This is a genomic window from Vibrio sp. SCSIO 43153, assembly GCF_023716625.1.
GTDB classification, from domain to species: domain Bacteria; phylum Pseudomonadota; class Gammaproteobacteria; order Enterobacterales; family Vibrionaceae; genus Vibrio; species Vibrio rotiferianus.
On the sequence record NZ_CP071856.1, the window covers coordinates 173015 to 230685 of the forward strand.

General features: G+C 41.3%; 51 protein-coding genes and 1 pseudogene (2 of these 52 running past the window's edge). 16 read left to right on the plus strand and 36 right to left on the minus strand.

The window, feature by feature from the left end; translation table 11 throughout:
* From J4N37_RS16960 to mepM, 3 genes are all read right to left on the minus strand, one after another.
* A protein-coding gene (locus tag J4N37_RS16960; protein ID WP_252042858.1) for a nuclear transport factor 2 family protein crosses the window boundary here: on the minus strand, positions 1–276 show its beginning. 582 nt of this gene lie to the left of the window's left edge; only the first 276 of its 858 coding nucleotides appear in the window; the start codon lies at positions 274–276; its stop codon lies beyond the left edge, outside the window.
* A gap of 123 nt (positions 277–399) precedes the next feature.
* Positions 400–1278 carry an AraC family transcriptional regulator gene (locus J4N37_RS16965; protein WP_252042860.1) on the minus strand — a complete coding sequence of 293 codons (879 nt, stop codon included), beginning with the start codon at positions 1276–1278 and terminating at the stop codon, positions 400–402.
* Between the two features lie 170 nt (positions 1279–1448).
* Positions 1449–2768, minus strand: coding sequence for a murein DD-endopeptidase MepM (gene mepM / locus J4N37_RS16970; protein ID WP_252042861.1), 1320 nt, complete (start codon positions 2766–2768; stop codon positions 1449–1451).
* 416 nt (positions 2769–3184) lie between these two features.
* Here mepM and J4N37_RS16975 point away from each other — a divergent pair, with 416 nt between their 5' ends.
* From J4N37_RS16975 to J4N37_RS16985, 3 genes are all read left to right on the plus strand, one after another.
* A complete protein-coding gene (locus tag J4N37_RS16975; protein ID WP_252042862.1) occupies positions 3185–3883 on the plus strand; it encodes an IclR family transcriptional regulator in 699 nt (232 codons plus the stop codon).
* Positions 3884–4030: 147 nt separating this feature from the next.
* Complete coding sequence (locus J4N37_RS16980) at positions 4031–4723, plus strand: SDR family oxidoreductase (RefSeq protein WP_038896548.1); 693 nt, start codon at positions 4031–4033, stop codon at positions 4721–4723.
* Positions 4724–4883: 160 nt separating this feature from the next.
* Positions 4884–5885, plus strand: coding sequence for an NADH:flavin oxidoreductase (locus tag J4N37_RS16985; RefSeq protein WP_252042863.1), 1002 nt, complete (start codon positions 4884–4886; stop codon positions 5883–5885).
* A 116-nt stretch (positions 5886–6001) separates the two neighbouring features.
* On the opposite strand, the gene J4N37_RS16990 is transcribed toward J4N37_RS16985, so the two are convergent.
* Complete coding sequence (locus tag J4N37_RS16990; RefSeq protein ID WP_171358882.1) at positions 6002–6562, minus strand: phosphohydrolase; 561 nt, start codon at positions 6560–6562, stop codon at positions 6002–6004.
* Positions 6563–6709: 147 nt separating this feature from the next.
* Between J4N37_RS16990 and J4N37_RS16995 the strand changes: the two genes are divergently transcribed.
* Complete coding sequence (locus tag J4N37_RS16995; RefSeq protein ID WP_010452111.1) at positions 6710–7147, plus strand: DUF417 family protein; 438 nt, start codon at positions 6710–6712, stop codon at positions 7145–7147.
* Between the two features lie 39 nt (positions 7148–7186).
* Here the strand turns inward: J4N37_RS16995 and J4N37_RS17000 are convergent, their stop codons facing one another.
* Entirely contained in the window at positions 7187–7657 is a 471-nt protein-coding gene (locus tag J4N37_RS17000; protein ID WP_252042864.1) for a GNAT family N-acetyltransferase, read from the minus strand.
* Between the two features lie 85 nt (positions 7658–7742).
* On the minus strand, positions 7743–8144 hold the full coding sequence (locus tag J4N37_RS17005) for a PaaI family thioesterase (protein ID WP_029561114.1): 402 nt from the start codon (positions 8142–8144) through the stop codon (positions 7743–7745).
* A gap of 254 nt (positions 8145–8398) precedes the next feature.
* Between J4N37_RS17005 and gloA the strand changes: the two genes are divergently transcribed.
* Together gloA and J4N37_RS17015 are read left to right on the plus strand one after the other, a co-directional pair.
* Positions 8399–8785, plus strand: coding sequence for a lactoylglutathione lyase (gloA, locus tag J4N37_RS17010; protein ID WP_252042865.1), 387 nt, complete (start codon positions 8399–8401; stop codon positions 8783–8785).
* A gap of 11 nt (positions 8786–8796) precedes the next feature.
* On the plus strand, positions 8797–9897 hold the full coding sequence (locus tag J4N37_RS17015) for an alkene reductase (protein WP_252042867.1): 1101 nt from the start codon (positions 8797–8799) through the stop codon (positions 9895–9897).
* A gap of 148 nt (positions 9898–10045) precedes the next feature.
* On the opposite strand, the gene nifW is transcribed toward J4N37_RS17015, so the two are convergent.
* Positions 10046–10321 carry a nitrogenase-stabilizing/protective NifW family protein gene (gene nifW, locus J4N37_RS17020; RefSeq protein ID WP_005441361.1) on the minus strand — a complete coding sequence of 92 codons (276 nt, stop codon included), beginning with the start codon at positions 10319–10321 and terminating at the stop codon, positions 10046–10048.
* A gap of 254 nt (positions 10322–10575) precedes the next feature.
* Between nifW and J4N37_RS17025 the strand changes: the two genes are divergently transcribed.
* Positions 10576–12423: an acyltransferase family protein gene (locus J4N37_RS17025; RefSeq protein ID WP_045385277.1), complete on the plus strand. Its 1848-nt coding sequence runs from the start codon at positions 10576–10578 to the stop codon at positions 12421–12423.
* 47 nt (positions 12424–12470) lie between these two features.
* Here J4N37_RS17025 and J4N37_RS17030 read toward each other — a convergent pair whose 3' ends face one another.
* The 3 genes from J4N37_RS17030 to J4N37_RS17040 all read right to left on the minus strand — a co-directional run bounded on the left by J4N37_RS17030 (position 12471) and on the right by J4N37_RS17040 (position 15050).
* Complete coding sequence (locus tag J4N37_RS17030) at positions 12471–12941, minus strand: RES family NAD+ phosphorylase (RefSeq protein ID WP_005447071.1); 471 nt, start codon at positions 12939–12941, stop codon at positions 12471–12473.
* Position 12942: 1 nt separating this feature from the next.
* A complete protein-coding gene (locus J4N37_RS17035) occupies positions 12943–13395 on the minus strand; it encodes an Xre family toxin-antitoxin system antitoxin (protein WP_252042868.1) in 453 nt (150 codons plus the stop codon).
* A 113-nt stretch (positions 13396–13508) separates the two neighbouring features.
* Positions 13509–15050, minus strand: coding sequence for a glutamate synthase-related protein (locus J4N37_RS17040; RefSeq protein WP_045384951.1), 1542 nt, complete (start codon positions 15048–15050; stop codon positions 13509–13511).
* Positions 15051–15179: 129 nt separating this feature from the next.
* Here J4N37_RS17040 and J4N37_RS17045 point away from each other — a divergent pair, with 129 nt between their 5' ends.
* On the plus strand, positions 15180–15659 hold the full coding sequence (locus J4N37_RS17045) for an aminoacyl-tRNA deacylase (protein WP_009699021.1): 480 nt from the start codon (positions 15180–15182) through the stop codon (positions 15657–15659).
* A gap of 87 nt (positions 15660–15746) precedes the next feature.
* Here the strand turns inward: J4N37_RS17045 and J4N37_RS17050 are convergent, their stop codons facing one another.
* The 6 genes from J4N37_RS17050 to J4N37_RS17075 all read right to left on the minus strand — a co-directional run bounded on the left by J4N37_RS17050 (position 15747) and on the right by J4N37_RS17075 (position 20733).
* Positions 15747–16724 carry a ribonuclease Z gene (locus tag J4N37_RS17050; RefSeq protein WP_045384948.1) on the minus strand — a complete coding sequence of 326 codons (978 nt, stop codon included), beginning with the start codon at positions 16722–16724 and terminating at the stop codon, positions 15747–15749.
* A gap of 103 nt (positions 16725–16827) precedes the next feature.
* Entirely contained in the window at positions 16828–18234 is a 1407-nt protein-coding gene (locus J4N37_RS17055) for a coniferyl aldehyde dehydrogenase (RefSeq protein ID WP_252042869.1), read from the minus strand.
* A gap of 128 nt (positions 18235–18362) precedes the next feature.
* Positions 18363–18773 (minus strand): GNAT family N-acetyltransferase, encoded by a 411-nt coding sequence (locus tag J4N37_RS17060; RefSeq protein ID WP_045384943.1) that lies wholly within the window; start codon positions 18771–18773, stop codon positions 18363–18365.
* Between the two features lie 65 nt (positions 18774–18838).
* Positions 18839–19399: a GNAT family N-acetyltransferase gene (locus J4N37_RS17065; RefSeq protein ID WP_045384941.1), complete on the minus strand. Its 561-nt coding sequence runs from the start codon at positions 19397–19399 to the stop codon at positions 18839–18841.
* 12 nt (positions 19400–19411) lie between these two features.
* Positions 19412–20260: a hypothetical protein gene (locus tag J4N37_RS17070; protein WP_045384938.1), complete on the minus strand. Its 849-nt coding sequence runs from the start codon at positions 20258–20260 to the stop codon at positions 19412–19414.
* A 20-nt stretch (positions 20261–20280) separates the two neighbouring features.
* Positions 20281–20733, minus strand: a complete 453-nt coding sequence (locus tag J4N37_RS17075) for an NUDIX hydrolase (protein WP_045384935.1) — start codon at positions 20731–20733, stop codon at positions 20281–20283.
* Between the two features lie 148 nt (positions 20734–20881).
* On the opposite strand from J4N37_RS17075, the gene J4N37_RS17080 reads away from it, so the two are divergent.
* Positions 20882–21784, plus strand: a complete 903-nt coding sequence (locus tag J4N37_RS17080) for a DMT family transporter (protein WP_252042871.1) — start codon at positions 20882–20884, stop codon at positions 21782–21784.
* A gap of 86 nt (positions 21785–21870) precedes the next feature.
* On the opposite strand, the gene J4N37_RS17085 is transcribed toward J4N37_RS17080, so the two are convergent.
* A complete protein-coding gene (locus J4N37_RS17085) occupies positions 21871–22185 on the minus strand; it encodes a DMT family transporter (protein ID WP_045384928.1) in 315 nt (104 codons plus the stop codon).
* 163 nt (positions 22186–22348) lie between these two features.
* Positions 22349–24457, minus strand: a complete 2109-nt coding sequence (locus tag J4N37_RS17090) for a M4 family metallopeptidase (protein ID WP_353505834.1) — start codon at positions 24455–24457, stop codon at positions 22349–22351.
* A gap of 350 nt (positions 24458–24807) precedes the next feature.
* Here J4N37_RS17090 and J4N37_RS17095 point away from each other — a divergent pair, with 350 nt between their 5' ends.
* Positions 24808–26187, plus strand: coding sequence for an endonuclease/exonuclease/phosphatase family protein (locus tag J4N37_RS17095; RefSeq protein WP_252042873.1), 1380 nt, complete (start codon positions 24808–24810; stop codon positions 26185–26187).
* Positions 26188–26623: 436 nt separating this feature from the next.
* Here the strand turns inward: J4N37_RS17095 and J4N37_RS17100 are convergent, their stop codons facing one another.
* The 12 genes and pseudogenes from J4N37_RS17100 to J4N37_RS17160 form a co-directional block, all read right to left on the minus strand.
* On the minus strand, positions 26624–27157 hold the full coding sequence (locus J4N37_RS17100; protein WP_088879166.1) for a DNA mismatch repair protein: 534 nt from the start codon (positions 27155–27157) through the stop codon (positions 26624–26626).
* Entirely contained in the window at positions 27151–27537 is a 387-nt protein-coding gene (locus J4N37_RS17105) for an MAPEG family protein (protein ID WP_038887234.1), read from the minus strand. The genes J4N37_RS17100 and J4N37_RS17105 overlap by 7 nt, the downstream gene beginning before the upstream one ends.
* A 164-nt stretch (positions 27538–27701) precedes the next feature.
* Positions 27702–28607 carry an EamA family transporter RarD gene (gene rarD, locus J4N37_RS17110; RefSeq protein WP_071234397.1) on the minus strand — a complete coding sequence of 302 codons (906 nt, stop codon included), beginning with the start codon at positions 28605–28607 and terminating at the stop codon, positions 27702–27704.
* A gap of 83 nt (positions 28608–28690) precedes the next feature.
* Positions 28691–29413 carry a sulfite exporter TauE/SafE family protein gene (locus tag J4N37_RS17115; RefSeq protein ID WP_038887230.1) on the minus strand — a complete coding sequence of 241 codons (723 nt, stop codon included), beginning with the start codon at positions 29411–29413 and terminating at the stop codon, positions 28691–28693.
* 463 nt (positions 29414–29876) lie between these two features.
* A complete protein-coding gene (locus J4N37_RS17120; protein ID WP_010452160.1) occupies positions 29877–30857 on the minus strand; it encodes a chemotaxis protein in 981 nt (326 codons plus the stop codon).
* A gap of 251 nt (positions 30858–31108) precedes the next feature.
* Positions 31109–31624, minus strand: a pseudogene (locus J4N37_RS17125) (nitroreductase family protein); the annotation flags it as partial.
* Positions 31625–31969: 345 nt separating this feature from the next.
* Entirely contained in the window at positions 31970–32311 is a 342-nt protein-coding gene (locus tag J4N37_RS17135) for a transposase (RefSeq protein ID WP_353505835.1), read from the minus strand.
* A gap of 12 nt (positions 32312–32323) precedes the next feature.
* A complete protein-coding gene (locus tag J4N37_RS17140) occupies positions 32324–32428 on the minus strand; it encodes a transposase family protein (protein WP_353505825.1) in 105 nt (34 codons plus the stop codon).
* A 616-nt stretch (positions 32429–33044) separates the two neighbouring features.
* A complete protein-coding gene (locus J4N37_RS17145; RefSeq protein WP_252042875.1) occupies positions 33045–34382 on the minus strand; it encodes a sensor domain-containing diguanylate cyclase in 1338 nt (445 codons plus the stop codon).
* Positions 34383–34529: 147 nt separating this feature from the next.
* A complete protein-coding gene (locus tag J4N37_RS17150; RefSeq protein WP_252042876.1) occupies positions 34530–35159 on the minus strand; it encodes an IbrB-like domain-containing protein in 630 nt (209 codons plus the stop codon).
* On the minus strand, positions 35156–36394 hold the full coding sequence (locus J4N37_RS17155) for a DUF3440 domain-containing protein (protein ID WP_252042878.1): 1239 nt from the start codon (positions 36392–36394) through the stop codon (positions 35156–35158). The genes J4N37_RS17150 and J4N37_RS17155 overlap by 4 nt, the downstream gene beginning before the upstream one ends.
* 7 nt (positions 36395–36401) lie before the next feature.
* The gene (locus tag J4N37_RS17160) at positions 36402–39107 is read right to left on the minus strand and encodes a DUF6701 domain-containing protein (RefSeq protein WP_252042879.1); all 2706 of its coding nucleotides are present in this window, start codon (positions 39105–39107) and stop codon (positions 36402–36404) included.
* A gap of 417 nt (positions 39108–39524) precedes the next feature.
* Here J4N37_RS17160 and J4N37_RS25215 point away from each other — a divergent pair, with 417 nt between their 5' ends.
* From J4N37_RS25215 to J4N37_RS17170, 3 genes are all read left to right on the plus strand, one after another.
* On the plus strand, positions 39525–39854 hold the full coding sequence (locus tag J4N37_RS25215; RefSeq protein ID WP_353505836.1) for a LipL32 family surface lipoprotein: 330 nt from the start codon (positions 39525–39527) through the stop codon (positions 39852–39854).
* A 334-nt stretch (positions 39855–40188) separates the two neighbouring features.
* Positions 40189–40407: an ANR family transcriptional regulator gene (locus tag J4N37_RS17165; RefSeq protein ID WP_252042880.1), complete on the plus strand. Its 219-nt coding sequence runs from the start codon at positions 40189–40191 to the stop codon at positions 40405–40407.
* Positions 40408–40460: 53 nt separating this feature from the next.
* Entirely contained in the window at positions 40461–40919 is a 459-nt protein-coding gene (locus J4N37_RS17170; RefSeq protein ID WP_252042881.1) for a hypothetical protein, read from the plus strand.
* Between the two features lie 379 nt (positions 40920–41298).
* Here J4N37_RS17170 and J4N37_RS25140 read toward each other — a convergent pair whose 3' ends face one another.
* Both J4N37_RS25140 and J4N37_RS17185 read right to left on the minus strand, forming a co-directional pair.
* Positions 41299–42588 carry a methyl-accepting chemotaxis protein gene (locus J4N37_RS25140; RefSeq protein ID WP_286036628.1) on the minus strand — a complete coding sequence of 430 codons (1290 nt, stop codon included), beginning with the start codon at positions 42586–42588 and terminating at the stop codon, positions 41299–41301.
* Between the two features lie 612 nt (positions 42589–43200).
* Complete coding sequence (locus J4N37_RS17185; protein WP_252042882.1) at positions 43201–48042, minus strand: Ig-like domain-containing protein; 4842 nt, start codon at positions 48040–48042, stop codon at positions 43201–43203.
* A gap of 574 nt (positions 48043–48616) precedes the next feature.
* Between J4N37_RS17185 and J4N37_RS17190 the strand changes: the two genes are divergently transcribed.
* On the plus strand, positions 48617–49048 hold the full coding sequence (locus J4N37_RS17190; RefSeq protein ID WP_252042883.1) for an H-NS family nucleoid-associated regulatory protein: 432 nt from the start codon (positions 48617–48619) through the stop codon (positions 49046–49048).
* Between the two features lie 731 nt (positions 49049–49779).
* The gene (locus tag J4N37_RS17195; protein ID WP_252042885.1) at positions 49780–50388 is read left to right on the plus strand and encodes a response regulator transcription factor; all 609 of its coding nucleotides are present in this window, start codon (positions 49780–49782) and stop codon (positions 50386–50388) included.
* On the opposite strand, the gene J4N37_RS17200 is transcribed toward J4N37_RS17195, so the two are convergent.
* The 4 genes from J4N37_RS17200 to J4N37_RS17215 all read right to left on the minus strand — a co-directional run bounded on the left by J4N37_RS17200 (position 50385) and on the right by J4N37_RS17215 (position 56986).
* The gene (locus tag J4N37_RS17200) at positions 50385–51272 is read right to left on the minus strand and encodes a LysR family transcriptional regulator (protein ID WP_252042886.1); all 888 of its coding nucleotides are present in this window, start codon (positions 51270–51272) and stop codon (positions 50385–50387) included. The two genes, J4N37_RS17195 and J4N37_RS17200, sit on opposite strands and share 4 nt — an antisense overlap.
* Positions 51273–51580: 308 nt before the next feature.
* Complete coding sequence (locus J4N37_RS17205) at positions 51581–52180, minus strand: response regulator transcription factor (protein ID WP_252042887.1); 600 nt, start codon at positions 52178–52180, stop codon at positions 51581–51583.
* The gene (locus J4N37_RS17210) at positions 52177–53340 is read right to left on the minus strand and encodes an EAL domain-containing response regulator (protein ID WP_252042892.1); all 1164 of its coding nucleotides are present in this window, start codon (positions 53338–53340) and stop codon (positions 52177–52179) included. The genes J4N37_RS17205 and J4N37_RS17210 overlap by 4 nt, the downstream gene beginning before the upstream one ends.
* Positions 53333–56986, minus strand: a complete 3654-nt coding sequence (locus J4N37_RS17215; protein ID WP_503048381.1) for an ATP-binding protein — start codon at positions 56984–56986, stop codon at positions 53333–53335. Before J4N37_RS17215 ends, J4N37_RS17210 begins: the two co-directional genes overlap by 8 nt.
* Before the next feature lie 417 nt (positions 56987–57403).
* Between J4N37_RS17215 and ylqF the strand changes: the two genes are divergently transcribed.
* On the plus strand, positions 57404–57671 hold the 5' end (the start) of the coding sequence (gene ylqF, locus J4N37_RS17220; protein ID WP_010452164.1) for a ribosome biogenesis GTPase YlqF. Its footprint extends 677 nt past the window's final position; only the first 268 of its 945 coding nucleotides appear in the window; the start codon lies at positions 57404–57406; its stop codon lies beyond the right edge, outside the window.

Sequence of the window (57671 nt, forward strand, 5' to 3'; positions counted from 1 at the left end):
GGTGCGAATTACTTTTGCTTTAGCACTGCCTTCCGGCAGCATTTTCATCACTTCTCCAAAGCCCGCTAAACCATCTGCAACAGCAAGGTTGTGCTGAATGTACTTGTTTGGGTTGATATAAGAAATAGCCGTTTGGTCGCCAGTTTCTATGCTTGAGATAACGGCAACGGCTTTGTCTCGATTCGGTAACTCATCGGCGTTTACAGCGAAAGAAACACTTGCAAAAACAGTAGATGCGATGACAGAGCTAGCGAAAAAGCGAGTCAATTTATTCATATTATTTTCCTCTTATTGGCTTGGGAATAATAATAAAAATGAATCATAGACTCGTCTGTGTGAATATGCGTCGAAAAATGGTCAATATCGAACATGAACACAAAAAGGCGTTCATACTCAACATCATAACTGTGGTTCGGCGTACTGCTTCTGGAATTGGCTTGGTGTCATATCAGTTTGATTTTTAAAGTATCGAACAAAATTACTCGCATCTTCAAAACCAAAGTCAAAAGCTAACTGTTGGCTGGTAACATTACTGACAACCAAGCGTCGCTTTATCTCAATCGTGACAAACGCATCTATCATCTGTTTTGCGGTTAAGTTGGTTGCCAGCTTGCAAATAACATTTAACGTTTTGTACGTTGATCCCATCTGCCCCGCATACCAGTTCGCATCACGGATATGTTCATAATTCGCCTGGAGTAAATCAAAGAAACGTGCAAGCTTGTAGCTCTGCTCTTTGGTTAACTTATCGTGCCTTTCTTCAGGTCGAAGACGATGCAGCATTAGAGCGAAAGAAGAGAAAAGATACATGACGATCAATGGGTCGGAATGCTGACTTTCAATTTCTTTGATAACCTCACCAATAAGCAGTTTGGCACTCTGGCAGGTAGCTTCGTCTAAGTTCAATAATGGGGAACGAGCTTGGTTTAAATGCGTTGGAGTGTAGTTAGGTAAACGCATGTTGGCATGCACTTGGTCTAAAAACGCTTGGGTGAAAATGATCACTTTGCCGGAGGGTTTGTTGGACAAATCGAAAGCTTGCACCTGCTCACGACGAACAAAGAGGATGCTGCCAGATTCAAACGGATACTGCTTAAAATCCACCATGTGCACGCCACTGCCTTTTTCGATGTAAACCATCATAAAGAAGGTAATGCGATGCGGCTTTTGAGGTGAATGACTTTTGTACTCTTGGCCATGCAAGCTTTCTAGATCGAAGATTTCAATCTCTGCTTGATTCGATTTGTTATGGTCAAAGCCTACGGTTGGTATTTGCATTCACCCTCCACTCGTTACTACTTGTATTTTGGCTAATTTAAATCGGATTGTGCCACCAAACTTTACCACATCACATTACCTAGGTAGCGGCTAAGGTGGTGAATATTTGTCTATTCCCCCAACTCCAAAAGCAACAAAGACAAGCCGAAGCCTGCCTTTGTTTATTGCTATTAAGAAACCTGTTTTCCCTCGACGGATTTTCCGTGGCTCGCGCTTTGCTCTGTGGCAACCATATCATCAAACTCTGAGACTTTTGCTAAAAACGCGCGCTTGTCTTTACTTGGAATCGAACTTGCCAATGGAAGATCTGCTTTCATCGCATCGACCGCGCGGTTGCGCACCAGTACTTCGAAGTGCAAGTGTGGCCCTGTTAGACGTCCTGTCGCACCTGAAAGCGCAATCTTCTGTCCACGCTTAACATGCTCACCCTTCTTTACCAAAAAGCGGCTCAGGTGCAAGTAGCGAGTTTTATAGACACTATTGTGCTCAACCACTAGATACTTGCCCGCGTATGGGTGGTTACGAACCGCGACTACTTTTCCATCACCGGTTGAATATACAGGAGCACCAACTGGCGTCGCGAAGTCAGTACCATTGTGAGGAGAAATTCGTCCCGTCACTGGGTGTTTTCGGTTAGGATTAAATGGCGAAGTGATACGACGGTATTGCTTATCAATTGGGTAGCGGTTAAACGCTTGTTCTAGACTGTTCCCATCACGATCATAGAAGCGGCCATCTTGAGCCAAAAACGCTTCTACGTCTTTACCATGCATTTTAATTGCAATGCCCTGCACTTCCGTGTTGCCCGTCAAATGATCATCAACATACTGACGACTTACCAACACGTGAAAACTGTCGCCAGCACGAAGCTCACGGGCAAAATTCACTTTGTCGCGCAATACACGTGTGATGTTGGCAATCTGGGTGGTGGTTAGTCCTTGTTGATGGGCAGAAGAAGAGAAGCTACCGTTAATCGTACCTGAGTACATTTCCTCGCGCCATTCACCAGGTTCTTCAACAAAGTTATAGGCAAACGAGCCATCGTCATTTCGTGTGTAGATAGCGCGTTCAACGAGGCTCTCGTGAAAAATAACTTGTTTTAAAGTCTTGGAGTCTCTATCAACCATAAGCTCAAGATGATCTCCCGGCTTAATGGTATCGAGCTTAAGTGAAGTTATATCAGCTTTAAGCAGTTTTTGCGTGGTTTCGTATGGGACGCCCCATGAGGAGAAGATCGTGCTAAGTGTGTCACCTACTTTAACGAAGTAGTGAATGCGCGCAATGTTGTCGTGATCTTGTGTTACCAGTTTGGCGCTTGGTGTCGTGTCGTCTGTCTGAGCCTCATGTACGTGAGCGCTCTCTAGCTCGGAATAAGGCGTGACCTTAATGGTGATTTCTTCTGGTTTCGTTTCTGCTTGGTATGTGAGGTAAGCTGCGAGAGAGAATGCAGTAGCTGCAACACCAATAAGTGAATAACGAACAAACTTCATAGTACTTGGGATAATCGGAAACAGTAATTGTTATGTTATAACATCTAAATCTCAAAATTTAAACATTGCGTATTTGAGAACTTTGTTTCTAAGCTTTTCTAGTCTCGCTAAGCGCCTATTTTGCTTAAATAAACCTTACTGAAAGGTAAACTCCTTTTACCTCTCAGTAAGTTTTTCTATTACAGAGGTTTTGCCCGAATATGAAACACATCTAGACACGATTAGGTTGTTCATTTAGATCTCGATGGTTGAGGTTCAACTCTGTTAAAGCCTAACTAAGATAAAAGAGCAACCAAAGTTTCTAATACTTACAAGCCCAACGATGGACAGATCGTGGGGCTTTTCTAATTTAACAAGAGAAGCTATTCTCAGGTTTTATTCCTTCATATTTCTCACATCGTTATCCGAGTAAAAACATGCCCAAAGAACCCAAAAGAATTCAATCCGTTGAGCGAAGCTTTACCATTCTAGAAGCGCTTTCTTTACATAATGCGCCTATGTCATTACAGCAAGTCAGTGAAGCTGTCGTGCTTAATAAAACCACGGTGCACGGTTTACTCGCGACCATGAGTGAGTTGGGATACGTTTCTCGAGTAAAACAGGGCTACACATTGGGACTGCGATTTCGTGATCTCTCCAAGTCACTTGAGCAAAAGGACGAATCGATTCGTCGGCACTTTGCTTCTCTTTTGAAGAAGATGGCACAGTTGACAGATAACACCGCCTATCTTGCTGTTCAAAGTGGCGCGCAGGAATACCTTTATCTGGATGCCATCGAACGAGATAACCCACTAACGATCCGCAGCCCACGCGGCAAACGTGAGGGGCTAACTACCTCTGCAATTGGTAAAGTCTTTTTGGCCTTTGATGAGGAACTCCGACGACGCTTGCGCTTGCAAGACCAACTCTCCCCGTCGTTAGAGAAAGAACTGAACGTGGTTGCCGACAATGGTTATGCGTTGGACTTAGAAGAAGCGGAACCGAACTTAAACTGCCTTGCCATCCCGCTCTATCTTGAGGGAGAGCTCGTTGCCGTCGCGGGAGTTAGCGGTCATACAAAAGAGCTAAACCAGCAGCGCTTAATTCACTTTGCGTCTGTCTTTTTGAAACGCTAACACGCTTCCTTTCTTCTGAAAAATAGCCACTTAACTTGTTGAATTCGACATTGTCGAATCTTGCTGTGTTTGTTCCCTTTATGACGCATTTTGTTCCGGTTCACTCTTAAACTCACCACATACTCAATGAATGTTTAGGAGTCCCCTATGTCTACTGTTTTAATCACTGGCGCAAATCGTGGTCTTGGTTTGGAGTTTGTTCGTCAATACGCAAACAAAGGCTGGCATGTGCTAGCCGCCTGTCGCGCGCCAGAATCAGCAAATGCACTGAATGAACTAGCAAAAAATAACGACAACATTGAGCCATTAACGCTCGATGTAACAAAAGAATCCGACATCAATGCACTAGCAGATAGTCTGAATGGCCGCCCTATCGACCACTTGATCCTAAATGCAGGCGTGCTTGGTGACGATTGCGCAAAACTCGGTGAAATGACACAAGCTAAATGGCTAGAAGTGCTAACCATCAATACCGTTGCTCCTGCACTACTCATCCAAGCACTGCAAGACAACGTTGCAGCTAGTGAACTCAAAACCATCGTCGGTATCTCGACTCGCGTCGCAAGCCTTGGTGATAACAGCTCAGGCAACATGTACAGCTACCGTACGTCTAAAGCGGCACTGAACCAAATTCTGGTATCAGCAGCGCAAAACCTGCGCGAGAAAGAAGTGAAAACATTGGCGGTTCATCCGGGCTGGGTACAAACCGATATGGGTGGCAAAGACGCGACCTTTACCGCCGAACAAAGTGTGTCTGGCATTATTAATGTGGCGTCAAACTTAACACTAGAAGAATCTGGCAGCTTCCGAGTATTCGATGGTTCAAGCATTGAATGGTGATCTGAAAAAGAATCTCCACGTAACACAACCTATTGAAAAGCGGCTTAAATTAGCTGCTTTTTGATTATAAGCCTGAACGACAAATTCTTAGTTTTAACTTAATCAATAAAAATATCTGACTTAGAATAGCCACCTTAACAAACAGAACACGAGGGATCGTATGACTCGCTTTACTCCATTGAACGTCGCGAAACACCAACTCAACAACCGTTTGGTTGTGCCACCGATGGCCTCTCAAACCGCGACAACCGATGGCATTGCCACCCAAACCACTATTCAACACTATGACAAACTGGCGCAATCGGGTGCAGGTCTTGTGATGGTGGAATACAGCTTTGTGGCTTTTCCCGGCCGAAGTGAACCGAACCAGTTAGGTGCACACAGCGATGACTGCATCGAGGGAATGCAAGCGATCGCAAAAGTCATTCATGCTCGCGGTGCAAAAGCAGGCTTTCAGATCACGCATTGCGGCGGTAAAGCACAGTTAGAGGTATGCCCTGATTTAATGGGACCTTCCGGCATAACCGTTCCCGCTTACGATCGCGTGCTACCACAACCAAAAGCAATGACATTGGAAGACATGCTTGTTTGGCGTCAGAACTTTATCGATGCTGCGCTTCGTGCCGACAAGGCTGGGTTTGATTTTGTCGAACTGCACTGTGCCCACGGTTATGGCTTGAACCAAGTTCTTTCTCCAGTAACAAACCAACGTGATGATCAATACGGTGGCTCATTAGAAAACCGCACTCGTTTGGTGGTCGAGATCATCGAAGCAATCAAAGCCAATAGCAACATTGGGGTGATGGTGCGAATCCCCGGTCAAGACCTTTACCCAGAAGGATTAACCCAAGAAGACATGGTAGAAGTGTGCCAGTTGCTGATTAAAGCAGGCATAGACATCATTGATGTGTCATCTGGCATTGGTGGATGGAATCGTCCTAAAGATCGCCGTGGAGAAGGCTATCTGGTATCGGAGTCCACCTTCCTCAAGCAAGCGGACTTGGGGGTTCCTATCATTGGTGTTGGTGGAATTGAAAGCGCAGAATACATCGACCAAGCTGTAACTAGTGGCTGGCTCGATTTGGCAGCTGTTGGGCGTGCCATCTTGAAAGACCCTCTCGCTTTCAACCAGCAAATCATGCAGCAAGAAGTCAGCGCATAACCCCCTATTCAAAAAACAAATGCCGAAGTGAGCTGCATCACCTCGGCATTTTTGTTTTCGTGGTTATCTATATTTTCGCGCTTACTATTTATTCACGGTTAAGGGCAGTAGAGGATTTACCACTTAACGATACCCAGCGTCACTTTAACGCCGCCTACGAGCGTTGAACCGCTATAGTCTTTTGCAAGGCGAAGCAAAGTGTCATGAAAGCCCAAGTTTGGAAATGCCGCTTCCACTTCTGCAATGACTTCTTTACTCAACCCCTTACGAACGCTGCCTTTGGTTGCATCAATCCAGTCTGCTTTTCGGCATGCTTCGATGACTTTCTGGTGCGGCCCTTTATAAGGCGAAATCTTATGGTGCCAATGAATCGCACCGCGCAAAGCATCAGGATCTAACCCCCACTCAAAGTGTTCATTATCTGCCAACGCCACGGCTTCAGAGGGTTCGAGATAAGCCAATTCATGGTCAGTCCACAAACCAATGTCATGATAAACAAATGCCGTTTCAACTAACTGCTCGTATTGCTCATCATTACCGAGGAAATGCATCGCATAAGTGATGGTTCGATAAACATGATTACGATAGCCCGGAAAGTCATCTCCGATTTGATCTTTATATTTGGCAAACAGCAATTCGACGCGTGGACGCTCCAATTTAATTTCGATATTTTCCATGCTGCCCCCCTATTACTTTTCAATAACAAGAATAGCACCCGCTCTGTACAGATGCCGAAGAACTTTCTTTAAAAACATTCATTATCTTTGAAATTTTACTTTATGCAAAGAGGTCTCCTCCAAGTAACTTATTAATGGAGCACATTTATGCAAAAAAACATGACTGCTGTTAGCGAACGAAATATTGGCTATAGTCTTGGGGTTCTGGGGGTAGCACTGGTATTAGCTTGGATCGGTATATACAAGTTTACTCCGACTGAAGCAGACCTCATTAAACCATTAGTAGAGAATCATCCTGCCATGGGGTGGTTGTACTCCGTCATATCCGTGCAAGCCGTATCAAACCTTATTGGCGCAGTGGAAATTATTGTTGCTATTGGATTGGTAGTAGGTTTAAAAAATCGAAAGGTCGGCTTCTTTTCAGGTGTTTTTGCTACCGTAATTTTTCTATCTACACTTAGCTTCCTGATCACAACACCAAATACTTGGAAAGTGTCTGATGGAATTTTAATAACGAACTTCTTCTTAGTAAAAGATATATTATTTCTGGCAATCTCAATTAGTGTAATTGAAAAGAACAGATAATATTGGCTCGTGATAAATAGAGGAATCATGGTAATTCCTCTATTTATTAAGATCCTTTTCCATTAAAAAGTTAGTCAGCGTTTGCCCTCTGATATCTACCGACTGCTGCTGAGCTACAATGAATCCGTGACGTTCAAAAAACGGTTTTGCGGTTAAGCTGACATTAGCGTATAAGCGATGGTTGAAGTTTCGCGCACCCTCTGCGATTAGCTGCTGCATCAACGCTGTGCCAACTCCCTTCCCTTGATGTTGCCAGTGACAAAAAAAGTGATCGACATATCCATCTGGTTGTAAATCTGCGTACCCAACAACTTGTCCATCAAGTAACACGATAAATGGATTTAATAACGCTATTTTCTTGTTCCAGTCTTCAGCTACATAGATGTTTGGTGCCCAAGCGCTTACCTGTGCGTCCGTATAATCGTTTATACATATTTTTCTGACCGTATAGTAGAAAAGCGTTCTCAATGTTTCTTCATCACCACTTTCAAAGCGTCTAATTTCTAACATTCTGCCTCCTTTGCTACTTTTACGTTGCCACAATCTCAACTCTATCGCTCACGCTTTCGGCCAAAAGTTTGATATTAGCCGTCATCTAAGGTTTGGGGCGAACGAACTTGGCCGTTGCAGATACTCGAGTTTCATCACCGACTTCCAAGCTTGCAACCAAATGGAAAATGCCTCTTGTTTCTTTCACGATGCTTGCAGTGACACGTAGCTCTTCACTGACCTCAATGGGTGCATGAAAGCGCATTTCTAATTGAGCGGTCAACGCCTTCACTCCATTTGCTAGCAAACAATGAGTCATTGCACCATCCACCAAGCATGTTGCAATGCCGCCATGCAGTAAACCGCTATAACCTTGGTGATGTTCGTTTACTATAAATGATGCGACTACGCTGCTTTTATCTTGAGTTTGGTATTCCACCCCTAATGAGTAAGGGTTTCCTTTGGAACATACTGCGCAATAGTGATGGGAGGTTAATGTTTCACACATAAGATCGTCCTTAAAAATTATTAGCATATGCCAATTACCCTTCGGTGAGCGCTCTGTAAACATTGTTTCCAATTGACACTGTTCTTGCACGTCAAATAAATCACTCCTCTATAAAAATACATTATCAAAATTATAATCAACGATAATTTTACGTTTCATTACCTTCACTTTATCTTTAGCTTCAACAACGTTGCTTGTTGAAATGCCTTTGTCACTCCGACATTGCCTCACAAGCCGAGATAAGAAGGTTAACTATGAAATTTCTTCACACTATGATCCGCGTGGCTGATCTAGAAAAGTCCATTGAGTTTTACACCAAAGTTCTTGGTATGAGCGAGCTTGATCGCTTCGAAAACACGGAATACCGCTACACGCTCGTATTTGTGGGCAACGCAGACCAACCATTCAGCGCGACGATTGAGCTGACTTACAACTGGGACACAGACAGTTATGACCTAGGTAATGCGTTCGGTCACATGGCATTGGGTTGTGAAGATATTTACGCTGCATGCGACAAAATCAAAGCACTTGGTGGCAATGTCACTCGTGAACCAGGTCCAATGAAAGGCGGTGAAACACATATCGCATTCATTAAAGACCCTGACGGTTACCAAATCGAATTGATTCAAACAAGCAAATAACGAGGTTAGTCATGAAAGATACATTGTTTCAACCTGTACAACTTGGTTCTCTAACCCTTCAGAACCGTATCGTTATGCCGCCAATGACTCGCTCTCGTGCAAGCCAACCTGGTAATGTCGCAAACGACATAATGGCTGAGTACTACGCACAGCGCGCATCTGCGGGTTTGATTGTTGCAGAAGGCACACAGATTTCACCTATGGGTCAAGGTTACGCTTGGACACCGGGTATTTACAGCCAAGAACAAATCGCAGGCTGGAAAAAAGTCACTGATGCTGTACACGCAAAAGGCGGTGCGATCTTCGCTCAGCTTTGGCACGTTGGCCGCGTAACTCACCCTGACAATATCGGTGGCGAGCAACCAATTTCTTCTTCTGCACTAAAAGCAGAAAACGTGAAAGTATTTATTGATAACGGCACAGATGAGCCTGGTTTTGTTGACGTGGTAGAACCGCGTGAGATGACGAAAGAAGACATCAAAGTGGTTATCGAAGAGTACCGTCAAGCGGCATTGAATGCGATTGAAGCGGGCTTTGATGGCATCGAGCTGCACGCAGCAAACGGCTACCTTGTAAACCAGTTTATCGATTCTGAAGCAAACAACCGTACAGATGAATACGGTGGTTCAGTTGAAAACCGTCTACGTTTCTTGGGTGAAGTGGTTGAAGCGATGACTCAAGCGATTGGTGCTGAGCGCGTTGGTGTTCGTCTTGCTCCGTTTACGTCACTAAATGGTACTGTAGATAAAACACCAGTAGAAACTTACACAGCTGCTGCGACACTGCTTGATAAGCTAAACGTTGTTTACATGCACATTGCAGAAGTAGACTGGGATGACGCACCAGATACGCCTGCTGAGTTCAAAACAGCCGTTCGTGAAGCTTACAAAGGCACTATCATTTATGCTGGTCGCTACAACACAGAGAAAGCGGCTGAAGCTCTAGAAAGTGGCTTGGCAGATATGGTTGGCTTTGGTCGTCCGTTCATCGCGAACCCTGACCTACCGAACCGAATCAAGAACGATTACCCGCTAGCGGCTCACGATCCTGCGACGCTGTTTGGTGGTAACGAAAAAGGTCTGTTGGATTACCCAACTTACCAAGCAAACTAAATTGTTTCGCTTGCCTAGTTCAGCCGACTTATTTGAATAGGCAAGTTGAATAGACAAAAACCCCGCAGATGCGTTTGAGTGCATCTGCGGGGTTTCTTTTTAGCGTCCGGTGTTGTCTGACATTATGGTTTTGGCATTAGAGTTTTCTCTAACGACGCTGGCAAGAAGTGCAACCACGACAAGCTGAGCGTGTAGTTTTATCCAGTAAACTGCGTTGCACCTTACAGTATGCGTTCTTTAATGCACGGCGAGCCGCAAACCAATCTTCAGGCTTAGTTAGTATCAAATAGCCATTGAAGCGTTTCACTAACTCCACTCTGTGTTTATCAATAAAGCGGCTATCAAAACCAATATCGAAGTAATCCAAAGCTTCTTCGATACAAGTAAAGCTGGCAATCTTGGCTTGAATATCGTTTTGGCTCATAGCCTCGTTTCTGAGTTTATTTACTTAGCTTGGAGTATAAGAACTTCCGTTCGACTGATCTTTGATTTACATCCGTAGCACGTCATTTTGCTAGAAACTGCAAGCTTGCTGTTTTCAAAATGAAAATCAATATAAGAAGTCACCCTGCAAAACTGTTCTCATCTTCATAACTGCCACTAACACTCTGATTTTCAACGACCAAATTTTGGTGCGCATTTTGCGTTAGTGAGTTTGTTGACTAGGGAGAGATGATGATGACTTACCGAGCAGAAATAGATGGATTAAGAGCGATTGCCGTCATATTGGTGATCTTCTTCCACGCAGACATCGAAGCGTTCGCTGGTGGCTTTATTGGCGTAGACGTGTTCTTCGTGATCAGTGGCTATTTAATTACCACAATTGTGATAAACGATTTGGATAAGAACCAATTCAGCCTTGCTGATTTCTACGAGCGCCGTATTCGTAGGATTCTGCCCTTACTGCTGCTGGTTATTGCAGTGTGTTATTTACTCTCTTGGTGGTTGTTCCTTCCCCACGCTCATAAAGAAGTTGGTGAGTTTTCTGTGTCTTCCATTCTGTCCGCTTCTAATGTGTTGCTGTACCTCAAAGGCCACAATTATTTCGGGTTGGAAGAGCAAGCCAACCCACTCTTTCATACTTGGAGCTTAGGTGTCGAAGAGCAATATTACATTGTGATCCCTCTTTTGCTTATGTTGCTGGCACGTGGCAAGCTCATGTCTTATCTCACCTTCTTCATCGCAGTATTTGCACTAAGTTTGATGACTATTTGGTACGCCAGTGGTGATCCTGATTTCGCCTTTTACATGATTTTCTCCCGAGCTTGGGAGTTGGCAGCAGGCTCTCTGATTGCCCTAGTGATGCGTAAAGCCGTCATCAAACCCAACAACACCCTCGCAATGATTGGTTTAACCCTAGTTCTCGCCTCTGCTTTGTTATTTGACAAATCAAAAGATGGCGCCGGGCTCATGCTGTTAATCCCTGTGATTGGCACCACGCTTATCATCTTGTTCTCATCCAAAGACAACACGCTGGGTAAAGCTCTAAGCCTCAAATCGGTGGTTTTTGTTGGGTTGATCAGCTACAGCCTTTACTTGTGGCACATTCCGTTGCTGGTTTTTTATCGATATGTGCTGACCGCCGGACAAGACTTTAGCCTAGCGTTTTACCTTGTCGCTCTATTTGCCTTTTCTTACCTAACTTGGCGTTTTATTGAAAAACCTTTCCGTAGTCGCAAAAAAATCGGCATGAGCACACTTACTGCCTCACTTGTATTCGTTACCCTGCCGCTGCTTGCTTTTGGTGTCGTCGGTCATAAAAACGGAGGTTTTCCAGACCGCAGTGCGTTCTTTGAAGCCATGCGCGTTAACAATGGCTACGGTATCGCATGTAACGGTAATACAACCATCAACGAAACTTGTTCATCATCTTCAGAACCTACTGTCGCAGTGTTGGGTAACAGTCACAGCATGGTCTTTGTTCAGCAGCTCTCAAATGACACACTTACGGGAGTTGTCCAGCTTACGCAAGATTCTTGTGCGATCGGTTATGTCGACATGATTGCAGGAGTCACTAATCTATCTTGTCGAAGCTTCTTCACCGATGCAGTCGAAACTATTCGGGATACGCCTTCGATTCGACGTGTGGTGATTTCTTCTAACTTCAATAAAGAGCTCTCTAAGCAAGATTACCAAGCGTCGCTCACCCATCTATTGAACGAATTAGAAGACAGAGAGATCGTTGTCTTTGGTCCGACACCTTCTGCACCGCATGCTATTGGCGAATGCTTATGGAAAGCGCAATTGTTTGGTGATAACACAGGCAATGAATGTGACTTTGCACCGAAGCAGTCACACCCGCATCACGTAGCAACGCTGGCAGCGTACTTTGACCAATTTGAACATGTGGAGTTTGTCGACCTTACTAACTACATCTGCCAAGAGGGTAAATGCGCAATGAAAGTGGGCAGCGACAATGCCATGTACACCGATGCAAGCCACCTCTCTTACAAAGGCGCAGAAATTGTATTGAGTAGCTATCAGAAGGAGTTGAGTGACAATCAACAGCTGACTGCTCAGCATTAACGCAATGACAAAAGAAAGCTCAGCGCGAATTCAAACGCTGAGCTTTTTTATTTGAAGATTCGTGGGTCGAAAGCAAAATCAAGCTTCTCTGCTTTCTTCAGGATGTCTTTCATCTTGGGATGGTTTGGATTGACGACGTAGTTGTTGTCACGAGGAGAAATTGTCGAAGGCACTTGCAGTGCAGCGAACTCAGGATGCGGATCGTTGAGAAACTGGTCGCCAATGTATTGTGTGGATTCACTAGCGGGAATGGAGCGCCAAGTGACAGGTAAGTCTTCTTCATCCAGTGCTGCAATTAAGTATTCCGGCATCTCGATACGATACAAATCGTAAAGCTTGGTGATCGCCGGATCGTTGTTTACATGCACAAAAACTTCTAACGAGCAGAGAGATTCGGATTGAGAAAAGTACAGTGCTTCGGTTCCTTTCGAGTTCCATCGCCCACCGTATAGCTTGGCACCGATTGGACTAAATGGAGACTCAGAGAACTTCTTTTGAGTCAGTCGATAGAGCTTCATATTACGAGAATACCCCGTGCTCTAGTCGTCCAATCAAATCTTTGACGATTTCAAAATCAACCGTAGTTGAAACCATGTCTAGTGGGCGCTTGTCCCCCAAACCGTAAACATTTTCCCGCATCCAACCTAGCGCGCGTTCTTCATCATCAAACAGTTCTGTTGCTAGCTTAAGTAGCATAGCTAAACGATAGATGGCATCACTCTCTTGCGTGTTGAAGCGTTCTTCGTTTTTGAGTCGACGTTTGATGGTGCTCACCGGGATCAATGTGACGTGTTGGAATTCGCTTTGAGAAAGCTTCACACGCTCGACGATATTACGGTATACCTTTGGCTCAAACCCTTTATGAACCGCATCGGTACGACCGGTTTCGGCATCTTCAATGCCCAGCATAAACCAAAAGTTTGCCTTGTGAGGCAGCTTCGGTTTAAAGCTTTTTAATGTTGCCGTTGCCATACTGAGCTCCTATAGACCAAATGGTCTTAATATTATGGTCCATATGAGCCCAATTATCAATCGTACAAATTGCAGCCACAGTAAAACAGGCACGAATCAGAGCAAGAGAAACGTTAAGGCTTGTCTACGCCTGCGTATTTCACCCCAGAAAGCAACGCCATATCGCGATTCCAAGTGGCGAGGTCGTGTTGATTGAACTTGCTGAGATCATCGTGGCCACACGCCCTTGCCATCACTTGCATCAACTCAACCGAGGCTTCAAAGAAGTTCTTCAATTGAACTGAGGCTTTATCCACATTCAACCGCTGTCTTAAGTCGGCTTTTTGCGTTGCAATGCCTGCTGGACAATTGTTGGTATTGCACATTCTCGCGGCTACACAACCTATCGACTGCATTGCACTGTTAGAAATCGCAACGCCATCTGCACCGAGCGCCATCGCTTTTACAAAGTCCATTGGAACACGCAGTCCACCCGTGACAATTAACGTGACGCGGTCACTCATGCCTTGTGCATCCAGATAACGCCTTGCTCTAGCGAGAGCGGGAATGGTTGGCACGCTGATGTGATCACGGAACATAGCAGGCGCTGCGCCCGTGCCTCCTCCACGACCATCCAAAATGATGTAGTCCGCACTGGCATCAAGTGCGAACTGAATATCTTCTTCGATATGGTTTGCACTGAGCTTGAATCCAATTGGGATACCACCTGTCACTTCCCGTACCCGATCTGCAAACTTTTTAAAATCTTCTGGGGTATGCAGATCTTTAAACGTCGGTGGTGAAATCGCAGATTGCCCTTCGGGAATGCCACGTACTTGCGATATTTTACCCACATTTTTATTGGCTGGAAGATGACCACCAGTCCCTGTTTTTGCTCCCTGCCCACCTTTAAAGTGCAAGGCTTGAACATTGAGCAACTTAGATTCGTCGTAACCAAATTGCGCACTCGCCAGTTCATAGAAATAACGCGAGTTCGCCGCTTGTTCTTCTGGCAACATGCCACCTTCTCCAGAGCAAATTCCGGTTCCGGCTAACTCCGCACCTTTCGCGAGTGAGATTTTGGCTTCTTCTGATAACGCACCAAAGCTCATGTCAGAGACAAACAATGGAATTTTTAGTACCAGCGGCTTCTTCGCTTTCGGACCAATTACCAATTCAGTTTTGACTGGCACATCCTCCATCAGAGGTTTGGTTGCCATTTGTGCGACCATCATTTGCAGGTCATCCCAATGGGGCAATTGGTCTCTCGGCACACCCATCGCCGTCATCGGTCCATGATGCCCTAACTTTGACAGCCCTTCTCTTGCCAGTTGGTGAATAAACTCAACCGTGGGTTCTTCTTGCGTCGCCACTGCAATTGGGATCTCGTTATGTCCCGCTTGGATACCCGGACCTTCTTGCCCTACTCGCTCAGAGGTGAACTGCTTATGCGTCCCATCGCAGAAAGGCGCATTTGCGGTGTGCTTACACTGACACAGATACGCATCTTCATCCTTTTCAGCGACAAAGCTCATGGGTTTAAAATCGGTTCCGGCGTGGGAGCCATCACAATAAGGTTGGTTCTTAGATCGCCCGCATCGACAAAAGGAATATTCTTGCCCTTGCACAAGCTCAACTTTGATGGGTTTGTTATCCGCTATTACTGGTTTGCTCATTTTGCTTCCCTTTTTCAATGCCATACTCTGTGGTTGGCTTTAAGTAAGCGTAGAACAGCTCAAGTAAAGCGTCAGGGGAATAGAGATTTACCTATACTTTATGTGGGTCTCAACACTCTGGAGGCTAACATGACCATGTCAACCCGGCTCGACCACTATTTGACTGAGCACCATATTCACTTTCAAACCGTGAATCACAGTCATAGTAATAGTTCGCTGCAAAGCGGTGTTGCAGCGGGTATCCCTCTCAATAACTTGGCAAAAGGCGTGATTTTGGAAGATCACCAAGGTCGTCATATGATGGCTGTCTTGCCTGCGAATAATAAAATCAGCTTGTCTCGATTGAATGACGAGCTCAACGCCTCTTTCCATCTAATCAAAGAAAGAGAAGTCTATCGTTTGTTTACCGATTGCGATAACGGTGCGATACCTCCAGTGGGTAGCGCTTATCACATGGCAACCATTTGCGATGAAATGCTCGCCAATTTAGAGCATGTGTATTTGGAAGCAGGCGATCACGAAACCTTGATTAAGTTGGATAAAGAAGCGTTCCGTGAACTGATGGGAGAAAGTCGTTTTCTACGCTTTAGTAGTCAGGTATTTCATTAGTCTTACGCTGCAATGAATGCGGTATCTAGAACATGTTGGCTCTTGTTGTGACGATTTCATTTTAAATTGCTTTCGCGACAAGAGCCTTTATTCGTTCTTATCTTCAGCGTCTTTAACCTCCTCAACCAAACCCGCCCTGTCAATTCGATAATGCGCGAGATCGTGAGCAAGAAAAAGATGACCAGAGTAATCGGTTTGAGCTTCTTTCCGGATCTGCTCGATCGAGACTTCCGCTTCAGGGCTAAATTGATAGCGAAGACTAAAGTGAGTGAGAATCAAGCTCGGAACTTGTTTTGCCTGCGCATAACTGGCGACTTGTGAGGAATAGGCGTGACCAACTTCTCCCGCTCGCTCTTTCATCGCTTCTGAGTACGTTGATTCGTGTACCAACAGATGCGCGCCTTCAATTAGACTATCGAGCTTCTCTGGGGTGTCGTTATCACCACAAATGATCGCTTTTCTCGGTGGATGCGCAAGCTTAGTAAACGCCTTACTCATTAGGGTTTGCCCTTGGTACTCGACATCATTGCCACGGACAAGTTCTCCCCAGATAGGTCCCCTCGGTATGTTCAATTGTTCAAGCTTATCGATGTCTGGATACATTCGAATAGTTGACTCTTCAAAACAGTAAGCAAAGCTAGGAACGCGATGCGAAAGTGCAGTTGCGGTAATCGTAAACTGACCAATTTCAATCGAATCAAACTGCTCTACTTCGATGAAGTGAAGTTCAAATGGCAGATAGAGTTTGGTGAACGCTTGAGTCGCTTCAAGCCACTGTTTAATCCCCTCTGGGGCAATGATCGTCAGAGGATCTTTACGGTTATTCATACCCGCACTGGCGAGCAAACCCGGTAAGCCATAGCAATGGTCACCGTGAATATGAGTAATACAGATGGCTTGTAAATAATTAAGTGATAACGGAGTGTGGAGCAACTGGTGTTGAGTCGCCTCTCCGCAGTCAACTAGAAACCACCCTTTCCCCTTGCTCTCCAGCAAAGCAGTCGCAGAAACATTACGGGATTTTGTTGGAACTCCAGAAGACGTCCCTAAGAAATACAGCTCCATATGCCTATTCAATACTCCATTAACTACCATTATTTTAACTTACATGAATTGAAAAAGCCGTCCTACCGACGGCTTTGATGAGTGAAGTTCCGAAGCGTACGACTCACCTCATAAACAACTTTTGTAATGCTTTTATTGCCATGCCACGACGCTCCATCAACATACCCACACGAGGTAACCACGTTGGTGTATTTAGAACAGTTTTGGCATGACTAAAGGTTCTAAAACCTTCCTCGCCATGGTAGTGACCGATACCAGATTCACCAATACCACCAAATGGCGCGTCTTCCGCACCGACGTGCAAAATCGTGTCATTCACCCCAACCCCGCCACTGTGGGTATTACGGGTAATTCGATCAATAACACTCTTGTCTTCTGACATGATGTATAGAGCAAGTGGACGTTGATTCTGGTTGATGTAGTCGATGACCTCTTGAATGTCACGGTAGGGCTTGATTGGCATGAGAGGACCAAAAATCTCTTCCTGCATAATGGTCATCTCTTCCGAAACATTGGTCACTAGATGCGGATACAATAGTCGACCCTCTGCGCTCGTCTCGGACACGGTATGTATTTCTGCGCCCTTGGCTTTGGCATCTTCCAATACTGCTTTTAAGCGGTCGTACTGTCGCTGATTGATGATATGAGTAAAGCCTTGGTCGTTCTGGCCTTTGAGGTACAGCGCTTCAAAACGTTGTAGGAACAGCACGACAAACTCGTTGATTCTTCCCTCTGGTACAAAGGCATAATCTGGTGCAACACAGATTTGTCCAGCATTGATGCATTTACCAAATAGAATCGCATCAACCGCCTTATTCAAGTTAGCGTCATCCGCCACGATGACTGGAGATTTACCACCGAGCTCCAACGTAATTGGGGTTAAATTTTCCGCTGCAGCACGAGCAACCGCGCGACCAACATTGGTTGAGCCGGTAAACAGCAGATGATCAAATGGCAACTTGCTGAACGCTTGAGCAACTTCCGCTTCGCCTTCTACGACTTCAACATCTTCAGGTAAAGCTCGACAAATCTCAGAAATCACTTTGTTGGTCATAGGGGTGAATTCGGAAAGTTTCATCATCACTCGGTTACCCGCAGCAAGCGCAGTCACTAATGGCGATAAACTAAGAATGACTGGGAAGTTCCAAGGAGAGATGATGCCAACCACGCCAACCGGTTGGTATTCAACGGTGACTTTAGAAGGCGCAAGCAACAAACCTGCATGACGACGACTTGGCTTACACCATTTATTGAGGCGTTTTAGGGTGTAATTGATTTGGGCAACCGTCGGCAATACATCCGTCATTGCCGTATCAAATTCAGAGCGGTAACCAAAGTCGGCGCTTAAAGCTTCCACCAGCGCTTGCTGGTTATTCAAAATAGTCTGCTTAAGAAGGTTCAGCTTTTGCTTTCTTACCTCTAAAACTGGATAAGGCTCAGCATTGTATGCGGCTTTGAGCTTATCCAATTTTTGTTGCAGCAGTTGACCAACTTCGACGATCGCATTCATGTTTTTCTCCTTGTGCACCCGATAAAGGCCAATGTCGCACTTATGTACGATTCAAAGTTAACATAAGGGCAACATTCTGACTATTAACGCACTAAGGAAATTAGAGTTCAAACTCAGATTTATTTTGGTTAAAGCGCAAGCTTCATTTTGTAATAAGGAACGTCAGATTTGTAGAAGCGCTCACCTTCAACTTGCATCCCAAACTTTTCGTAGAAAGCCAAGGCCGATTCTCTCGCATCGCACCAGAAATACTCAACAGGTGAAAACTTAAAGCTTTCTAACACACATCGAATCATGGACGAACCAATACCCTGCCCTTGATACTCAGGCAAGATGGCAAACTTGCGCAATCGAGCTTGATTGTCATCTCGGTATATCGACGCCACCCCCACCAATACGTTGTCGACGAATGCGCCAAAATGCTCCGCTTCCTCGTCACCTTCTACTTGGCAATGTTCGATGGGTTTATTTGCCCATAGTACTTGATGGCGAATTGGCATCGCATCTTGCCAAGTGATGGTATGAATGCTTATTTCCATTGCTCTTTTCCTTTCCAGCTCACTCATCCCTTTATATCGCCACAACGAATTTTAAGCTACTATTTTCAATTACTTATTGTAGCCAGATCCAGCTCATAAATACCCAGTCGTTGAGAAGAATCTAGGGTTTCAAAATCATGTTCAACGTATTCCTTTAATATCGCACCAGCACGTTCTGCAATTTTGATGCTTGGTATATTGTCTTCCATACAATGGAACTGGATAACGTTAGCATTGCCTCTCTCTTGAATCAGTGGCACTAACGTCATCAAGACAAGATCGATAATTTGATGACCACGCCCTTTCTCTGCCAACCAATATCCAATCTCAGTCACTTTGCTTTGTGTCTCGACACCTTTAATGCCAAGCACTCCTACGAACTCTTGATTTAAGTTTAACGCGAACCAATAGGCATCAAGTGCATTTGAATTAATTCGCTGGGAAACATACGCAACTGCTTCCCTGCGGTTCGTGACCCAATCTGTCCAAGGTAGGTATTGAGCTAAACTCTCCCGACTCTCATTAACCGCCGAGAGTAAGATAGCTGCATGCTTAGTCAGCAAAGGTTCAATGGAAATACGCTCCGAAATTTGCAGTGCCTTATGTTGTTCATAACCTTGATACATAATGATTCCGCGCTAGTTAGCTCGATTTTTTGACCACGCTTGACGTCGATAATACGCGTCGGGTACGCCAGTTTTTAAGTTAAGGTTCGGGAATCGTTGGAGTGCTAGCTGCGTTAATTCCTCTATCAATCCATTCATTATTTCAGCTGATTGCTCTGGTGCCTGCGAATAACTCCACTCAAACCTTTGCCAACATTGTTCAGGCTGTAACGATAGATCCCTTAAGGCAATTTCAGCATATTTTGTACCTTTGGAGAAACGAGTATTCAGCGCATATAAAACCAACAATACTCGTTTTTGTATCCCGGCAACTAAACCATAATAGCGCGGTAGGTCACCTCGTCGAGCAAACAGCATCAAATCAGGTGAACAGATGGCACGCAAGTGACGCTCGATAACAGATTGCTGCGCTGACTCTGAATACTTGAGGGAAGCTTGAAAGTTAGTAAGCCAACTAGAAGGTTTCAATACAACGCCATTTTCCAGCACCCACAACATTTCCAGTTTCGCATCACTGACTCCATCAGTCATAAGGGAGTGCGCAACTGTCTCAATTTCGCTCGTTAAGCAATGCCAAACGTCAACTTGTAAACCATCGCAAAATACATTGTCTTCGAAAATAGTGCTCGTAGTGTCTGATTCGTATAGTGCGTTTTTTCCTTCCCAAGATTCAAATATCGATTCCCTGAGTGGCTTGTTTGGCACTTCATTCCAGCATAGACATAGCTCTAGATCGGAATAGTCATCAGGCCAACCTTTCGCAACAGAGCCGCCAATAAGGACACAATCGAGCGCTTCTTTTGGAAGGGTCTCAACCAATTGTAGAGCAAACTCGATACGAGCTTGAGCAGCTTGATTCATTTGATATCCTTCCATCTATATTAACTTTGCTTAATCAAAGTGAATGGCGTGAGTTCACTTTCTACGTAGTTCTTCCAGACGTGCTCGTAGAGCTGGTGCTGGTTAGCAAATGGCGCGAGCTGTTTTGCTTCTTCCAACGTGCACCAGCGGTAGTCAGTGTGCTCATGATTTAGCGTCACCGCTTGATTCGGCTTACAGAACAAAACAAAGCAAGGGATAACCATGATTCGATTCTTGTGCGCCTCATAAAACTGTTCGAGAAAGTCTGCGCTATGAAGCTCGACATCTTCGATTTGTGTTTCTTCCTTAAGCTCTCGTACGATGGTTTGCCAACCCGCTTCGCCCTCTTCGACGCCACCAGCGACATGACACCAATAGTCACCTTTCACTCGCTCTAGCAACAGCATTTTCTTTATGCCGTCGAACTCAGAAATCACCACACCAGACACATGCGTTGCTTGAATAGGAATCATGCATTTTCCTTATAGATTTATTGTTTTCAATCAGAACGGGACAGTCTACCTTGTATCATGCGGATAAGGGGGCTTAATCACAAGGTGCTGATCTTTTTGTGAGTTTAGTGTGCTAAAGTGCGATCTCCCGCAATAAACGAGCAGTAAGATGCCTAACTCACTCAACTCAATGGTTCCGATTGGCGTGCGCTTTATGGTGCTGTCCGCTTTTGGTTTTGCACTGATGTCCGCAACGGTAAAGCACGTTAGCTTACACGGTATACCTGTATTTGAAATCGTAGCTGCTAGGGCTCTGGTTTCGCTCGTGATCAGCTATCTCGATGTGAAACGCAAAGGCATTTCTGTTTGGGGCAATAATAAGCCCTTGCTCTTTGCTCGCGGTGCCGTTGGAACCATGGCTTTGATGTGTGTGTACTATTCTGTTACGACGCTACCATTAGCTGAAGCGACCATTTTTCAGTATATCCACCCAGTATTTACTGCCTTACTTGCCGTTTTCTTCCTTAAAGAACGTATCCAATTCTCTACGTTTATTTGTATCGCCCTGTGTTTACTCGGGGTCTATGTCATGGTGAGACCGGAAACCGGTCCAGACGCGGAGCATGCCTTACCAATGTTCAGTGTGATGATCGCTCTCTTAGGTGCGTTTGGTAGCTCTATCGCCTATGTAATCGTGCGTAAGCTAAGCCAGACCGAAGACAGCTCCGTCATCATCTTTTACTTTCCTTTAGTGGCATTGCCTACATCGATTCTTTTGATTGGAGATCAATTCGTCATGCCAGATTTGTATCTAACCATGATGCTCGTTTTGGTCGGTGTATTTACTCAGGTCGGGCAACTAGGATTAACGAAGGCAATGCAAACGCAGGAAGCCGGGAAAGCCTCAGCTTACTCATACGTTCAGATCATATTTTCTATCATGTTGGGTATCGTCTTCTTTGGTGAACTGCCTTCCGCATGGACATACTTAGGCGGCGCATTGATTGTAACGGGAGCTCTAATTAATGTCTTTGGTCAACATCTAGTACTGTTTATGAGAAAGCGCTCGTAAACTCTCACATGCTTAGGGCTTCTCATCATTCAAATAGCAAAAGCCAGAGCAGAACTCTGGCTTTTCTTTCACCTGTGATTCAAAGGTTAAGCTGCGAACTTCAAACCCGCGATACCTGCAACAATGAGCAGTAAACTGATAAGCTTAATTAACGTCGCTGGTTCATCAAATAAATAGATACTGGCAATTGCGGTACCTATCGCGCCAATACCGACCCAAACTCCATAAGCCACACCTAGCGGTAACGTTCTAAGCGCGATACCCAGTAACCAAAAGCTTAACCCCATAAACCCAATAGTGAATGCAGATGGTGCAAGCTTACTAAAACCTTCGGTGTATTTGAGCCCAACTGCCCATGCGACTTCGCATAGACCTGCAAGAAAAAGAACTGCCCAAGCCATTGAGAGATTCCAAATGATTGGGGTCGTCCCCGATCGTGAGGAGAGCGGTGAGGTCGTCCTCACTTCTTGTGAGCGCGCATTATAACCAAAAGACTAAATACAAAAAACACAGAAACAAAAAGGCTCTGAACAGTATCAGAGCCTTTGAGATCGACAGCAACGTCTATGGTTTCAGTATTGTAAAGACTCGACCATCACTCAGGGTAAAGTTAACGGAACTGGTTTTCTTCGGAATGCCACTCAATACACACTCAGTATCAGATTTACATACATCGCCAAGAGACCAATAGCCCTCCATCAATCCCGAACCAGTGACTCGAGCAGTCCACGTTTTACCGTTGTTTGTCGAGGTCGTTGTCACATCACTTTCTGGTGGAGGTGGCGGCGGCGCTTCCTCCTCAACGTAGGTTGCTGTCACAGAAAGATTACTGTATGCCGCATAAGCATAAACACCAATGTGCCACATACCTGTACTTGGTGATGCTAAGGTACAACTCTCATTGCTGTTACTACTATAAGAGCGACAATCACAATCCGATTCTGAAGGCGCACTGCCCAACTTAACGTATAAATCGGCATCGCCATTACTGCCCGAAGTCACGACATTAAGGTCTGTTACTCCACTTGGCACATCAATGGTGAAACAACGCCATTGACCTGTCGAAGCAGAGTCAACCGACGACCCTACACCATTTGCCAGTACCGTGATATCACAAGATGTCACTGGTGGTTCAACAACACCGCCGCTTGTAGAGACCCCAACTTGTGCGAATGCATTAGTAATGTCCGTACCCGAATAACCTAGCGCTTGTGCAGCAGCTAACACACCAGCAGCAGCTGAATCATAAGTCGCATCAGGCGTCCAATAGTTCTGGTTTGCGTAAGCAAAAGTCACAAAGGCTTTTTGTGTCCCCCAACCATATTCGGTTGCAAGTAAATAAAACGCCTTGTTAAACACCCCACTCGAGTAATGCACATCCATACCACTGACATAGTCGGAAGCATGACCGATTGAGCGTCCGTCTAGAGGCGGATTGTCCATGTATCGCAACGCGCCGTTAGCGGATTTGCGAATGTCATAACCGACTTTCCAATCATTGCTGCCTCGTGAATAAAACTCAGCGGCCTCACCAGCAATATCTGAAAACGCTTCATTGATACCACCCGATTGTTCAGAATAAATGAGGTTCGAATTTTGTTCCGTAAAACCATGGCTGACCTCATGAGCAGAAACGTCCAAACTCACAAGCGGATAAAAATAAGTATCGCCATCGCCAAAGGTCATGCTAGAGCCATTCCAAAAGGCATTTTCATAACGTTTTCTGTAGTGGACGCGCATCTCTAATTGGAAAGTCAATGGTGCGATACCCAGCCAATCTCGGTACATGTCGTACACGACTTTACCGAAATAGTGGGCATCATTAAGAGGGCTGTAAGCACCATTGATTTGCTTTACAGTATTAGTTGGGCAAGTAAATGTATGAGTGCTGCCTGAAGTGCGGCCATTCAAGTTGACTGTCTTGACCACACCATCGATATCCATAATACAAGTGCTGCCAGATTGCTGGACATTTAACGATTCGTAATCAACACCGTATTGATACTCACCAATTTTGAGGTTTCCGCCGGGACCATCAGCACTGGCATGGGCTAATCCTTCATACTGATGCAAAATTTTGCCAGTGTGCGCATCAACTAAAAACGTTGGCCTTGTCGGTTTATGAGCATTTTCAGAGTCGGCAAAAAAGCGAATCTCATAAGCCAAATGAGCAACATTATTGTTATCAACGTAGATGGTTAACGCCTGCTTTTGGTCTTCAATCTGATAGCCATCTGAGACAAATTGTTTTTGAACGCTGGCCTTTGCTTCTGCCGCTTTAAGCGATGGTGACACATTGGAAATATCACTAGTGATGTCTTTAACCAACGTCCCGTTGATTCGCTGTATTTTGCCATTGTTATCTCGGTGAACAACAATCTGCTTCCCCCATAATGGTATGCCTTTGTACGTTTGCCTGTAGCGGGTATGCAGGTAGCCATTTTTTCCTTGGTTGGATTGAATTTTCTCTACGTTATGCTCTTTTTGAAGCCCCAAAGCCTTACCGACATTTTGGGTTGAAGACTGATTGCGCTTTTCTAGAGCAACGAGATATCCATGGTTATTTTCTAATCTTTCTGGTTTTGCGGAAAAAGAATAAGGTGAAAAACATATTGCTGAGAGAAGGATTGTCATCGCGACAACTCTGTAACGATGAGGTGCTACTGTTTCCATCATTTGATCCCCGGTCTTATTAACTGAGCACAGCCAACCTGACAGAGTTAAACGTCTACGTATTAATAGCGTTATTTTGTAGTTATTTGAGTGGTTATCTATAGTGATTCTAGTTGGCGGTTTCAATAAATCCACCCAATGATTTCATGTTAATCAAATCACTTAATCATCGATATTTAACAGTTTGAATATAACCTTCTGGTGTTGAAAACGATGCATTCGCCTCACAAATCACAAATAAACTGGTTACATATGCAAATACGCAATCGATTGTGTGATGAAGATCGCTTACAAAAGCTACTGATAACTTTAGTATTTGCGCGAATCCAATTATAAGGTATGACATACCCATGAAACATTTCAAAACTCCCTTAGCTCTCCTTATTGGCGCAGCACTCTTAACTGGCTGTGATGATGACGATATCAAATATGTTCAACCTCAAGACGTAAAGATCGCCACTTATAACCTTTCTTTTGATCGCAGTACGTTTGAAGACCTTGTAGCAGAAATGCAAGTTGAGCCAGCAAAACAAACGGAACTTGTCACCGCTTACCTTGATGGCACCATCGCAGATGAAGATAAAACAATGGCTGAAAAAGTCATTCAAATCCGTAACGTGGCAGCTATTATTCAGAAAAACCGTCCTGACGTGCTAATGATGGCAGAGTTCAACAACGATGGTACTGGCGAAGATAAAGTGGCGCTGGAAGGCTTCCAGAAAAACTACCTATCTATCGCACAAAGCCTTGAAGGCGCAGGCGGCGATGCAAACCTTGAGCCTATCGAATACCCTTACGCAGAATCTTACTCAACAAACACGGGCCTAAACAGCGGCCTTGACCTAGACAACAACGGCACCGCAGGTCAACTTCCTGGCGATGCGTGGGGCTTTGGTTTCTACCACGGCCAGTATGCGTTTGCTTTAATGTCTAAATACAAGATCGATACAGAAAACACGCGTACTTTCCAAGAATTCAAATGGAAAGACATGGAAAATGCCGAAATTCCAAAAATAATTCTATGTGATGACCCAAGTAAATTTCCTGAGGGAATGGATTGCGGTGATGACTGGTACACTGCTGATGAATGGGAAAAAATCCGTTTATCATCCAAAAATCATGTAGATGCACCGATCATTGTCCCTACAGAAAACGGCGATGAAGTAATACATCTGTTAATGTCTCACCCAACGCCTCCCGTATTTGATACAGGTAAAAACAAAGCACAGAATGGCGCAGAAGTTGAATTCTGGCACCACTATGTACAAGGCAAAGAATACTTCTACGATGACGCTGGAAACAAAGGTGGTCTGGCAGAGGGGGCTAAGTTTGTAATGATGGGTGACCAAAACTTAGATCCACTGTATGGCGACGGATTCAGTGAAATCATGAAAGCATTCCATAATGATCCATTGGTAAACCAAAATGTAATGAATGGTGAACTTTACCCGACTAGCTTTGGCGCAGCCGAGCATGCTGTAGATAGCAACTCAGCTCACCCGATTCCAAACCGCATCACATCAACATTCGGCCTTGCTGTTGACTACGCGCTGCCATCAGCAAACCTAGAGGTCGTGGGCTCTGGCGTGTACTGGGCTGCATCTTACGAAGAAGGTTACCCTTTGTTCGTTGACAAGCGCATTGCTGATGTTGATGGGAATGGGATCCCAGGAGAAGGTAAAGATGTATCTTCTGACCACCGTATGATCTGGATTAAAGCTCAGTTCTAAGCGCTGTTGTTCTTACATTTAAATACAACAAAGCCTCGGTTAATACCGAGGCTTTTTATTGTTCAGAACTCAAACTACCAACTAGATTTTGAATACGGGTAAAAGCTATCACAGATCTCTCGAATATTAGAGCACAAACCGTAACAATTAAAACGTGAATTGATTGTGAAAAAAAAGCCAACCACAAAACTTGTGATTGGCTGTGTATACGTGTGAACAATCTGGTCCACTAACAACGTCAGTTGGCTAGGTGACCCTCGGCTTAAAAGGGTCATAAGTACTACAGCATTCGCCGTGCCAACTTACAGGTGCAATAAAACCAATTGTTATTTAATCACTTGCAGTAAAACTCAATTAACAACACCTGCCTTTACATTAAATTGAGTGCATTATGCGAACATCTCTTTGCAAATCGCAATTACTTGCTTTGCAAAACTTACGGCTTACGAGCAAGATCCCGAGCTAAAATAAGCGCTAACCCAAATATCTGAAGAAACAAGCCTATGCTTTTGTACCAAGCAATCTTTTCTTCCAAGGTTGACATCACTTCGCTAATCTCTAAGTTCTCTAGATAGTAACTGTCGATTCGCTCTCTATCATTGCTCTGGGCTTGGTTGATCTCCGACATCAAATTCGATAATTGCGAGACGTTTATAGCACTGACTTTCTTACCTGTCCAAGCTGACAAATGCCCTTGTAAAACTTGACTCACCTCTTCAGATGGCAATTCGAACTGGGCAAGGTGTAAGTGCAATAACAACACTTCCCGCTTCCTTTCTAGCGTTTCAACGCTGTCCCAAGCCAACTGTATCGAATAGAGGTTCTCAGCCTTTTTCTCCGCGAGTAGTCCCGTTTCTTTACCCAATTTATCTAACACGACACTGGTTAGAATAATTGCCGCAATGTTGAGTATTAATCCAACAAGAACAAGCGACCATGCTGGAGGTAAATAGGTCGATTTTTTTACCATAAGTTTCCGTAGGGTAAATAGATTAAGTTAAGAGCCACTAAACCAATCATAGTAAAGAAGGTTAACTTCATCCCTGTCACTCGACCTTTTAGGTCTTCTGCTAATATTCCTCTGGCATGAATGACACGCCCAATAACAAAAGCAATACCAGCAAGATGTATCCATAAAACCGATGCACCATTGTATTCCAGTAGGGCCATTAGAATCAGAGTTATAGGTATGTATTCACTGGCGTTACTTTGGGCACTGCGAGCGATTTGCAGAGACTCAACACCACCATCCGCATAAGCGATTTTGTTGCTGCGACGTTGTTTTATGACTTGAAAAGCAAGCCAGATGAGCAGTAGAGCGAGAGCGGACGCGTAGAGAGCGGTAATCATAAAACTTCCTTCTTTAGATATTGTTATGTTCGAACACTTGCACAGTACCAGCATTCTTTCGAGGCTAACTATACCCAAGTAACCGTGAGATGCTTGGTTGAGCGAGGATCACTTGGGTATATATCTTATATAAGCCAGCTCTATGAATCCAAAGAAGAAATTGACTAAAGTGAGTGGTTTGCCAACTTTTTACGTTTCGATCGCTTTACAACGCCTTCACAAATAGTGAACAACAGACCAACCCAAATAAAGGCAAAAGTCACTGCTTTTACACTATCGAACAACTCACCAAAAAAGACCACGGCCAACACGAATTGAAGGCTCGGTTCAATGTATTGCATCAGACCAACAGTAGACAAGTTAGTGATACGAATCGCGATTGAGTAGAAGATCAATGGTAATATGGTCACTGGCGCACTTCCTAAATAAAGCATGAAAGTCGTCATATCTACCGTAGACGTCAACTCACCTACAGACCACTGCTTGATCAATAAATACGCTAACGCAAAAGGCGTAAGAACCACAGCCTCTATAAATAAAGTTGTGCTCCAATCAAATTTAATTTTCTTCTTAAACAGGCCATAAAGTGAGAAGAACAACCCCATTGTAAGAGCCACTAACGGTAACTGGCCGTATTGAATCACTTGGTACATCACACCAACCGTCACCAATAGGATCGCAGTAAACTGCCCTTTTGAGAGCTTATCGCCTAAGACGAAGACTCCCAGAGCTACCGAAATTAGGGGACCAATGAAGAAACCCAAACTCGCATCAATGACTCGGTTATTCGTTAACGCCCAGGTAAACGCAACCCAAGAGATACACATCAAGCTGCTCGCCACAAACGTATAGCAAAGCGATTTTTTATCTTGCCAAATCACATTCCAGTTGGGCTTGTGACGAGTAATTGCAAGCACCAAAATAAAGCCTACAGGCACAGAACCAATAATACGTAGCGCTAATAGCTCATCCATTGACGCATTTGGCAGGAAGCGATAGTAAACAGGCAGCAATCCCCAAATAATGAAGGATAGTGCAGCCATAAAATTGCCGTAACGACTGTTATTCATAACTAACTCGACAAATAAAAAGTGACGCGATTCTATAGAGCAAAGTAAGTTTGTAAAGTGAATTTGAGAACGAAGATCCGCTATTACAGGGCTAGACCTTGAATCACTGCCGTAATACCGCTGACAAAACAGAGTGTCAGCGCGCCAAAGCGAATTTTTTCTTTTGGTAGAGTTTGCGTTGTTTTTATTGCTAACCAGTAACCAAGAGCCCCCGCGGGTAAAAGCGGTAAAGTGATCACCAAATGGTGAAGTGTGAAGAATCCAACCGGAATTTGCACCACTAGCGAGATAATAGAGCTAAAAACAAAGAAAGCAGAAAGGTTACCGCGTAACTGGTTGGCTTCTTGATGTTGTAGCAACAAAGCCATTGGAGGTCCACCAATTGCAGAACTTGTACCAAATAAGCCAGAGAAGAAACCAGCAAACGTCATACGACCCGGAGTCGGCTCTATACGAAATGGAAGAACACTGACTGCCACGGCAAAAAGTACAAGAAAACCAATCCAAAGCGTGAGTGCTTCTGTTGAAACAAAAAACAGTAGCGCCCCACCCGCTAACGATCCAGGAATTCGACCAATTAGCGCCATCTTTAAACCGCCAATTTCAACGCTGCTACGATGCTTCATCGCATTCATCAAAGAAATAAATAACGCAACAAGGCAAATTGGAGCAGGCACATATTCCGGAGCCCAAAGAATAAGTAAGGGCGCAGCCACAATAGCCAAGCCGAAACCGATAGCAGTTTGTACGTAAGAACCGAGGAATATCAGTCCCATAGCAAGCAAATTAGTAGAATCGAAACCCATCGACGTTATCTTATATATGATGTAGTTATTGGAGATTTAATTAAATATAAATTACTTATAAATAATAATTTCTCACCCCGTGTAGAATTCATCAAAGTTATTAAAAAAACAATCAAAATATTTCCTGATCAGCCTTCAATCACTTCTTCTTTTTCTCGCTATTGAAAGTAGCTAATACGGTTACTGTAATAGATACCGATAATCAGAACTGACCTATACTGTTTCCAGGCATTGATGGTTTGGGTTCAGATTAGAAGATTCTATGGTATCCATCAGGTTCAAGCCCTGATGCAATACTGATTGCAACAGCCTATGCTCCACGAACAAGTCCAATATAATTCAATACGGTATTTTATATGGGTGGCTTCAATCAGCAAACAAAAGTGGCGAGCTCAAAATTCTTCCTTACCTTGAATAAAAGAAAGGCTGCCAATCGGCAGCCTCTTTTAATTTATTCTGGAACTTACGTGAAATTAAACACGTATTTATCCATCATATTCACCATGCGGCCAATCTCTGGCTTGGTAATGGTATCATTTGCACCAAGAGCAAGGGCTTTTGCTCGGTTATCTTCACTCATCAAAGACGAGAACATAACAATAGGCATTTCCTTGAATGCTTCTGTATCACGTAGGCGCTTAACTAAGTGCATACCATCCATTCTCGGCATCTCAACGTCTGTAACAACGGCATCCAGTAGCTCTTTCACTGGCAAGTTTTCTTCTTTAGCAACTTCAATCAAACTCATCAATTTTTCATGAGCTTCACCGCCGTCTTTACAGGTTATAACGTTATACCCTGCCGATGCTAACGTATCTTGAATTAGCGAGCGAATAAACGCCGAGTCATCCACGACCATAACGGTCTTGCTATTGCGTTTGCCAACCATTCTTTGGTTAAGATCCACAGACTTATCACCTGTAACATCGTATTTTTCCATACTCAGTTCAGGGTTGATATCTGCGATAATCTTTTCGAAATCAAGAATCATGATCAAGTTGCCATCTTTACGCACAACAGCCACGACACAATCTTGTTCACCAGCTTCAAGGAACTGGCTCGGTGACTCAACATCATTCCAAGAAATTCGATGAATACGTGAGATGCTGTCGATCAAGAAGCCATTGGTCATCTTGTTAAAATCTGTCACGATAACGAACTTACGCTCAATATCTTGACGAGTTTGAACACCTAACCAGCCAGCAAGATCAACTAAGGGAGTTAACACCTCACGAGATGAGAATACTCCTATCATATGTGGCTGAGCGTTAGGATAATCCGTAGTTTCTGGTACACGAATAACCTCTCGAACCTTAGCTACGTTGATGCCGTAATAGCATGTCTTCGTCGTGCCATCAGGCAATTTTTTCTCTAAATGAAACTCAATAATTTCAAGTTCATTAGTACCACTTTCTGTCAAAATTGTGCTGGTTACGTTACTCATAAAACCACTTTATCCAAGCTGTAGATCGATCAAGATGAACGATGTCTCCCATAAACATCTGGAAGCAATATTTCCAAGTTTCCTTTTTTAGTCCTTACAATAGGTTTTGTAAATAAATAAAAGGATACTTACTGCACACTTCTCTGCATCGCATTGAAATTTGGTCTCATTTTAGACAAATTCCACCTAGTTTGACTAGCAGAGATTAAGCTCTACGTATATATCGGCATAGAGTTATAAAGCTTTAACTATTAATGCGTTTTAACCACCGACTCATTTGCAACGCGGTGTCGATCTCCATAAATACCCTCAGGAATTCTCACGCCACAACTGATCACCATGGTAATTTGATCACTACTACGCAATCCCAGCAACTCCTTTACTCTCTTGGAGTCGAAGCCTTCCATTGGACATGTATCGTATCCTTTGTCTCGCATCGCGTACATGAACGTCATTGCCGCAAGGGAAACACTTTTATGAAGACAAACACGGAGATCTGATTTACTGACCTCTCGCACCATTGGTTTACTGCGTCCTAACCACCAACTATAAACCTTCCTAACTGCGCCACGGAAGCCAATCACATCGTTGTTGTAAACCATCGGGATTAATTTTTCGTAATACTTTAGAGCGCGCTTGGCCGCAACGTCGTCACGGCCTTCGAAAGCTTGACGCACAGTCTCTGCGTTGCGCTTTGCGCGCTCTTTCCAGTTATGGGTCGTTGCTACAAATACGACTAATTCATTTGCCGACTTCACTGCATTTTGCTACTGTTAGGATCCAATACCGTATACTCTGGATCATCTGGCATTAATGGTTAAGCACTGAAGCTTGATCATGCTTTAGCGGATAAATTGCTGAGGCACTAATTTCATGACGGTAAGGGCGCAGTTTTCGAGCAAGCTCTTTTGACAGCGTTATTCCACTCTCATTCACTTGAGCCCACCACTCCTTCCATAAGCTTTTTGCCTGACGTCCTGATTTACAACGCACGGCTCTTTTAATTGCGCTCCCTGCAGATAAGTGGTCGATTTATCTTCAATATTTCAGTTAGTCAGTTAGATAGCTATCCTGTTGTGTATTTAAATTATCTCTATTTTTCAATAATACCCTTAGCTTATTGGCTTGATCGACCTGACTCTATCCATAACCTCACGACCAAACTGAGCCACTACGTAGAACAAGTCGTCAGCGATACTTACATTTGGGCAATGCTCTTGAACTTCAAGATCAAAAGCAGTATACATATCCATTCCTTCCTCCTCGATGTTCCTACAATACTCACCTAACCGTTCGAAGAACGACCAAATGTTCTTACAGCTGTGGTTTAGCCCCGTCCAGATAACCTGGTGTGTCTCTGTATCAGCAATGACAATGGCATAACGATACCCCTTAAAAATGGCAAGTTCGCCCTCAGTGAGTTGCCTTAGTTCGCTCCATTTAACTTGCAGTATAACTTGTTGAAGTCAACGCTTATCTATCTCTTTTATTGTGTGCCAATTAACTCCGGTTATTTGGGCGATGTGTTTAATAGGTAAAAGAGGCAGCAATTGTTCGATATAGCTTCTCAAGCGATTCGTGATAAGGAAGTAAGGCTCTAACCAAGATAGTTACTCGGTCTTAATACCACCCTTACTGCACTTAATTCGGCGAGTTTGAACAAACAACTCTACGGGCATTCCGAGTAGTGTTACTTCTTTCACGCTACACAACTGATACTCGTGTATTGCTTGATCATGAAGTCCACAAGAACATCTAGCAATAGAGTTGGATTTTAGGTAAACGTAAGAAGCGATACGGCCTGACGAGACGTTGCTACGTAACTGCCTTCCCAGAACTAAGGTAGGAAAGTATGACTCGACATGAAAACGGCAGTTTGTGTACGTTTCGTTTGGCGATAAAACTCTATCACTTACTACCGTTTTTGTTTTGGTTACCGCTTATCCTCGATGAACCTTTCTTATTGAGTGCCACTACTTGACAGTAAATTCGAATGAAATGTATTACTAATATGGTGTTAACACTTAAATTGTTAGGCAAAAATATACAATAAACGGCTATTTACATTCAATTATCTACCATCCCAAGTTAACATCTCAACGCGATTAACGCAGTATCTCTCGACGGGATAAAAGACAGAAAAGAAGCTTCAATAGCGCCTAATTATGATAACTAAAGAAAAGACCACTACTTGCGACGTTTCTTCTTAAATTGATACATTTTCTTATCCGCTTCGGCCTTAGCTGACTCAAAATCTTCCGGGCCTGAAAAGATTGCCATACCAGTACTAATAGATATTGATTCAAAGGGGTGATTATAGACTTCTCCATCGATGTTAAGCATTCGACTCATTATGACCTCTCCTGATTTTTGATCACAACCGGGAACAATAGCTATGAACTCATCACCACCGATCCTGACCAATATATCGCTTTTTCGATGTAAGTTTTTACAAACATACGTAGCTGTTTCTTTGATCAAGTCGTTACCAACTTCATGCCCAAATTCATCATTAACCACTTTTAGTCCGTCAACGTCTATGTAAATCAAAGCCCCTCCATCTGAAATCAACTTCGAAAACTCATCACTAGCGACATAGTTCCGTGAATAAACACCAGTTAGACTGTCTCTGTGCGCTAAATGTATCGTCTTTCTTAATTGCTTACGAAGTTCTCCTATTTTTTCTATTGAGTACATCACCAAGACAAAAACTGCGATTAAATAATAATATTCCCCCAAGAAGTATCCAAGTGTTAGCTTTAATTCTAAGTTATTTCCATTTGGCATTTCAAAAATATAATCTCGGCTAAATGACCCAAAAATCATTTCAAGAAGACTATTTGAATTTGGTTTTATAACAGCAAAGCTTGCATAGTATTCAATTGAGAAATTATCGGTATCAAACGCAGTGAGAATAGTGTCGATACCTACGTCCATTATAACTTTTCCATTCCTATCATAAACAGGCATAAATAAAGTTACTACAAATCTATCATCCGTGTACTTACTTCTATATGGTTTCGAGAAAAAAATCCTTCTATTTTCTAATCCATTATTTTTAAAAAATGAGCAAAAATCGTAAATGTTGCACCGTTCTAAGAAGGATTCATGACTAAAATTAAAGCCCTCATTTATGAAGTTTTGATTATTTTGCTTAATTAAAACTGGCAAATCTTTATATACCGCATAGATAACTGCCCCATTTGATACATAACTATTATTGACAAATTCAGTCATCCAATTAAACAATTTAATATCTATTGTTAGTTCATCTAATTTTTTACTTGAGTCAATATACACATTCTCAGGAGAGATGATATCACTCAATTTACCTCCTCCCAACGAAATTTCCTTTGAATCCAACTTAAACGCTAAATTATTTAGTAAGGAATATTCAGATTCAAAACTCTTAAAATCATTTTTAAATGAACCTATTATATTATTTGACAATACATTCTGTAGTAGAATCATAAAAAACATATAAAGTATAATTGCAAATACTGCATACCTAATTATTTTCAACAAAAATATGCCTCCTCAAACGTATTTACTACAAGAATACCTATCAATGTTTAACAATGATACCTAAAAGCAACGCTTCATACATAACCTATAGTAAACAAAGAAAATTCCTACATGATTTTTATTGGTAAAGCTGACATGGTTATTACATTATTTCCAAGCCTCTGAAAAATCGTTATTTTTAAACGCTGCAGCCAAACCAGTGACTTGCTGCATTCTTAACACTTCATCCATATCCATGCCAAGTTCTATACCAATTTCTTTATTAGTCCATTGCCGTTCTTTTAATTTTGATATCAGTTTTGCAGTTAACTCAACTTGATGTACACCTCTAGCAGTATTATGTCGAACTGAAGAGGACATCCTCTCTTCTATTGATTTATTCATTATAACCACCGGCGCATAACCTAGGTGGAGTCCGTTAATTTCTTTGTCATCTCTTAGTAATTTTGAACGGTGGTAACCATCTACAATAATATAATCACCAGACTGATGAGATTGATTGGTTACAATTGGCATTGTGAAACCGTCTTTTATTATAGAGTGTTTGAGAAGTCTAAACTCTGGGGATGAGACTTTATTCGGGTTGTAATCATTATCTTTCAGTTTGTCGACACTCATTAGTTTTACACTTAATATTGGATCATCAAAAGGAAGCAAATCACTTGATAGTTCAGAAAGTAGATTGAATAACTTAACTCTATCCTTCAATTGTAATTTTGATTTATTCACTTCTGATAATAACTTCTCCAAAATAACCTTTAAATCCTCATATTTCATTTTATTATCCCATTCTTTAAATAATCTTCATACAAGGTAACATAATCTTGAGTTAGGCTTTTATTTTGTCCAAAAGAGAGTCCTCTACACCAATAATCATTTTTAATTAATACCTTACAAATTCTTCTCCAGCTTGGTACTTTCTTTTGACTCTCAAGTTTTTTATCTGCGAAATCATAAATCCTTTTAACTCCTGCTCGCTTTCGATTTTTCCTCCACCAATTGAGAAATTGGAAAATTCGTTGTCGATAATGTTTTTCTAAGTTAGGGGGCATGGTTTTAAGCAAATACTTACTGTAACTTTTGTAGGTGTACCCCTCAGGTAAATCAAAAGAGTAGTAACCAACTATCTTCCCCTGCTTTTTACTAAATTTTGCCCCGAAGTTACAACCTTCAACTCTCTCAACGAGCTTTTGCCATGTATCAGGCTCTAATATCTGATAGAGCCATAGCCCTTTTCGTTGGTCATCACCAAATGGCTGACATAAGCGTTGTTGATGAATAGAAACACCAGCTTGATTCATTAGGTCATAGATCCTGTTGTAATCCCAATCAAATTTCCCGTATGCACACCAAATATCCTGAGTTGACCAATCATAAATAGGATAAGCTTTATATAAGCTTTCGTTAATCTCTGTAGTCCATCTTCTATTTTGGTAACATTTTTTACGATGGTTTTTGACTGTCATATACCGATGCAATGACTCATCCGCTCTGATAGCAACTAGACATGCACACTTACTGTTTTTTTGCTCTTGATACCATAAAGCAAAGCAATCAATAAACTCTTCAAACTCCATTCCCGAATAAAAGAATGGGAAGTAGGAATTATCACTAATGACCGCCCGATTATTTGGTAGCTCTCTCAACCATTTGTCTTTTCGATTTGGGTCCCAGCACAGCCACTTAGGTTCAAATTGTGATACTGCATTTCTTAGACTCAGTGGTAAACAGATCCAAAAGACATTTACATCATCTTTTGACACACATCGTTCTATATAGTCAATCGTATGTTGGTATTGTGCTTCTAAATCGATAATTAACACATCTATTGGTAATCGATTAAGCTTCCGAGCTTCTTCAATTACAAGGTTTAACAACACTCCTGAATCTTTTCCCCCTGAAAACGCTACATAAAAGTTTGAAAAGTTATTAATTATATACTTGCAGCGAGTTCTTGCCGCCACATTAACATCGACCTGTAGATAAGTCTTATTTGATTTTTTCATATTCATAAATAAATTAGTGTAGCCCTAACATACCAGGTTCACCGCGAAACAAAACTTTGTCACTCCCTCTGTAAATGCCAAAAGTAACAACCGCAGATGGGTTTTCTTCATTTCTTTTGTCATTATTCCAGTCATACTTAAGCCATGGATATGGGTTCTTGGGAGAATCTAAGTCCTGCCATAATCGAACCTGTTGCCTTGCCTCTGTAACTTGTTGAATTTTTAAGTCATTCGATTTTCCTATCAAAGCTCTAGCTTTACCTATATAGTTAATATTTGAAGCGCTTTCTTCACCCCAAGCTTGTTCAATATCGAATAGTTCTGCGGTTAATTCAGTAAAGCTATCCTTTAGGTTCGTGCTAAATCTCGTCCCATTCCAATATTCAATGTGCATGGGTACAGAAATCAAACTTCCAGCACTCCCACCTACATCCCCTAATTTAGCCCTTCCAAAAAGTAGCTTTGGTACCGCCCCTTTTATGGTAGCCTTACTTAGGTTTGTACCCACATCATCATAAAAGCTCTTAAATACCGCTGGGTCTCCATTTAAAGATGGATGGATCTGAAATTTGATATTTAGCTCGCCACCGCCCAATAGGTTGTATGGCCCGTCGGGCTCAAAGCTGTTTTTCTTCTCCCAAGATATATCTGGCGCATTTAGTATCCAGCTGGCACCTTTAAAATAAGAGTGCTTAGCTAATGAGGCAGCATCTCCATTTGACACTCTGTTGCTTTCGTCAAACAGAGAAAAACTCGCTCGATTTGCGTAATCGAATAGCTCATAATTTAATACTGCATCACCTACATTATTGAATGCAGTTATTTTTGAAGATACATTTTTGAAAGTCTGCCCCATGTATGTAAACGTCTGGCCATCGTGGTTTATCCATTCATATTCCAAGACTCGAAAATAGTCAGGATAAAAGCGACCAACGGTTGCCACATCCGCATCTAGCTCCATACCGAGATAGGTAGCGTTAGTTACTATTTCTAAAGTCCCAACCTCGTTCCAAGCATATGTTTTCGTGAAACTATTTTGGTTTTCACTATCACCAAAGCTGATGGACTCCACCGGTAAGAAACTTCCCAAGTCGCCATTTGTAGGGTAAGCGACTTTGCTAGTGACTTCGAAAGTCGCACTATCCCCAACATAATTCGTAGCAGCCTTGTTATTACAAACATTTGATGAATCGCTGTCGTAAATCACCGGTTTATATTTCAACTGAAAAGGGGTTGAAGAAGAAATAAAACCAACCCCATTTCCCTTTGTCGCAGGATTTCCAACATCATGAGATTTAACATCACATATCGCAACTTTAAATGGTCGGGCACTTATAGAAAACTCTCCGGATAAAACCCTATTGTTAATAACACACACTTCGTCATCAAAAATATCTTCACAGTTAAAGCTTCTATCTGACACTCTTATGTCAACTTCCCCGGAATTATCATAAACGATCGAGTTTTCTCTACTCAAACCTTGAGTAAAATTAGAAGTGTTTACAAAAATATCACCTCCAGTTCCATACCTTCTGGTCAATATCTCAAAGTTATCGTTCGTAAGTTTTTTATTATATTTAGCGAGGATGGTTTCATCCCCTTTACAACCGACGACTTTTATATCAATACCACTTTCTTTACCTGCTATTGCGGGAAAGGTTTGCTTGTGCCAAGAGTCACTATCACTACTTTTTATTGAAAATTTGTATGGGGAAAACTTTATCTGTGCATTGTCCATCAAGTATGAACCTGATTCACTTACCAATTCGGCGTGCAAATAAAAGTTTCTTATCTCATTGTTTAAGTTCTCAACCTTAAAGTAAGAAACGCCGTTTAATTCATTTTGAAAACCTACAATCAGTGATGAATCATTAGATGTAAGGCTTGGACGCATGCCGTTAACTGGCATTTTGTCTCTATCTAAAGTGTGCACCTCAACAACCGCATCCTCACACGCGAGGTGGTAATTGTTGGCCTTGATTACTATTGAATCGACATTTTGAGAGGGGCTTGGTGCACAATGATCACTTCGTTTAAACGTTGTACCATTTAAGTGTACCTTTTTAGCGCTAATAGAACCTTCGACTGTTCCGTATTCAATCTTCACCGAAGTCCTACTAAATATGTCTGCAATGAGATGGAGATTAGTAAGCAGCGAAAACTCAGCTTTTTTCCCTTTGTTGTCCTCAAGCCAAAAAATTAGGTTATCCGAGCAATCGCCAAACGTTTCTATGTGAACCCCTCCTTGAATAACAACCTTATTTGCTTTGATAACAGTCGCTTTCGAAAACACCACATGAGCCCCTGCTTCGATAACGAGCTCTTCTATTGAGAAAGTATCCCCGGTAAACTCAAAACCATTTCCTGAAGATAAATGGACTTTCTTGTAAGAACCCGGTACTACTTCTGTAACAGAGGTACTCCAACCAGGTTTGAACTCCACTTCGCCATAAGACATATCAACAACATCAGGCTCTTCAATCATTTTGCTTTTATCAGCTTCTACCTTATAGGGCGCCCAGCCGTTCAACTTCACTGATGAGAAGCCCAATGCCACATCCCCGGAAGAGCCAAAATTGACGTTATTTACCTCTATCTGGCTTCCTGGCCACCCTTGTACAAAATCAGGAAAAACATTTGTTGTCTCGATCGCAGAAGCTATTGATAGCTTGGGAAAAGCTGCGATAAATATAAGTAGAAGTTTGCAAATCCGGCACATTACACCTTGCCCCACAGAATAGTAGTTTAGAGTGCATGCTATGCTAAATAATTAGTTAATTTAATAATAAGTCTTACATTGCAGATTATTCCTACAGACAGAACGTCAAATACCTACAATATTTATGATTTTTAAATTTTGCATTATTTGGTGAAACCAAGCCGCTAGCAGCATGACTGTGAATAATATGGCATTATCATGTAATAATACTCTTAAAGTAATAGTTCGCATAAACAATGTCTTTTTAATTGATTGGCGTCTTACTCGTTACATACATTATGTGAGCAATCAAATGGAAAAATATTATCAACCTTTACTTTGTGGGTACTTGCTTCCTCAGGTTCTTATACTTCCAGCATCCCGACCTTTAACAGCACCTTAGAAAATAAAGAATCAGATGACTACTTTGACACCTATGTGACAATCGAGCGCTCATCAATAACAAGCTTGAAAGGCTTAAAAGAGAATAATATCAAGAAAGCAAAGTGGACAATTCTAGATATAAATGACGACAGTCATCAGTTGCCAAAACAACCTTCGGGCTCCTATTACAACTCACTATTAAGGCACGAAAGCAATACTACAACGCCGTCAAAATCACTGACAAAAAGTCTATACAGCGTTGGTTTCACTAGCTTTAAAAAGGGTGAAGTGAAAGGTAGTTTTCTTGCGCAGATTGGAAGCCCTGTTAAATCGCCAGGTGTAATAATTACACGAGATCTCCAACAGCTTTTAGATAGCGAGTAGTATACTTAGAATGGAGTACCCCTGTATGGGCAATCCATTAGAAAGAGCACGTCAATATTACTTATCGGCGAAAGAATCACGTTATCAATCACTATATTATTGGCAATTGGAACACCCCAAAAAAACCGCCATAACACACTTTATTGAACAATGATTCACATAAACAAAAACATAGCGGTTAACGTTTCTATCTATTTAGATATAACCCGATTAAAGACGATATAAATATCAGAAATTTCGCACATGAAAAGTACCATGAAATAAGATAACTTATATTTTGATTTCATGTTTCATTTAAAAACGGCCAATGCAAATAGTAATAAAGGAACACACCATGAACACGATACAAGTGAATTACCTTGAATTAGCTCAAAAAGCATGTGAGTCAGAAAGAGAAAGCCATTGGTTTCAGGCAAGTGAGTACTGGAGAGCTGCCTTTAATGTTGCTGAGACTACTGTCAACCAAAACTGGGCAGTTTGTCGAGCTGAATATTGTCGCGCCAGAGCAGGAATGCGCTTGAGCGTTAAACGAGAACAAAATGAATCATTTTAAAGGGTGCTATTGGTTAGAGATTACAGAATTAATCATGCAATTAAGCATAGAACATGACTAACGGACTGCACTTGATCACATTGCTTATTGGTGTGACTCTTCATCTTGTTCTCGTGTTTTTGGGCCTTAGTGGCTTTCTTATAATTCAAAAAAAATCTAGATTTATGATCGTTATCAAAAGCTTGATGAAATCACTATTATTAGCTAGTGCCATATTGCTTGTAGTTATTTTAGGTCAGGCAAGTCAATACTTTTATTCACTGAATGAATTACGATATCAAACCCTCATGTACTGGCAGTTAGTTCACCCTGAGCAAGATGCATTAACTTACAAATTTATCGACCTCTGTATGAGTGAAAGTTCAAAACTCCATGATGAGTTTTCCCTCTATGACTGTGGAAACAAAATCGGCGCTGGTGATTTAGTTAAAGAACTAAAGAAAACAGATCAAATGCTGGAACGCTTTGCTTGGCCCCTTTATTTAGCAAAGCCAATACTCTTAGATGGCTGAGGAAATCAGCTAACGCTGTTACTTCAACTCCTGACCAACGGTTACATGAGTGGACTCCCTATGTAAAAGGTGCTTGATATCATATCGATATCAAGCACCTTTTAGGCAATTATCCTATCATCATAATGGAAAAAGTCTAACCTCTGTTATAACTTGAAATTTGTATCTGCTTTTGAATCCACATGTCTGGTATAGACATACGGCATTAGATAGCCTTTGTTCGCTTTATATTTTGAGCCGCAACTATTGATAGACCGTTGTTTACGCACAACCAGTTCTTCAAGTGACCTCGCCTTGGAAATAGCTAGCTTCTTATTTCTATAAAAGTCTTGAAAGTACATTTATAACTGATACCACTGCAACAAAGTTCGCCGAGAAATCACTTCTGATTTTCGAAAAGCTCTACAACATGATTAGATACGTTTTCCGCACCTTTATAGATTTCATCCATAACTGTAGAAACTTCAAATATTTTTTTATTTCCAGATTCAGAGATCAACGTAACTTCATCCATCATATCTGTAACACCCTTAAGTAAAACTTGATTGTTTGATACGACTTCAATAATTTCTGAGGTAGAAGATGAGGTTCTAGACGCGAGTTGTCTGACTTCATCAGCAACAACGGAAAATCCACGACCATACTCACCAGCTCGAGCTGCCTCAATAGCAGCATTTAAGGACAACAAGTTTGTCTGACTTGCAATATCTTGGATTGTAGATACTATCTTTTGGATATTACGAGAGTTATCGTTCAATAATTGCATCTTTTGCGCTGTTTGCTGAGCTTTGCCGGAGATACTTAAAGAGACATCTACCGATTCAGTTAAAATTTTTGCGCCTTCTTGAGCTATTTGTGCCGTCTCGACTGCGGTAGAATGCGCGACTTCTGACGCCTGAGCGATCCTCTGGTTCCGTTCTATGCGCCCTGTTATGTCACTCGCGAACTTTATGACTTTAACAACATCTCCCTTCTCGTTTTTGACTGGGTTGTATGTGGCTTCGATCCAAACATCTTTATTATTTGAATTTCGTCGCCTGAACAAGCCCGACTTAATCTCACCATTTTTCAACTCTAGCCAGAAGTTCGGGTTTTGATTGTAAAAGCAATCGAAGCAAAATAATCTATGATGCTGACCCACTACTTGGTTACTGTTGTAGTTCATTAGTGATAGAAAATTATTATTAGCTTTCAGTATGAACCCTTTAGGATCAAACTCTATTATAGCTAGTGACTTATTTAAAGCCAATAAAATAGCTTGATCGTGTTTACGTTCTAAATAGTCTCTTGTGATATCAGATACTATAAGCATAATCTTAAGCGCTACACCATTGGAACTCAAAACCGGAAAGTAATTTTCTTTTAATATGATCGAACCATCCACTTTTCTCTTTCGCTCGTAAAAACCAGTTTTCTTTTTCCCCTTGGCTAAGTCCCGCCAAAATTCCTGGTAAGAAGGGGACTTAAAATCATTAAAACACAGTATTTCGTGATGTTTTCCTTTAATTTCATCAATTGAATACCCGAAAAACATTAAAAATTGAGGACTAGCGTCTACTATTTCACCAGTCACCGTAAACTCAGCACAGGCGGTGCCTTTCTTTAGTGATTCATATACTGCCATGGAATAGTCATTAGTTTCCGACTTTCTTTTATCCTTGAAAAACATTATTTACACCTTTTATTTAATTTTGTAAATCACGCATTAATTTAAATCGGTACATATTAAAACTGCCATCAATAATAATTTATTAAAACCAAGGCCATTCAACAATTCAATTATTGAAAAAAGAGAGAAATAGTATTATACACGATCCAAGTGTACTATTAATCAGAAGCACCCGCTTAGCAACGTAAGAAACATCCGAATCAAACCTTATATTAGTAGATAATTTTCTAGTTCTCAAAACAAGGAATTATTCAATTAAGTAGTATATCATTTGGCGCAAAAAAAATAATATGACTGCGTGCTAATCTAGAGACTACAAAGCGTGAAATTATAACTAAGTGTGAAAGGTGTGCTTTTACCCAAATTTACACCTGATGTATCAAGCTAGTACTTGACGAGTTTTGTTGTTTTTAAGTGAAGTTTGCGCCTTATATCAATATTTTTCGACTTAGAATCAATGGTCTAAATCTTGATGATCAAAGGTTGTCAATTTTCATCTAAAGTTATTTTCTAACTTATTCTTCAAATTTCATAAATCATCTATTAATCTCAAAATAAGCGTGATCAATTTTACTTGATCACGCTTAATAGTTTTCTATTGATTAATCCATTTTACTCAACAACGGTGTAATATTCAGTGGTCATAAAATCTCCGTAAGCAGTGTAAAAATCCACACCGACTGGCTCTCCTGACGCTGTAACACCTTCAAGGGTTATATTAAACCCAGATTCACTAGCTACCCTAATATCGCTAGTTCGTGGTATTGCCGTTGCACCTACAAGGAAATCATAATACACACCATTAGTTTGCTTATAACCAACTCTAATAGTCAGTTTTCTTTGCTGACCTACTTTGATTTCATCGAACTTTTGCCAATTGTATAGAGATACATAATATTGGTGCAATATACGACTATCTACACTAATTCTACTCTCCACTTGATAAAGTTCGCCATTAAAGTAAAAGCTCCCTACAAACTCAGTCCATGCGTATTCACCATCATATTTTTCATTGTAGAAAAAAATAAAGCCTTCCAAGGTTTGCTCATATTCAAGTTCAGATGATTTAACTGTCCATGAGACATCTTCATAAGCGTAAGTTCGCGTAGCGCCATTGCTTAAAGTCGCTACAATGTAAGGCTTGTGAGGTACATTAACAACCAGTTCACCCAGGCCATTCTTCCTTGGATAACGGATTTCAGAACTTTGGACTGTTACTGCATCTTCGAACTGTATCCTTATGTTCTTTGTAACATCTGGTAGCCCTGCGTATGACGCAGTTAGCTCTATGTCGCCAGTTTTAAGTGGGTACAGGTTGCTGCCTTGAATGTCTAAAACGTCTGGATTGTCCACGCTGTATGTGGCAAAAACGCCTGCGCTTCGAGTTTGACCGTCCTCATAAGTCACCGTTACGTTAGGAGTGATGACATCCCCATTGTATGTGTTGATCGTTGCCCCATCGGTCACATTAACATCAAACGAAAGCATGTCGTTATTTAATACCGTGATCTCTACACTATTGTCTGATGTAGTTTTTCCATCTTCTGATAGTGCATATACATGATAAGTACCCGCTTGGAAAAAGTTCACTCGCGTTGAATAACTAGGGGCGGCCGATTCCATTGAATACAGCCCAAGCTCTACTTCTTGACCCGCATCATCGGTTAACTTAATACCACATGTGTAACAACGCTCAGACTTATCAGAACTGATCTGACGTGTGATTTGGAATGGATAGCCACTATTTCTAGTGATCAAGTAATTAGACACATCCAAATTATGGGGAGCAATTGTCAAACCTTCAACGGTATCTTCTGAAACCGTTATGTTAATTGACGCACTTGTGTACTCCGTTTTATCCACACTTAGTTTCGCGTAAACAGGGCCGGAAATAGCCTTCGATACTACCGACTGATAAGAATTACTTTCTAGCATTTCACCATGAACCGTGATTGAGTTCAGGTCCTTAACTTCGCTTCTAAGACCAGAAGCGTAGTTTTCATACACTTTGTACTCTAATTTATCTCCAACTCGGTAATTTGCTTTAGATAATTGCATGTCGATGTGAGAAATCGTCATATCAACGCCTTTAACTTCAACATTAACTACCGTAAAAGGAGCACTGTCTAAGCTGCCATCCATTGCAGAAGAACGATAACCTTCTAGTGTAAAGTCAACGTTATTTTTCTCAACAACCAGTTGATTACCAGTGATTTTTACATCTGAGGAAGTCGTTTGCCATTTAACGTTACTGTCAACCATTTCAGTACCATTAGAAAAATAAACGACCGTTTCCAACTCATACCTACCCTTGCCTGGTAAGCTCAAGGCTTGTCCTATTATTGGCTGTCCATCAACAAGGACACTGATAGAGTCAACCGCACTCGCCTCAACAACTTGTAATCGGACTGACTCACTCGCTTTAAAAGCGTACTCAGCAGTAATGTTTGCCGTACCTTTTTTAATACCACGAATGGAACCATCCGATGCCACAACCGCGACTTCTTCATTATCAGAAACCCAAGTCACGCCATCAGTAATTAGCAGTTCTTCAGGATCATAGCCAAACATACCTGTAAATACCGCATGCGCATTAGCTTGTGTTACCGCATCAACTTGGATGGCGTCATTCGATAATTCGACTCTTATTGATGTCATGGTTTTTTCGACGACAGTAATTGTCGCTGTTGCGGTTTTGCTTGGATCACGGTTTAGTTTCGCTGTTACAATGGCTTCACCTGCACTATGAGTCACTAACTTATTCCCAATGATTGTCCCGACAGCTGGGTCATCCACTGTCAAGCTAAACTCACTTTGACCTAAGTTTGTTACTGTCGCGTTTTCTATATAATGCGCTTTTACGTTAAATTTTTGACTTTGCCCTACTGTCAACGTATTAACAGATGGCGTGATAGTCAAATGTGATACTGTTGCATCCGAGACAACGATTTTCTCTTTTGCTACTTGATTTTCAAATTCTGCTTCAATCCAATAGCTACCTGCCGTAGAAGCCCTGACCCCATAATGATCAAACGTTACAGAGCTTGCATTAACTGAGTCTATCACGCGCCACACCACAGACGATGAAACATCTTGTGTAGTTTCGTCTGACAATACCGCTTCAACGGTCACTTGCAATGGAACATCAACCACCATATTAGTTAAGTCAGACTCAAGCGTTGTAATCACAAGGGACTTAATAGCAGCCGGACTAACCGAAATAGTTAAAGTGGTTTCAAACTCATTGCTTGAGTTTGGATCAAGATATTTACCAGTAACGGTTGTAACGCCTTCTTTTATCGCTTTAAAAGTGCCATTACCTTGTTGCTCTACAGAATCACCTTGCAAGTCAAAAGAGACTGACGCCAATGTATATTCATCGTTATTTGAATAAATGCCTAACACTTCCAATTCTAACAACTGACCAATGGTCATATCAGTGTCAGAAGGCATTGGAGTGCCACTCACTTTATCGACAAAGATAATACGCTCTAACTCTAACGTCGCATCACTCGTTACTTGCACATTCATTGTGCTTTCGTGACCAGCAAATTCAGCCTTAACAGTTGCAGTACCCGCTTTTAGTGCTTTAATTGTTCCTCGCTCCAACGAAACAACATCAGACTCAGATTCATTCAATAATTGCCATGTTACTTCTGTGTTGGCTACCTTTGAAGTCGTGTTGTCACTGTAAGACGCCATTACCGTCAATTCACTTTCTTGCCCTGCAAGTAATTCTAAAGACGTTGGTAATAATTGGATGTGCTCTACTTTCGCCGCGTTATCAACTACCGTGACCGTCGTAGTTACATACTTTGATGGCTCTGTAGCTTTGACGGCCTTGACTTTCGTTACGCCGTCACTCGCCCCTGTTAGTACACCATTAAAGATGTTCGCTATGCTTTTATCTTCTACAGTAAAGCTTAGTTGCTCTGACGAAAGCACTGTACTAGTGCCGTCTACATAATGACCTGTTACAACAAATGTTTCGCGCTGGTTTAACGCCACTACGGCATTTTGAGGACTGATAGATAACGAGTCCAACATTGGATTCGATACTTTCAATACTACGGTAGCAACCTGCCCTCCAAAAGAAGCTTGGATAACAGCTTCCCCCTCTCTAATACCTCTTACTAGACCTCGTGAATTTTTGTTATCAATATGAACAACGTCATGTCCTTCAATCACCGTCCAATCAGACATAGAAGTAAGGTCGTAAGCGGACTCGTCGCTCCATGTTGCTCCAACACTTAACTGGTATGGCACTTCGGCAATCACGTTTGCAACCGTCGCATCAGACCTAGATCTGTTCATACTAACTACAGTATTTGGCGCAGTGATTGATAAGCTTTCTTCTTTAAGGGATGCATTTGTTACGAGAACATCCACTTTAGAGGTCGTTAACGTTTCATTAGTCACCGGATCGACATAGGTCGCTGTAATCGTTGACAAGCCACCTTCTACGGATTTAAACCTGCTTCCTTCTTGTCTTATTGAGTCCCCATTAATGTGATAGGTCACAGGAGAAACAAACTGAGTTTCACCATTCGTTAAAGTGCCGATAACACCAACGTCAAATGAAAGCCCGGTAGGAATTTGATTTTCAGCAGGGAGTGCAAGAGAGTCCTGCGTTAAAGCCAATTGAATATGTTTTAACGCACTATCATTAACCTTTACGTTAATCTCATCAGAAAAACCTTTGTACTCTGCAGTTATATAGGTTTCACCGACAGAATGCGCAACGACTTCACTTCCGTTAAAACTTGCAACTTGTTCATCACCTACATACCATACAACGTCTTCATTCGATAACGTGTTTTGCAAACCATTGGTATACATGGCGGTTACAGCTAAAGGCTCAGAGCTAAACCCTTTTGATAGGTTTAAAGGGGCTGGCGTTATTTGAAGTTGAGAAATAACACTAGGTAACACTGTCACCATGACCGGAACTGACTGCATACCTTTATAACGAACAACTAAAGGAATTGGCGCTTCGGTTTCCTGTAGAGCAAGTAACCTTCCAACACCTTTATATATCGTAAAGGCGTCACCTTGATATTCATATTCAACCTCATTCAAGTCAACATTCGTTGCTTGGCCTAAGTCATCATAAAACCGAACGTTAATTTGCGCTTGCTGACCTTGAGACAGTGAAACATCGGCATTGTTATCACCAACCAATAATTCAACATACTCGTTACCACTTGGAGAGGGAGGATTAACACTCCCCTCAGCACCATCGCCGCCACCACAAGCAGTCAAAAAACCAGTAATAACAAATGTTAAAAACAATTTAAGTATCATGTGTACCTTATCTACAATAGGTAATCTTGATGTTTTAATATATTTCATTATCACGAAATATAATCTGGGATAATGGAAATTCATATAATGATCCTTATTTAAAGCAAACTGTGCCTGTATTGCCTGAGCAATGTTACATAGTTTATTCATTTAAAGTTATTACGACTTTAAAAAAGCATCAAATTTAGGAATATTCCTACACACCATTCTCCAAAAGTCTTACTCACCTCCTTTGAATACTTTAACCAAACTAAATTTTCTCACGAAAGATATCAGCAAGCGTTAGATAATGTTTGATTTATTCTTACAACTCTAATTAACAACAAAGCGCATACTCTTATATTTAATGTTATAGTCATATAGTTACCATAGCAAGATTGAAAGTAAAGAACTTTTATATATCTTTTAAATTAATAAAACGCAATTATTGAGTCAAACGGTATCAAATATTTACGGAGAAACATAAATCAGCTAATAATCTACTAAAGTCGGTAGGTTAAGGAATAAATAAAATTAATTTACCTAACTAGCATAATTCAAAAAATAATAAAAGATAAAATTATTAAAAAACCCGCTAGTACAGCGCTGACATGAAAACAAGAATAATCCCACAAAGCTCTTAGCATCACAAAACATCAATCTACATCTTCATGTGATATTCTACGTCTGAACATATGTACACCTTACTTTCTAAATAGTTATCAAAAAAGGATTCTATTGAACAATGACAAGGCTACTAAAAAGAGATTTTTTGAACCTGCGTTTGTTAAGGGCCAACTGCCGTGAATTATCGACTAAGCAATTGTTAGAAGCTTTTAGCAAACTAGAGTTGATTGTGGAAGAGCGGCGAAGAATTGAATACGCTAAAAAGGTAAAACTAGATGAGCTAAGCCTTAAAATATCTCAAATTGCCAAGCAGATCCAAGCGAGTAATTTAAGAACCACCGATTTGCTTTGTGTATTATCTGAACTGGAAGCAGAAAAACCTAAAACCAGCCGCTTGCCTCGCCCTGCAAAATACAGGTATATAGATTGCAGAGGGCAAGAAAAAACATGGACAGGTCAGGGACGCACCCCAAGAGCGATACAAGATCAGCTGGATAAGGGCAAGTCTATAGATGAGTTTCTAATCACCCGCACTCCGAAGCGAATTTGAGAGATAAGGTGTGATATAAATACAGTATTTTGTCGGGGATTCAAAATAGAATTCGACTGCAACGTCAAGTTTGTTCGACTTAGCAAAGGAAGAAATAACCTCAGACAATCATATTGTAAACTTATTAAAAAAGGATTAATGATATGTTATATTAAAATCATGACAAATGAATTATTAAAGAAAAATCTAGTTTTTTTGTAAAGATCAGAGCAAATAGATTAGAAATAATATTAAAGTACGATGAAATATATAATATTCCCCCACCAGTTTATTTTCTATATGTAAAGCATTTTTGCCGACAATGCTTTACATATAGAAACCAGCAATATAATTCAAGTCCAATAAAATTTAGTACAACCAAGCTAAATTTTTGGTGATTGTACTTTATCATAATCATTATGGTGAATATCATTAGCGATATCTATCTTATCTTGAAAAATAAAGGAAAATTATGATTATAGAATATTACTTAGAAGTAGCAGTCTTAATAGTAACATTAATTATTATGATTATTGTAGCTTGGTGAAATGAATAAAAAACCAAAATTTAACATAAATGTGATTTTTTATGAACTCAATGTGACATAGAACACATCTCATTTATAAGACACTGAATTTCAAATTTAGAAATAGTCAATTTACTATCCTCACGAAAGTTTTTTCCTACAATAGTAATACAAATTGGAGTTGAACGGAGGCAACTGAAACACAAATATAATGTGAGGTGTCACAATGAATAATGCTCTAATTATCGATAATCAACCTTTGTATAGTGAGGCTCTATCATCACTCATTAAAACCGCTTTTCCATATGCTCATGTAATGGAGACCACTGATCCTGTAGATATTATGGATTTAGTCCGCAACAAACCTATTGATTTGGTGATTTTGGATGTAGTGGTTGGAGATAGGGATGGGCTACGTTTAGCCGAGAGCATCCTTGCTTCAGGATACAGAGGGAAGCTACTATTCGTATCCTGTCGCGATTACACAAGCCTATCTAGAGCCGCCTTTGAGCTAGGGGCAAGCGGTTTTTTGAATAAAAATGAATCCAAAGAAACGATAATGGACGCGCTAGTTAGCATTTCTCGTGGTTATTCTATATTTAAAGCTACACAAAATTTACCTTCAAGTGATGCTAGCCTTTCATCTAGAGAAGCTATGGTTTTCCAATACTTAGCGCAAGGTTACTCAAATAAAAAGGTCGCAGAACAACTATCATTAAGCGCAAAAACAGTCAGTACCTATAAGTCCCGCATATTAAAAAAGTACCATGCGAATTCGCTCGTTGAGTTACTAAATACAGTTCCAACCTCAAGTAGTGAATACTTTCATTATTAACATTTTATATATTTCGCGATAGCGTCGGTTAACAACTGATGCATCGCGTTATGTTTGTGAGTCTGCTTCATTTGAACAACAACTCTTGGTCGCCCCTCTTGGTATAGCTCTTCGGGTATAGGGATAAAGTCGAAACCATCAATAGGACGATGAAATTCGTGCAAAACGGTTGCAGCTCCGCAACTCTTTGCTGCTTTTAATAAACTACTAATATTACCAATAGTTGCTATACAGTTAATATTAAATCCATTCCTAGTTAATATTTGTTCAGTTACCTGCTCTCTGTCCTTGCCTCCAACCACTTCTAATAGTATAAACCGTAACTCCATCGCCTTTTTAAATTCGAGCACGCCTAGCTCACTTGGAACAATAATCGCCGCTGGGGCATAGCCAATAAACTTTTGGTAGATTGTTTTCGGGTATTCCTCATTAAAATAATGCATTTGAACATCAACTCGTTCTTCAAGAAGATCTTTGGCAGAGTGATCTAATATACTCCCTATGTGAATATTGGCATTAGGAAATACCCTCACTAGATCATCCAACAACTTGTGGCCAAATCCATACTGTGCTGATTGAGGTAACGCTATCGAGAGCTTTTTGTCATAAGAGAACGGATCAAATTCACTTTTAGCCAAACAAGCGTTGAGCGTATCTAACGCCTCTTCAATCTGTGGCAATTTACGCTTTAAATAATCCGTAGACTCAAAATGATGCGCATGTCGAATAAACAGTTCATCGCCTAGTTGTGCCCGTAGGCGGGTAAGATATTTGCTAATTGAGGCTTCACTTTTACCTAGGGTTTTAGCAACTGGTTTCAATTGACGGTGACGTTCTAGCAAAACAAGTACTCGCAAAAGGTTTAGATCAATCTCTCTATTCACAGTCCAGCACTCCAGAGTTAGAAAACGAAATACAGTGTTCTAATTTAATGATAACGTTTCAATGTTAGCTCTTGATTACTACACCACTTACTGTCTCTAATCAAACTTTTCATATAATTATCTGATACGTATGTTGAATGTTATAGCTTCATCTCACAACAACCTCCACCAATTGACTTGGGGGGAAATTTTGTAGCCTCACCTTAAACTCTTAGCCACTTAGGATCTACATGAGGCATACTAGATTACCCATATCAAAAGGCTATCGAAAGTTTACATACTAAGAGTTACTCTAACCTTCTTTAAAGCTAATCCATTTCGGCAGCTTTCATTAGTTCGATCAAGTTCGTAACGTTAAACTTATCGAGAACCCTTCTCTTATATGTGCTTACCGTTTTATCACTAATTGAGAGGACGTCGGCAATCTCTCTATTGCTCTTCCCTTGTAGCAGCAACTTCATTACGGCATTTTCACGATTTGACAATGAAGGAAAGTTTGAGTTTTCGAAAACAGTTTGCTTAAATTTGAAGAAGGAATATCCTTTAGTCACCGCCTCAATAGCATCTTTTAATGTCTCGTGGTTTTCTGACTTGCACACATATCCATCAGCACCGGTTCTAAAAGCCATTTGACTGTACATATGACTCGTTTCGGCAGAAAAGAAGATGACCTTACCTCTATAACCATGAGACTTAATTCGTTTGTAAAAATCATACCCGTCGCAATCTGCTAAATTCACATCCAAAATGAGCAAGCCGATATCGTCATCTTTAATCTTTTTTAGTGCATCTTTCGAGCAAGTGGCACTCATTACCGTATCTGAGACGCCTAGATCTTCAACTAAAGATTTTATAGCGATACAAACAAGAGGATGGTCATCAAAAATCAAACAGTTTAATTTATTCATCTTTCTTCTTTCAATATTGTTATGGCTTCCATAGGCATTGGTTTGTCGATGTAATATCCTTGGCAAACATCGATCGTATATTGGCGCACAACCATCATAGTAATCTCGTCTTCCACCCCCTCAGCAACAACACTTATATTTAAACTTTTTGCTAGCGCGCAAATCGCTAATACAATATTTTTTTTCTTTGGGTCATCATCTATACCTTGAATGAATGAACGATCAATTTTTAGTTCATTAAAGGGCAGTTGAGCAAGCTTTTCAAAAGAAGAGGACCCTGTTCCAAAATCATCAATACTTATTATTACACCATTCATCCTTAGCTTAAGTAAGTTTTTATACAACGCGGCACTAGTTTTAAATGTATCTCTTTCAGTAATCTCTATTGTGAAGCGATCAGGGCTAATGTCGTTTTGGTTACATCTCGTTATAAATTGGTTAGCAAAGTCAGAATCTTCTAAGTTTGCATGATCAACGTTTAGAGAAATTCTGTGCATTAATCCCCGATTTTTAATGTCATACAATGCGTTGCTAAATACTGCTTCAAACAATTCATTGGACAAGTGACAGCGTTCTACCATATTTAGAAATATGTAGGGGGGCAAGACTCCATATATAGGATGAAACCAGCGAGCCAATGCTTCGTAACCAATTACGTTACCCGACTTGGCATCAACTAGCGGTTGATAGTAATTTTTAATTCTCCCTTCTGCTAGAGCAAACAAAAACTCTTGGTCTTGCACTAAAATTTGTCTATTAAAAGTGGGACTGTTGACATCTTTGTTGGTTAATCGATGCAGTATGTCGACAACTTGAGACTCTTCATATGGTTTTAGTAGCTTCCCAAGAACCTCGAAACTAAACCCTTCACACATCGCCCGGACTGCACTAATAATAGTAACATCCATAGCACTAACCAAAACGACATTACCTCGAAAACCAATGTCATCAAGCATCTCCATCATGTCAATACCATCTTTATTTGGCATTTGGAGATCACAAAATATAATGTCGGCATGTGAGCGATTTACATAAGCCATGGCATCATCCACATTATCGAATGCCTCTACCATAACGTCGTTTCTTGTTAGGATTTGTTTCAACAATGTAATTTGCAATAGATGATCGTCGATTACTATCGCTTTAATTGGTTCATTCATGAGCTTCAATCCAATGGTCTACTAGGTCTACTTCATGCTTAATTTTATTTATTAATCCAATTACTCTTTTGTCAAACTCGTTTTCATCCAAGCTTTCTAAATCAATTATTATACTTAATATTTCCTTTATACCGATTGCACCTAACGCACCTTTCATTCTATGGATAATACGTTTTTTCTCATGAATACCATCCGCTAGTTCTAATTGTTCCACATCCTTTTTCATTGAATGTTTAAATACAACAGCAATCTCATTAACATCATCTAATTTAAACTTTGAAATCCATTGAGGGAATTCACTCACCCCGTCTTTATTTAAATATAACAATAGCTTTAGACGTAAGTCTTCTAGATCATATGGTTTATATAATATGTCATCTATACCAATTTTTTTTGCACGTTCATCCGCGAGGCGAGAATCTTCCGCAGTAATGCCTACGATTGGAATAGAATTAAGTTTTGGTGTTGATTTAAGCTTTGCAACCAGCTCAAATCCATCCATTTCTGGCATGTGAAAATCAGTCAACACTAAAGTTACTTGATCATTTCCTTTGATAAATTCCCAAGCCTCTACCCCATTATTTACAATGATAGGCGTAATACCAAGTTCTCTTAACTGCATGTTAATTACACTTTGATTAATGGGATTATCTTCTGCTACCAGTATTATTCCGTTATTCGACGGCATAACAGGTGATAAATCCCGTCTGGTAGTTCTCGGAGTACAATCTTGAGTCAATAATGACAGTAACATGTCAGGGTATTTAAGTTCTGATTGGTTAAGGTCACACTCATTGTTGCTCCCACATAAAAGGTTCAATGCTTCAAGCTTACCTTCAGTAGTATATTTACCCGTCAAATTTGGATTCACATCTGTTAATGTCATTCCCCACACTCTGCACCAGTCACTTATTGAAGTGGGCAGATGGGAGGCATAACTATAGTTAACTCGTATTGGCATGTCTCCGGCACAGTATTCAATTGGCAACCTCACAACAATCGTTGTACCTAAGCCGAAATGAGAAGTGATATTAAGATCTCCCCCCATGCATTCAACAAGCCGATCCACGATGCTTAAGCCTAACCCTGTACCACCATATTTCCTCGTAATGGAATCATCAGCCTGGACAAAAGGCTGTAAAATTCCGGCTAATTGCTCATCCTTCATTCCAATACCAGTATCAGCGACCTTCAATATCAATTGCTTATCGTCGCTGTTGATACTCACACTTACTTCCCCTTCTGTTGTGAACTTCACAGCGTTAGAAATAAGGTTGGTGGCAATTTGAGTCAAACGAACTGAGTCTAGTCTTAACCAAGGGTTGGCGAGCGGCTTGAAGGTTACTCTATAATCTAGCCCTTTACTGTTTGCTTTAGCCTCAAAGCTTCTAATAACATCACATAGTGTCGTCATGACGTTGGTTCTTTCTGGCGTTACTTTTAGTTGGCCAGCCTCCAGCTTAGAATAATCAAGGACCTCATCAACTAATATGTTAAGGTGGTTAAGTGAGCGCATTGCCTGCGTAATCAGCTCATCACTCGAGTCATCGTTTGTCTTCCTCGCGAGTAAATCAAGTAAACCATGTGCAGCAGATAGAGGGGTTCTTAGTTCATGACTCATCGTCGCTAAGAAATTCTCTCGAGCTCTCACTGCTGCCTGTGCTTTTTCTTGGGCATCAAGTAACGCACTCTCTCTTTCTTTGTGTTCTGTAATATCTTGTAAAACTGTAAGGACAAAACTTTGTTTGCTGCTAGGGAAATAAATACTTTTCCGCTCTCTATATACGTATGAAACTCCTAATTGACATTCACTCGAAGCTCTGGTGTCGTATATGCGCTTACCCGATAATACTTGCTGTAATTCCAGTGCATTATCTACTAGGCAGTTTTTGCTTTTACTATCTTTAATTGTACATCCACTACATTGATTATTCTGATACAAAGTACAATTAGTCATTTGAACTTGATTATCTTCGCTATGAATGAATACAATGCTATTAATTTCTTGAATTATCTCCATTAACCACTGTTTTTCCTTTTCTTCATTCGTCGCATTCAATTCTGCAAGGTTTACCTTCAACTTGAAGTGAGCTAAAACAAAATAGATCGTCGCTAATAACACTCCAAAAATTACTGCGACAAATAATACTATCGTGAATATTTCTTCTTCATCGTAACCATAGGTAAGGTTAAAATTACGATAGGAACGATTCAACTTTTCTATTTCTTTGGCATCTATTGTATCAATTATGCTATCTAGAAGTTTCTTTAGCTTTGTATCGTTATTTGAAACAGCAAATGAAATGGACAAGGTTAGAATATCACTTTCATTGATGTGCAAACCGTCAATATTGTCTTGTGCAATTAGGCTATGAATGATGTCATCGGGAACATATGCAACATCAATAACTCCGGCTTTTAGGTCACTAAACAACTTCTTTAGGTTCTCATATCGTACAAAGCGCTCTTCCTTCCAAGAATCAAGGTTAACTAATCCCTGTTTTTTTAAGCTCATCAAGATGCCCGCATTGGCTCTCCGATGTGAAGGACGAGGTATAGAATCAACAGACTCGACAGAGACAAACTTACTGTTCATAAATGGCTTTGTAATCAACCAATCTGAAGAACGGGGATTCTCCACATAAACAACTGGCACCAAGTTCGCACTAAAGGCAGTCAGTCCACTATTCAAACTGCTTTTTGGCTCTACGTATTGGAGTTGTAACCCTGTACGAGATTGAATTAAGTCAATAAAGTCCGGTAAAAAGCCTTCTAGACGACCTGAGTGCGAATTTCTAAATAGGAAAGGGAACGCCTCTTCACTACTGCTGTATGTAATCTTCTGATCTCTTTCAAGATCATGCCTAAAGTCCGATAATAGCTTATCGTTGACGTGATAGGGGTTTTTAGACGCAACAGAACGTATATTTTTACCGTCACGTTCCCACTTAAGTATTTTGTCTATTTTGTCTATTAGTTGCTGACTATCTTTCGAGGCGATAAATCGAACTTCTTCGCTATTTAACCAGCTAGGAACTTCAACTACTCCGTTGACAATATCGTTTTGATCGAGGTATTGGTTTATAGCTACATAAGTAGAAACTAAGGCATTTGCACGCCCCTGCCTAACTTCATCAAAAGCAACAATGCGGTTTTCGACTTCATGTATGTCAGTCGCGCCAATATCCCTCAAATAGCTACAGTAAACCGTTCCTACGGCGCATACCCATTTTAGCTCTCGCGGATCGCGTCGATGATAACGGTCCTCTCTGTACCAAACAGCTATCGTGCTTGAGAAAAACGGCTCGGAAAATGCGAAACGCTTCTCTCGTTCAGGTGTTTTGCTAAATCCAACAGCGCCATCAATCTTCCCTTTCTCAATATCACCAAGAAGAGCTGGAATAGTAGCGTAGGTACGACGCTCCAGTTGGAGGTTGAGGACTTTTGCTATGTTAGTTAAGTAATCGAGATTGATACCATAGAACGGACCAACTTGTACTTCACTATCAGAACCATCTGATTCGTGAGCGATAACTCCAATCGTTATCACCTGTTTCGGTTGCGTCTTCGCAGTTACACTGGCTGAACACATTGAGGCATACAACACAACAACTAAAGTAATTACTTTCAATAAGAATTTTGACATGCTAACTTCCACGACTTGGGAGGTCAGGCTAAATTCCTCAGCGAAAATGTCAAACTCACCAAAAGCCAATACAATGGTTAAAGTGCTGATTTTAAAGTACTAAAAACAAAATGTAGGAAAGCGCCTACATTGTTATCCTCTATGACCTACACCCAACTTTCGTAATGCTGACACATTTTTAATTGAGGTAATGAATTCAGTTTTTAGATGTCATATTTACCGTTATCCACTGAGGCTGGCTGTTCCCGCCCGGCCTTTAAGTTCCATGTTTTGGCAAGATACACAATGCACAAGGTCTATTTCATGCTATTATCAGTTGTCATTACAACCTCTGCTTCAACCGTCAAGTACATCAAATAACTTCATATATCTCCTTACTTGATAAAGAAAACATAATACACTAAGGCACTTGTTCAAATGGTTAACAACTCTATCCAGTGGTTTCCGGGCCACATGCATAAAGCCCAAAAAGAGATTGCAGAAGCGATCCCTCAAATTGATGTCATTATTGAAGTGCTTGATGCTCGTATCCCTTTTAGTAGTGAAAACCCTATGATTGCGGAGCTCAAAGGAGATAAGCCTGTAGTAAAAGTGCTTAACAAACGCGATCTTGCAGATCCGGAGTTGACTCAAGTTTGGATTGACCACTTCGAGAAAGAGCACAACGTAAAAGCAATTGCCATTA

Excerpts from the sequence above, each read along its gene's own strand:
- J4N37_RS16985 (WP_252042863.1), top strand. The coding sequence starts at position 4,884 with ATGACTCGCTTTACTCCATTGAACGTCGCGAAACACCAACTCAACAAC.
- J4N37_RS16995 (WP_010452111.1), top strand. The coding sequence starts at position 6,710 with ATGCAAAAAAACATGACTGCTGTTAGCGAACGAAATATTGGCTATAGT.
- J4N37_RS17075 (WP_045384935.1), bottom strand. The coding sequence starts at position 20,733 with ATGATTCCTATTCAAGCAACGCATGTGTCTGGTGTGGTGATTTCTGAG.
- rarD (WP_071234397.1), bottom strand. The coding sequence starts at position 28,607 with ATGAATAACAGTCGTTACGGCAATTTTATGGCTGCACTATCCTTCATT.
- J4N37_RS17115 (WP_038887230.1), bottom strand. The coding sequence starts at position 29,413 with ATGGGTTTCGATTCTACTAATTTGCTTGCTATGGGACTGATATTCCTC.
- J4N37_RS17080 (WP_252042871.1), top strand. The coding sequence starts at position 20,882 with ATGCCTAACTCACTCAACTCAATGGTTCCGATTGGCGTGCGCTTTATG.
- J4N37_RS17030 (WP_005447071.1), bottom strand. The coding sequence starts at position 12,941 with ATGAAGCTCTATCGACTGACTCAAAAGAAGTTCTCTGAGTCTCCATTT.
- J4N37_RS17210 (WP_252042892.1), bottom strand. The coding sequence starts at position 53,340 with ATGAATGAACCAATTAAAGCGATAGTAATCGACGATCATCTATTGCAA.
- J4N37_RS17060 (WP_045384943.1), bottom strand. The coding sequence starts at position 18,773 with ATGGAAATAAGCATTCATACCATCACTTGGCAAGATGCGATGCCAATT.
- mepM (WP_252042861.1), bottom strand. The coding sequence starts at position 2,768 with ATGAAGTTTGTTCGTTATTCACTTATTGGTGTTGCAGCTACTGCATTC.
- gloA (WP_252042865.1), top strand. The coding sequence starts at position 8,399 with ATGAAATTTCTTCACACTATGATCCGCGTGGCTGATCTAGAAAAGTCC.
- J4N37_RS16980 (WP_038896548.1), top strand. The coding sequence starts at position 4,031 with ATGTCTACTGTTTTAATCACTGGCGCAAATCGTGGTCTTGGTTTGGAG.
- J4N37_RS16965 (WP_252042860.1), bottom strand. The coding sequence starts at position 1,278 with ATGCAAATACCAACCGTAGGCTTTGACCATAACAAATCGAATCAAGCA.
- J4N37_RS17025 (WP_045385277.1), top strand. The coding sequence starts at position 10,576 with ATGACTTACCGAGCAGAAATAGATGGATTAAGAGCGATTGCCGTCATA.
- J4N37_RS17100 (WP_088879166.1), bottom strand. The coding sequence starts at position 27,157 with ATGGTAAAAAAATCGACCTATTTACCTCCAGCATGGTCGCTTGTTCTT.
- J4N37_RS17105 (WP_038887234.1), bottom strand. The coding sequence starts at position 27,537 with ATGATTACCGCTCTCTACGCGTCCGCTCTCGCTCTACTGCTCATCTGG.
- J4N37_RS17095 (WP_252042873.1), top strand. The coding sequence starts at position 24,808 with ATGAAACATTTCAAAACTCCCTTAGCTCTCCTTATTGGCGCAGCACTC.
- J4N37_RS17015 (WP_252042867.1), top strand. The coding sequence starts at position 8,797 with ATGAAAGATACATTGTTTCAACCTGTACAACTTGGTTCTCTAACCCTT.
- J4N37_RS17035 (WP_252042868.1), bottom strand. The coding sequence starts at position 13,395 with ATGGCAACGGCAACATTAAAAAGCTTTAAACCGAAGCTGCCTCACAAG.
- J4N37_RS17040 (WP_045384951.1), bottom strand. The coding sequence starts at position 15,050 with ATGAGCAAACCAGTAATAGCGGATAACAAACCCATCAAAGTTGAGCTT.
- J4N37_RS25140 (WP_286036628.1), bottom strand. The coding sequence starts at position 42,588 with ATGTTTTTCAAGGATAAAAGAAAGTCGGAAACTAATGACTATTCCATG.
- J4N37_RS17085 (WP_045384928.1), bottom strand. The coding sequence starts at position 22,185 with ATGGCTTGGGCAGTTCTTTTTCTTGCAGGTCTATGCGAAGTCGCATGG.
- nifW (WP_005441361.1), bottom strand. The coding sequence starts at position 10,321 with ATGAGCCAAAACGATATTCAAGCCAAGATTGCCAGCTTTACTTGTATC.
- J4N37_RS16975 (WP_252042862.1), top strand. The coding sequence starts at position 3,185 with ATGCCCAAAGAACCCAAAAGAATTCAATCCGTTGAGCGAAGCTTTACC.
- J4N37_RS17070 (WP_045384938.1), bottom strand. The coding sequence starts at position 20,260 with ATGAATCAAGCTGCTCAAGCTCGTATCGAGTTTGCTCTACAATTGGTT.
- J4N37_RS17005 (WP_029561114.1), bottom strand. The coding sequence starts at position 8,144 with ATGTGTGAAACATTAACCTCCCATCACTATTGCGCAGTATGTTCCAAA.
- J4N37_RS16990 (WP_171358882.1), bottom strand. The coding sequence starts at position 6,562 with ATGGAAAATATCGAAATTAAATTGGAGCGTCCACGCGTCGAATTGCTG.
- J4N37_RS17205 (WP_252042887.1), bottom strand. The coding sequence starts at position 52,180 with ATGAATAAATTAAACTGTTTGATTTTTGATGACCATCCTCTTGTTTGT.
- J4N37_RS17045 (WP_009699021.1), top strand. The coding sequence starts at position 15,180 with ATGACCATGTCAACCCGGCTCGACCACTATTTGACTGAGCACCATATT.
- J4N37_RS17120 (WP_010452160.1), bottom strand. The coding sequence starts at position 30,857 with ATGAGTAACGTAACCAGCACAATTTTGACAGAAAGTGGTACTAATGAA.
- J4N37_RS17185 (WP_252042882.1), bottom strand. The coding sequence starts at position 48,042 with ATGAATAAACTATGTAACATTGCTCAGGCAATACAGGCACAGTTTGCT.
- J4N37_RS17000 (WP_252042864.1), bottom strand. The coding sequence starts at position 7,657 with ATGTTAGAAATTAGACGCTTTGAAAGTGGTGATGAAGAAACATTGAGA.
- J4N37_RS17170 (WP_252042881.1), top strand. The coding sequence starts at position 40,461 with ATGACTAACGGACTGCACTTGATCACATTGCTTATTGGTGTGACTCTT.
- J4N37_RS17055 (WP_252042869.1), bottom strand. The coding sequence starts at position 18,234 with ATGAATGCGATCGTCGAAGTTGGTCAACTGCTGCAACAAAAATTGGAT.
- J4N37_RS17090 (WP_353505834.1), bottom strand. The coding sequence starts at position 24,457 with ATGGAAACAGTAGCACCTCATCGTTACAGAGTTGTCGCGATGACAATC.
- J4N37_RS17190 (WP_252042883.1), top strand. The coding sequence starts at position 48,617 with ATGACAAGGCTACTAAAAAGAGATTTTTTGAACCTGCGTTTGTTAAGG.
- J4N37_RS17065 (WP_045384941.1), bottom strand. The coding sequence starts at position 19,399 with ATGTATCAAGGTTATGAACAACATAAGGCACTGCAAATTTCGGAGCGT.
- J4N37_RS17165 (WP_252042880.1), top strand. The coding sequence starts at position 40,189 with ATGAACACGATACAAGTGAATTACCTTGAATTAGCTCAAAAAGCATGT.
- J4N37_RS17050 (WP_045384948.1), bottom strand. The coding sequence starts at position 16,724 with ATGGAGCTGTATTTCTTAGGGACGTCTTCTGGAGTTCCAACAAAATCC.
- J4N37_RS17150 (WP_252042876.1), bottom strand. The coding sequence starts at position 35,159 with ATGAAATATGAGGATTTAAAGGTTATTTTGGAGAAGTTATTATCAGAA.
- J4N37_RS17155 (WP_252042878.1), bottom strand. The coding sequence starts at position 36,394 with ATGAATATGAAAAAATCAAATAAGACTTATCTACAGGTCGATGTTAAT.
- J4N37_RS17215 (WP_503048381.1), bottom strand. The coding sequence starts at position 56,986 with ATGTCAAAATTCTTATTGAAAGTAATTACTTTAGTTGTTGTGTTGTAT.
- J4N37_RS17160 (WP_252042879.1), bottom strand. The coding sequence starts at position 39,107 with ATGTGCCGGATTTGCAAACTTCTACTTATATTTATCGCAGCTTTTCCC.
- J4N37_RS17195 (WP_252042885.1), top strand. The coding sequence starts at position 49,780 with ATGAATAATGCTCTAATTATCGATAATCAACCTTTGTATAGTGAGGCT.